The organism is Micromonospora sp. RTBAU3-60, from assembly GCF_054963695.1.
Map to the genome: position 1 here is coordinate 1 of NZ_JBUEGB010000063.1, position 40,558 is coordinate 40,558.

Below are 40,558 nucleotides of genomic sequence, written 5' to 3' on the forward strand. Positions count from 1 at the left end.
CGGCGACCGCCTGGTCCACGGCCCAGCGGGCGGCGGCCCACGCGAGCGCGCCGTTGAGGTTGGAGCGGCGGTCGGAGACGTGGCGGATCTCGTCGCGCAGGACCGCCAGTTTGCCGACGAGTTGATGCCGCTCGTCACGGCCGGCGAGGCGCTGGTAGTGGTCGGCTTTGGCGTGCAACCGCTCGGACAGGCGGCGCAGCCGGTGCTGCTTGGCCAGGACCCCGGCCGCCCGGAACTGACCACCCGCCCCCAACGCCGTGATCCGCCCATCCTCGTGCAGTCGCAGCGCCCCCGCGCTGAGGAGGGTATTCAGGCCCCAGTCCACGCCGACCGCGACCGTGTGACCGGCGCGCCGGGCCTTCGGCACCAGGTGGCTGTATGCCAGATCGGCGCGCACCTGCCCGCCGGAGACGTGCAGGGTGGGCAGGTGCACCACCGCGCCCGCAGGGACCGTAGGCGGCAGGACGATCGGACAGGCCACCCACGTCCAATCCCGATACGATCGCGGACCCGGGCGTGAGGGAAGCTGCAACCGCAGCAACACCCTCTGAGGGTCGGTGTCGGAGCGTTCGATGGTGGCCTGCTGCCTGTCACACGCGGCCAACAGCAGCATCCGCGCGACCTTTGGGACGCCTTCGAGCTCGAACACGTCCACCGGCAGCCGCCCATTGACGGCAAGGAACCTGGCAACCTGCCGCGTGCGGGACTTGATAATGCTGGACGGCAGATGCTCCCCGCCCGGAACCGCCTGGCGTACCTGCTCCCACTCCTGCACGGTGCGCTGACGCGGATCGTCCGGCCACGTCGCCAGCACCCCGGCCGTCAGGCCAGCACGCCACGACGCCGAACGCAGAACACGCCCCGCCTGCTCCTGCGCCATCCGCACGACCCGGTCATTGACCCTCACACCCACCGGCGCGGTAACCGTCCAGCCCAAGCGCCGCAACGCCATCCACGCATTCGACGGAAGCTTCCGACCACCCGCGTCCTGCCCGGAGGCCAACACCTCCACATCCGCGCAGTTCCACCGCTCAACCAACAGACCGGACACCATCCCCGCCACCAGATCGGCACACCAGCCGACCCGTTGCGCCAGCACCGCCTGCGACAGAACTTCGCCGCTCTCCTCGTCCACCCCCGATCGGAGCAAGACGCGGGCGCAAGCGGTACGGGAGGCCTCACCCTCGGCCAGCGGCAGCTTCCCGCTCACCGGCTCATCGCCCCGACAACGATCCAGGAGAACCCGCGATCACGACTGGCCCACGTCACCGGAATCTCCCCCGAACCAGCCCAAAGGCCAGGCGCCATGGTCCACACGGTTAATCTATGATCACCGACGATTCCTAATCAAGTTGGTCAGCCTGGCCGGTCGCCGGGTCGACGTCGCCGTCGTCTCGGACCGCTACAACGACCATCTCCGGTTCTTCGTCATCGACCCGGCCGGCGCAACGGTGCGCACCCCGCTAACCGAGGTCACCGCAACCGACCAGAGCTTCCTCTTCAACCCCGACCGTCAGGCCGTCGACGAGGAGCACACCGCGTACGGCCTGGCCATCTGGCAACCGCGGCCCGGTGAGACGTACGCCGTCGTCACCCAGGAGGGGACGACGACCATCGCGACCGCCCGCGTCATCGAGATCGGCGGAAAGCTCGGCTACACGGACATCCAGCGGCTCACCATGCCGAGCACCTTCCCGCTGCCGGACGGGACGACCTGGTTTCCCTGCGAGGAGCCAGGCGTGCTGCCGCAACTCGAGGGCGTCGCGGTGGACCAGGCATCGGGCGTGCTCTACGCCGCGCAGGAGGACGTCGGCCTGTGGCGGCTGCAACTGCCGCTCGGGTCGAGCAGCCAACCGAAGCTCATCGACCTGGTCAAAAAGACTTCGGGATCCACGACGTCTACGACAGCGAGACCGAGGAATGCCAGCCGGTCGACCCGAACGCCAAGGGCTACGGCGGAAACCTCCTCACGGCCGACGCCGAAGGCGTCGACATCTACTACGGGCCCGGCTCGACCGGGTACGTGCTCGTGTCGAGCCAGGGCGACGACACCTTCGCTGTCTACGAGCGCCAGGGCGCGAACCAAGCGTTGGGAAACTTCCGGGTCAAGGGCGTCGGCGGCGCCGACGACATCAACGGTTCCGACGGACTCGCCGTGACGAACCGCCCTGTCGGCGGCTACCGGCAGGGTCTGCTCGTTTCGCATGACGAGCCCGAAACCGGGCCCGATGTGGACGACGAGCGCGATGCCACGAACTTCTCCTACGTCTCCTGGGGCGACATCGCCCACGCGCTGTCCCTGACCGTGAACACGCGAGCCGGGAACGACCCGCGCTTCAGCTGACCCACCCGCGTGACCGGCCTGCTCGGGGAACTCTTGAGCAGGCCGTTTCACCTACGCATTCCCTCACCGGTCCCGTGAGCGCTCCGGCCTGGGCGATGCCGCCGGCCCCAGATGCCCAGACCGCACCGGGGTTGGCCACCTTCGCGGCCGCACCGGTTCACCTTCCGGTACGCCCGACGAACGCCCGGTCAGCGCCATCGTGATCAGTCCCGACGCCAAGCCCGGTACTACAACCTGGTCACCTCCGTGATCGGTCACGAGACCACGGCGAGCGGGGCAGGCACCATCCAGGTGGCACTCCCCCGGACCTGAACCTCGCGGCCGGGTCAACGGGTCGCCGCCCCGGGCGTCGCACGCCGGGTTGCGCGCCTCGGCCGCTGGCCGGCAGCCCGCCTTTGGCTGCCGTGGACCTACTCGTCCTGCCGCCTTCCATCCGCCCCAGACCAGGTACGCGATCAGCTTGGAGGTCTGACCCCTCGCTTACGAGCCCTGCACGCTCCGCCGGCCGCGTCGCTGGCTCGAACGATCGTTCGAGAATGGCGCAGGCTGCTCTGGCCGGGTTGTGTTCCACGATGATTTCCTCCATGTGCGGCGCGGCAGGGGCCGAAAGCCGGGGTTGACCCTCTCCCAGGGAGAGGGTCGAGGCTGTTGGAGGCGCAGGTGACGGGGTTGATGCCGATCGGAGTGTTTGCGCGGGCGAGCCGCTTGTCCGTTCGAGCGCTGCGCAACTACGACCGGTTGGGTCTGCTCGTCCCGGCGTGGGTCGATCCGGGTACCGGCTACCGCCGGTACAGCGTCGACCAGTTCCCCCGAGCGGGGCTGATCCGACGGCTACGAGAGTTGGAGGTGCCGTTGCCTGAGATCGCCGAGATCCTGGCGGCCGATACCCCGGAGCAGGCACGCACCGTTATCGAGCGGCACCGGGAACGCGTGGCCGCGCGGGCGGCCCGGCTGGACGAGATCGCTGGGCGGTTGGGGGCCGTGCTGGCCGAGCCGGGGCGCGTGCCGGGCTGGCTGCACGTGTACGAACGGTGGCGCCCCGCCCAGCCCACCGCCCGTGTGCTGGTGCGTACCCCGCTGAGCGGGCTGGCCGAGGCGCTGGCGCCCGGGTTCGCGCGGCTGTTCGCCGGTCTCGCCGCGCAGGGGATCGCCCCGGCGGGGCCGGCCGGGGCCCGCTACCTCAGCGACGACCTCGACGCGGCGGTGTTGGAGGTGGAGTTGTTCGCGCCGGTGGGACGCTCGCCCCGGCCGACCGCGACGATCGCGGCCGGGGAACTGCCGGGCTGTCTGCTCGCCGCGACCGTCCATGAGGGCGGCTACGACGACATTGAGACCGCGTACCGGTCGCTGGGGCGCTGGATCGCTGAGCAGGACCGGGTACTGGCGGGCCCGGCCGAGGAGCGCTACCTCGTCCCGCCCGCGCCCGGCGTACCCACGGCCGCGCTCCGCACGGAGATCGCCTGGCCGGTCCGGCCCCCGACCAGCCAGCCCGTTCAGCAGATCAGGAAATGAAATGATCATCGAGAAGGTGGCGTTCCCCGCCGGTCAGCACTGCGAGACCACCACGCTCGGCGCCCTGCTGCGCCACGACGGCCTCGACCTGTCCGAGCCCATGCTGTTCGGCCTCGGCGAAGGTCTGGGCTTTGTCTACTGGGACGCCAAGGGCATGGACTTTCCATTCCTCGGCGGCCGCACCAAACCGACCACGGTCACCCGGACGATGGCCGACCGGCTGGGCCTGGCGCTGCACATCCAGGAGACCGCCTCACCCCGTAAGGCCTGGCAGAACGTCGCTGCCGCCCTCACCGCCGGGCGCCCGGTCGGCCTGCAACTGGACTGCTACCACCTGGAGTACTTCACCGCGAAGGTCCACTTCGGGGGCCACTTCGTCGCGATGTACGGCTACGACGACACGCACGCCTACCTGGTCGACACCGCGCAGCAGGGCGGCGCCGTGGCGACCACGCTGGCGAGCTTGGCACGGGCCCGCAACGAACGCGGACCGATGACCGCCCGCAACCTCTCCTACACCATCGCCAGCCCCACTGGCCGGCCCGATCTGGGCGACGCCATCCGGGCGGCCATCCGCAACAACGCACACGCCTTCCTCAACCCACCCATCGCCAACCTCGGCCACCGCGGCATCGCCAAGGCGGCCCGACAGGTGGCGCGGTGGCTCGACCGCTCAAGCGACCCGTCCCGCGACCTCCCGCCGGCCGCGGCGCTGATGGAACGCGGCGGGACTGGCGGCGCCCTGTTTCGCGCCATGTACCGCGACTTCCTCGCCGAATGCGCCACGATCGTCGACGACGACAACCTCCGCCTCGGTCACCAGCTGTACGCCGAGATCGCCCCGTTATGGACCGAGGTCGCCCAGCACATCACGACCGCCGGAGAAACCGGCGACCCAGACCACCTGACCCGCGCCTCGGCAATCCTCACCGAACTCGCAGACAGGGAACGCCACGCCATGCAGATCTTGACCGGGATTCGCACCGACTGATACGGCAGTCGCACTTCGTGACGTTGCCGGTCCGCCGTATGTACGAGGCGTGCTCCGACCGCGGCTGACCTCGGAACTGAGCCGAGGCAGCACGTCGAGGGGCTCAGCCCTGCCTGGCCTTGCTCGGCATCAACGCGGCGTAACGATCGACGGCCAGACGGCTCCCCGCTCAGTTGCCCGAGCGCTGCGGTCTGCCCTTGGTGCCGGGTTTGCGGATGCCGTCGAGCGCGAGTTGGAGGTGGCGTCGCCAGTCGGAGTTGCCGCCGGGCTTGAAGTACATGGTGGAGATGATGCCGCTGGCCACGACGGTGAAGTCGGCGAGGGTGAGGTCGGCGCGCACCCGACCGGTGGCGACGGCGCGGTCGATGATGCGGGTGACGGCCGCGGCGAACTCGGCCTTCTGCTGTCTGATGCGTTCCCATTCAAGGTCGCCGGAGCCCATCAGTGCCAGTTGGAAGCTGGCGTCGCCGTCGGCGGCCTCGAGGTAGTCGCGCAGGATCGTCTCGAAGGCATCGCCGGCGTCGGTGATCTGTTCGGCGGCGCGCGCGAGCTCTGCCATGCCGTGGAAACGCTCGCCGACCATCGCGGTGAGCAGCGCCTGCTTGTTGGGGAAGTGGCGGTAGAGGGTGCCCATGCCCAGGCCGGCGCGGGCGGCGATCTCCTCCATCTGGGCTTCGCGCCCCCGCCGGGCGAACAGTTCACCAGCGGCGGCCATGATCCGCTCGCGGTTTCGGCGCGCGTCGGCGCGTAGGGGTCGTTCGGTCTCAGTCATCGCTCACACGTCTCGGGCACCGCTTGACAAGCGGAATCCTAGTTCCGTAACGTGCGCCATGCCAACAGGAACCGGAGTTCCGCTTCCGGTATGCCCCAGTGCGAGGTTCGGGTTTCATGATCGTCATCACCACTCCCACCGGCCAGATCGGCCGCCAACTCCTCGACAACGTCCTCGGCAGCGAAGAGGCGATCCGGGTGATCGCGCGCGACCCGTCCCGGCTTTCCCCACGGGTGCGCGAGCGCGTCGAGATCGTGCGGGGATCAACGGATGACCTCGACGTCGTCAACGAGGCCTTCGCAGGTGCCGACACTGTGTTCTGGCTCGTGCCGCCGAACCCCTGCGCCGAGAGCATCCCCGGTCACATCCTGGACTTCGTCCGGCCGATGTGCGATGCGATCAACAACCAGGGCGTCAAGCGCGTGATCGGCGTGTCGAGCCTGGGCCGCGGGACAGCCAAGAACGCCGGGCAGATATCCGCGATCTTCGCCATGGACCATCTGATCGAAAGCATGGGTGTCAGCTACCGCTCACTGTGCCCGCCGGGGTTCATGGAGAACATGCTCTGGCAGATCGCACCGATCAAGAGCCAGGGCCTGTTCTTTTCGCCGATGTCCGGGGAGCGCAAGGTACCTATCTGCGCCACACGCGACATCGCCGCCGTCGCGGCCAATCTGCTGCTGGATGACTTCTGGAGCGGACAGGACAGCGTGCCGATCCACGGCCCCGAGGACCTGTCCCACAATGACATGGCGGAGATCATGTCGGCGGTACTGCGGCGGCCGGTTCGCTTCCAACAGGTCCCCGGCGAGGCCTACAAGGCCACCCTGACACAGCAGGGGATGACCGAGGCGTGGGCGCAGGGCATTGTCGACATGGCGACCGCGGTTGATCAGGGCATCTACAACGCCGAGCCGCGCACCCCGCAGTCCACCAGCCCTACCAGCTTCCGCCGCTGGTGCGAGGAGGTACTCAAGCCAACTGTCCTCGGTTGAGCATCACCACATGGGACTGGTCCCGTGTCAGTGTCCCCGTTCGCCGCGCCAGGAGCGGGCCGGGACATGCGAAGGTCAGCCCCATCGGCGACTCCCTCGCAAGCCCCACCATTATCAGGTGTCGTTTGCTCGGACCGTGCGGAGCAGGAAGCCGGGCAGAATGAGCTCCCGGTCGTCTGTCGACGCGGCCACGTCGATGTCCTCGACCTCCGTGTCGACCCACGCCGGCTCGGCGAAGCCCGCCCGCAGCAGCTCTTCGGTCACGCCCCAGCCCTGACCCGCCTGCAGAGCCACGGCCAGCACGAAGACGGTCGCGCCCGGCGCGGCGAGGCCGGGAAGCAGTGCGAGGTATTCGTCGACCTCGCCACCGCCGCGGCGGTTGAGGCTGTGCAGTAGCCCCGAGTCGAAGACGGAGTCGAACGGCGCTGACGGCAACGACAGGTGCGTGGCGTCCTGGACCTCGAAGTGCACCGTCAGGCCCTCGGCGGCGGCCTTGGCGCGGGCCATGTCGATCGCCACGCGCGAGATGTCGATCGCCGTCACCTCGTAGCCGCGGCGGGCGAGGGCGATCGCGAGGTCGCCCGTGCCGCAGCCGATGTCGAGCACTTTCGGGCCCTTCGCGCCGTCGTCGAGCACCCGCGCGAGTGCCGGCTGTGGACCGCCGATGTCCCAGGGCGGCCCGCCCGAGTCGGCGGTGTCGCGGTAGAGCCCGTCGTAGTCGACGTCATAGGGCTCGTCGCCGCCGACCTCGGCGTTGCCTCCGCTCACCGCAGACCCCCTCTGGAAGGCCGCCGGCAGGAACCTCGGCTCGACCAGCACGTTCACCGGCGGGTAGGAGGCGATCCTACGTCGCGACAGTGAAGTAGGCCGTACCCGAGCGCGGCCAGGTCGGCGGCGACGACGTCGAAACCCCGGCGGAGGAGGCGGTGCCGCCTTCGGCCGGTGCTGACGTGCAGGCGAGGCATGGCGGCGAGCATGCCCGGACCGGCTCTCCACCCTGAAGGTTTCCAACAACTTCGCGATCGGATCTTGTAGCTTGTTTTCGGAAACAGATACCCTCCGATGGAAGATCCACCGTCCACCTGGGAGGTACTGGACCATGCGCAAGCTGATGTCAGCGCTCGGAGCAGGGGCAATGCTGACGGCCGGTCTGTTCGTCGGCGCCGCTCCGGCGCAGGCGGCGACCTGCACCCTGGTGCAGTCCGAGATCTACAACGGGGCCAACATCATCTCCTGGGCGCAGGGCCTGGAGGGCTGCTCCGGCGACGTCTACTGGGAGATCCAGTCGGGCGACAGCGGCACCTGGCAGGTCGCGCAGAGCGGCACCACTCACTACGACAACAATGTTCAGAGCTACTACGGCGACGTCGACCTGCCGTGCTACCTGCGGGTCTACGCGAAGTTCGGCACGCAGGAGAAGCTCACGCAGCCGGCACGCAACAACAACTGCGGCGTGGGCTGAGGCGGGACGCCGGGCGGGGCACCTGTCCCCGCCCGGCTCGACCTGCTCACTCTGCACCTGACGAAACGGCCGGACCTGGCAGGTCCGGCCGTTTCGGTTGGTAGCGGGCAGGATCTAATGGTGCTCTGGTCGAGGTCAGAGCGTCATGAAGCGCTCGCTCTCCGGCCGCTGGGAGCCTGGAAGCCGGTGAGGCCGGGTGAGTCGTTCGTGGTCAAGACGATCTGGTTGAGCACCAGCCCGGCTTCACGAGGCGCCAGTGTGATCGTGTGCTCACCCGGCTTGAGCGCCAACGCGGCCCCGTTGAGGTTCGTGCTGCCGTACCAGGTCTCGAAGCCGGTCTCCGGCGAACTCTTGCCCGACTGGTATCTCCACTGGCCATCGACGAGCACATGGTAGGAGTCGGCGTCGGGGTTCGGGTTGCTCGAGTTGACGAACAGGTAGTACGTGCCACCGGTCTGGACGTCGACGGTGAAGTCGAGCCTAGGTGGTGCGCCTGCCGCGGAGCTCCCGTTGACCTTCTGCGTCGGGCCGGCCCTGAACAACGCCTCGGCCTGGGCCGCCGAGGTCGCCAGCCACTGGGCCTTCGCGCTGGCGTCGGCTGGCGGGACGACCTGCAGGCCATTACGAGCCAGCGCCCAACCGTGCGTGCCGTTGTTGCTGTCGGTCGCGTGGGCGGAGGCACTGTTCTCGAGCGCGTCGGCCGCATCAAGGACGACCAGACCGTCCTGCTCCAGGTACGGGCCGACCGGCGCACCGTCCGCCCGCCGCACCGTGACGGTCAGCACCCAGGCCTTTCCGCCACCGGCGGTGATGGAGACCTCGGCTCTTCCGACCCTGTGCCCGGTGATGCTCAGCTCACCGTCCTTGACCGCGACCGAGACGGCGGTCTCGTTGTCCGACTCCGCGGCCACCACGTCAGCCACACCCTCGACCGTGCTCGTCCGGCCCACCGACGTCTCGATCGCGGGCAGCCGGCGAAGCTCCGGCATCACGCCGGGAAGCGGCGCAACAGTCGCCCTCTGGGGTGCGGCGATGTTGTTCGGGCTCTCGGGCGGGCCGACCAGGCCGTCACCGACCGCGCCGTCGCGAGTCTCGATGATGATCCGGTCGAAGAGGATCGCCGCGTCCGAGCGGTAGACCGTCAGGTCGTGCCAGCCCGGTGTGGCCACGTCGACGGTGAAGTTCAGGGGTTCGATCTGATGCATGATGTTGAATCCCCAGGTGCTGGTGCTCGTGCCGGCGACGGAGTTGCCGCGCAGCAGGCTGGGGACCTGGTCGTCGAGCCCGACCGCCGTGCGTGCGGTTCGCGGCGTGCCGTCGTCCTCTGTGCCTTCGTTCAGCGTCGGAATTCGGTAGAAGGTCCCGGTGAACCTCCCGGTGGAGGTGAAGTAGACCCGGTATCTCAGGCGGGCGGTCGTCTCGAAGCCGGAGTCGACCCGGGGCGCGATCTCCGGGAAGCTGCCCATCGATGCGCCGCGCTGGCCCACGCCCTCAAGGGGGGCCCACCGGCTGCCGTCGGCGCCGGGCACGTTCTCGGAGAAGTGCTCGGCCTCCAGGGCCACGTATCCGTTGGCCTCCAGGTGCGCCGGCTCGGCGACACGGCGCAGATCCACGGCAGCCCGCTGCGCGTCGACCGTGAACGTCGCGACCGGGTCGCCGACCTTGGCGCCGTCTGCGGCGTTGAAGACCCGGATCGTCCCCGTCGTGGCTGGGTGGTCCTTGGCGACCGTCACCGTGATTCGTTGCTCTGTCGCGGTCGTGCCCGAGCGCTGAGAAAGGGTGATCCACGGAGCGTCCGCCTCGGCGGCCCACTCCTGCGGGCTGGCTACGTCGTCGCGGGAGAATACGTCGAAGAACCGCTTGTCGTCGGGCGCGGCCGAGCTGAAGGTCAGCGTGCCGCGGCCGGGCTCCTTGCTCCCCTCGGCGGCGGCGCCCACCGCATCGGTCGGTGTGGCCACCCGGGCATACCGGTCGTTGGTGAGCATGACGGTGCCCTCGTTCGGGAAGCCTTCGGGATGGCTGTGGCCGATGGCGTGGTCCCACTTGCCGTCGCTGATCGTGTTCCAGTAGTCCTCGTCGGTGAGGATGCGCTCACGGGCCTGCTTCGAGAGCAGCTCGTAGCTTCCCGCGCTGGCGTAGCGGCCTTGGGCGGCAGCGAGCCGGTTCTTCCAGTAGTAGCCGATCTGCTCCGCCATGTTGCGGTAGGACCGGACTCGGTGGAGCACCTGCTGATAGAACGCGGAGCGATAGCGCGGGTCGAGCTTCGCGGAGACACCGTCGAGGATTCCCACCAGCTCGTTGGACTCGTTGATGTAGCGCTGGAGCTCATCCCCGTCCGAGGTGGCGCTGAACGGGAAGACCTGACCGTTGTGGATCCTTCCTGAGCTCGCGTTGGACGAGTTGATCTCCCCCCAGAACTCGGCGCGCTTGGTGTTCTCAAGCGCATCGAATCGTTCCAGCGCGTTGGCGACGACGGCGGCGTTGTTGCCCCTCAGCCGGAAGTCTCGCTGCACGTGCTCGGTGAGGAACTTGCTCCCGATGTTCGTATCGTCATAGCCCTCGACGTCCCACGCGAGCTTGGCGAACAGGTCCAGCTTGATTTCGCCGGGCTTGATGTCTCCAACGTTGAGGATCCAGTAGCGCCCCGCACCGGAGTTCCACGCCCGGCGCAGCTGCTGCACCATCAAGGACATCGGCGTCGAGTTCAGCCACAGATAGCTCTTCGGCTCGCCCCAGTAGGAGATGTGGTAGTAGACGCCGTTCCCGCCGGACCGGGCGGCTTCGGTCCGCGTGGGCACCTGGCGCAGATAGCCCTGGTTGTCCTCGGCCCACATCAGGGTCACGTCGTCGGGGATGTGGTCCTTCAGCCCGGCGTTGTAGAGATCGTTCATCTCCTTGTAGGGGATGAACACCTGCGGCACAGCGTCGGCCTTGCCGTAGACCTCGGCGATCAGCTTGCGCTGCTCGCGAATGACGTCGGCCTCCATCTCGACCTTGTCCTTGAACCCGTACGGGTTGCCGGGTGTGAACGCCGCATCGCTGTCGTGCACACCGCGGATGCCCAGGGCAAGGATGTTCTCGAAGTCGGCGTTGGCGACCACACGCTGGCGCCAGTACTCCAGGATCGCGGGCTTGTTGATCGAATAGTTGAAGGCCGCCACGGCGTCCGAGCCCTTGATCCCGAGCGCGTCCTTGTTGCGGTTGTACCACTGTCGCCACTCGCCCTCGTTGTTGCGCAGCATCAGCTCCGCGTGGGAGGAGGATGCGACCACGCCGAACGTTGCCGCCTCGCGGGCGTTGATCGGTGTCCCCTCGTCGTACGTCCCGGTGTCGGTGACCGCGTTGAACGCCGTCGAAGCCAGGTGCATCGCCGGCCACAGCGTGTTCAGCCTCAGCCGCAGCATCAGCTCATAGACGTGCCGGTAGAAGTTGACATCAGGCGTGCCCTTGCCGGTGGGGAACTTCCTCTTCGCCCAGGCGACGGTGCGTTCTTCGTCGTTGATGAAGAATCCGCGGTATTTGACGTCCGGCCCGTCGTCGACCCGGGTCTTGCCTTTGACCTCGATGTCGTCCCGCTGCTTGACCGGCACGTCGCTGTACCAGTACCACGGCGAGACGCCGATCTCCTCGGAGATCGAGTAGATCCCGTAGATCGTCCCCCGGGCGTCACTGCCCGCGATCACCAGTGCTTTCTCGACCCCAGGGATCGGGTCCGTGATGGTCTTGGCCGCATACGCCTCCCACTTGCCCTCGATCCCGGCGGCCTCGTCGAACTTGCCGGCTCCCACGATCTCGTCGATCAGCCGGCTCTGACCGATCTGGCCGACGATGATCGCGGTCTGCTGACCCGCGGCCTCGGTCAGCAGGGCCGGCAGCTTGCTCTGGTCGGCCTTCGCCAACCGCGCTTCCTTGGCCGACTCGCCGTCGACGAACAAGCTCTGCACCGCACCGGGATCGATCGCCCCGGTCACCATGGCGACGTCCTGCCGCAGGTCCTGCACCGCGCGGCGCACCTGCGTGTAGTCCCGATCGCCGTGATCGCCGCCGTACGACGGGTCGATCAGGATCGGAGAGGTCGTCTGACCGTCAAAGATGGTGAAGTCACCCGAGGATGCGTGCGCCGGTGTCACCCCCACCGACGTCAGGGATGCGGCCAACACAATGCCGGTCACGACAGCCGCGGACCATCGCCTGGCCCGACCCGCGAATCTGCGCTCGTCGAGCTGCACACCTCGACCTCTTAGTCCGGGCTGCGACATCCCTCGCTCCTCTCGTCCGACACGTCATCGAGTGGCCGGCACGGTCGCAACGTAGGGAGCAGGCGACAACTTCTGCAAGGTGTTGCCAGAATTGCCATTGTCGTGGCTAGATGCGTTCGTGGAGCCCACCATCTTTGACGTCGCGCAAGCTGCCGGCGTGGCCGCGTCGACGGTCTCCCGGGCGTTCAACAAGCCCGGCCGGGTCAACGAAGCGACGCGACAGCGGATAGTCGCTGCCGCCGCACAGCTCGGCTACCAGCACAGACCGCAGAACCGCGCCCTTCCGGGTCCACGCCACCGCACCATCGCCATGGTGCTGTCCGACATCACCAATCCCCACTTCTTCGAGCTGATCCGCGGCGCGGAGCAGCGCGCGAAGGCGTCCGACGTCACTCTGGTGATCGTCAACGCCGAGGAATCCCGGCGCATCGAGGAAAACCAGATCCGGGACCTGGCCGGTGGCGTGGACGGGTTCGTGCTGGCCTCCAGCCGACTCGGCGACGAGGTCCTGCGCGACCTCGCCAAACTGCACCGGATCGTTCTGTTCAACCGAGAGCTGCCCGGGCTGACCAGCGTGGCGTTCGACACCGTCGCCGGCTGTCAGCAGATCCTGGAACACCTGGCCTCGCTCGGGCACCAGAGCTTCACCTACTGCGCCGGGCCACCCAACTCCTGGATGGGTGCGGCGCGCTGGGCGGCACTGAGCGCCGGGGCCGAAGCGCACGGCCTGACGGCGCACCGGATCGGTCCGTACACCCCCAACGTCGCCAACGGCGGGGCCGCCGCCGACGGAGCACTGCGCACCGGTGTGACGGCCGTCGTAGCTCACAACGACCTGCTGGCGATCGGCATCATCCGACGCCTCGCCCAGCGCGGTGTTCGAGTCCCGGCCGACATCAGTGTGATCGGGTTCGACGACATCTTCGCCGCCGATTTCGTCCATCCCTCGTTGACCACCCTGGCTGGGCCCGGCTCGCACGCCGGCCGGCTCGCGGTGGAGCTCTTGATCGAGCAGTTCGCCGCACGATCACAACGCGACGGCGAGGCGATCCGGCTGCCTACCCAGCTGGTGCTGCGCGAGTCGTCCGGCCCAGCGCGACGCCGCGCCTGAGCGGCGCGGCCGCAGCGAGCGTGCTGACCCAGCCGGCGCAACAACAACTGCGTCGGCTGACGGACGGCGGCCGCCGGGCGGGGCGACGGCAGCCGCCCCGCCCGGCGCGTCACCGCCGAGGGCGGAAGTAGTTATTGATCATGTACGCGGTGACCTGGCCGCCGATTTTCGCGCCCTCGACGTCGGCCGTCCGGGTGTGGATGCCACCCCAGATGCGGGCCTCGATGACCTCGGCGAGGGCCTGCGAGAAGCCGCTGAAGTACCGGGTGGTGCCCGAGGCTTCGCTGTAGGCGCTGAACGGGATGTCGTCCCGGCCGAAGAAGTGCTTCAGGGCCGACATGCTCGCCGCGGTGAAGCACGTGTGCCCGGACGTGTAGTCCGGGTGCGGCGGCGTGACGAGGAGCGGCATCCAGGTGGCGTCGGCCTCGGTGGCCGGGTTGCCGTCGGTGTCGGCCAGTTGGATCGCGGTGACCGGCCGCCAGAACGTCCAGGCGCCCTTCTCGTTGTAGCAGGCGGTCGTGGCGTCGGCCTCGGCGAGGTCGACCATCGCGAACATCCGCGCCGTCTGCAGGGTGTTCAGCCGCTGCGTCGTGGCGAGCTGCCGTTTGATCTCCCATTCGCCCAGGTGCCGGTCGTGCCACCAGATCGCGGCCTGCGTCTGGTCCGCGGTCCGGGTTGGACTGTCGGCCGCGCCTATCGCCTTGACCTCGTTGAAGTCCCGGGCGTACTGCTCGCTGGTGAGCGCCGGCGGGCCGGACGTGCGGAACATCGACGCGCTGGGGATGAGGAACGGTTTGAGATTCGCCACCCATGCCCCGTCGTTGGCGTTGGTCGGCGGGGTGGGCCGCCATTGGCCCGGCCCGGTGCCGACCGGCCAGGCCGTGTCGCCGAACGCGCCGTCGTTCTGCCGGGCGCTGATCATCGCGGCGGCGGTCTGGTTGCCCACTGAGATGCCGCGCCGCTTCGCGCTGCCGTTGGGGATGGCCGCCAACCATTCGTCGTACTGCGTCTGCAGCCGGGTTTGCTGGGCCGGGAACAGGGAGCTGAGCACCTGGAACGCCGCGCTGCCGACCGCCGCGTTCACCGACTCTCGGCCGTTGGTGGCCGGTGCGGTCAGGTAGGGCTGGTAGGGCCGGCCGGCGATGGCGTTGACCGCGTCGTAGATGGCGCCGTGCACCATGGCGAAGCTGCGCGCCTGGACCTGGGGTTGTTGGCCGGCCACGTCCCAGATCGCGGATTGCGCGTTGCGGTCCCAGACGATGACGGCATTTTCGGAGGTGTTCGCGTCCGCTGCCTGCGCCGGTGAGAACGCGACCGGCGACCCGGCGGCGAGGATTCCGGCGACGAACGCGCCCACGACTCTTCGGCGGGTGCGAACCTGATCTGTCATGAGTGCTCCCTCGCTGGCGTCCGGTCGGCTCATCGGCCCATCGATGTGAGTTACTGCCAGGTCGGAAGTTACCGCGCCGCCTGCAGCCTCCACAGTGGCCGAAAGGTTGGAGGAGTTGTTGTCCCGCAACTGTTCCGGGCACGGTCAACTCCGCGGCACCCGCTGTGGCCTTGCGCGACCCGCCGCGTCCCCGGTCAGCGACGGCAGTGCCCGAGATCGCCGCTGAGTGCCGGCCAGGTCGCGGCACATGACGCAACGGGAAGACTTCGCCCGCAGGAAACGGCCGAACCACGGCCGCCCCGGAACCGGCGCGCCTTACGACGAGAGCACCGCTGACGACGTCGCGAGCCGCTCAAGGACAACCCGACCGCCTGACCGCGGCGCTCATGGATGTCTGTCAACGCCTGCCCGGGGCCGACCATCGCGGGCCCGGGCACGGCGTCGAACACTGTCCTGCTCAGTCCCGGGGCCGGTCAGCTCGGGGCGCAGCGCCAGGATGACGCCCAGCGTCGCGTAGCCGAGCAGCAGGTGCCCGCCGCCGATCCAGTTCGACAGCGGCTCGCCGAAGATCACAAACGTGGGGACGGGTGACGACGGCCCAGCTCTCCGCGACCGTCGGCCACACCCGGGCAGCGCCCTTCCAACGGCCCGTGAAGAGGATCTTGAGGCCGATGACGAACATGCCGAGCATCGACAGCGGCCAGAACGCGTCGAGAATCATGATCAAGGGTGCCGAGCAGGAGGAGGTCGTCCGGGCGATCCAGACCGTGGCATCGGGCGGCGCGGTCTTCGGCGCGGCGCTCGCCCTGCGGATCGCGGAGTTCTTCGCCGCCGGCCCGCCGAGCGCCGGCACGGCCTTCCCCGAGTTGACCGCTCGGGAGCGGGAGATCCTGGAGTTGCTGGCGGCGGGGCGGTCCAACGCCCAGATCGCCCAGGCGTTGTTCCTGTCGCAGACGACGGTCCGCAACAACGTGTCCAACGGGTTCGCCAAGCTGCGGGTCGCCGACCGTGCCGAGGCGATCGTGCGGGCAAGGGAGGCCGGCCTCGGCCGCTGATCTTTCAGCTGCGCTTCCGGCTGCGCGTCGATGGATCCAATTGGCGCCCGGCCCGCTCGCCTGCTCGAGGGAATCACCGGCTGGCCGTGGGAGTTCGCCGCGGGCAGTTTCGGCGGCTGCGCCCTACGCGCAGGACACGAGCAAGTTCTGCGGTTCAGGGTCTCCTGGTCATGCCGGCGCTGCCGCACATCCCTGACAGCAGCGCCGGCATCCGGCTCGAAGGCTCGTCGGCTTACCAGATGATCGCGGCCACCACCGCACTGACGACCAGCCCGGTGACCACGGGCAGGAACAGCTTGCGGGCGAGGTCGCTCACGGACACCCCGCAGAAGGTGGCGACGGCGATCAGCGAGGACCAGATGACCAGGGTGCCGCCGCCGGTCCACGACGCGCCGTTCTGCGCGATGGCAGCGAGCGTGGCGGTGTCGACTCCGGCGTGGGGGCTGAGCGCCTCTGACAGGGAGCCGGTGAGCGGCAGGCCCGCCCACCCTGATCCGTCGAGTCCGACCGTCATGCCGGCGAGCAGGACGGCGAACATGATGACGAACGGGTTGTGCGGGATGTGCTGCTCGACGCTGCGGATCGCGTCGAACAGGAAACCGGGCGCGGTCGTCCCGTCCGCCAGCCCCATGATGCGGCCGGAGAAGTCCGAGATGCCGATGAAGACGAACCCGGCGATGGGGATGACGACGCCCATCGCCTTGAACGCGAAGGAGAGGCCGTCGACGATGTGCTCGGCGCAGCTTTCCAGGGAGCGGACGCCGTCGCTGGTCAACGCCACGGCGAGGAGCAGCAGCGCCGCCAGGCCGCCGACAAGCGGAGCCCCGGCGCCGTCGTCGACCGACACCAGGTGGGTGAATCGCCCGAGCAGCATGTAGATCAGCAGCGCGCCGAAGGAAGCGGGGACCAGCACGGCGAACACCTTGGCGCGGCGGTCGCGTCGGCCGGAAGGATCGCCGTCGAGCACGGCGTCGGTGAGTGCCGGCTGCCCGTCCGCCAGCGCCTCCCGCGGCGGCTGCTTGGTCGCCAGGGCTTGGCCGAGCTGCTCAGGTGTGCCACCCGACCCGCCGCCCGTCGCAACGGCAGGGGTGCCGCCTGCGGCGACCCCGGCGGGGGCGAGTTCGACCTGCGCCCGGCTCGCCGCCAGCTCGGCACCGGCCTCGCCGGCGGCCGCCAGGCCGGGTCGGCGACGGCGTACGGTCATCAGGTAGCTCATGCCCAGCGCGACGATCCCGACGACCCACGACAGGATCAGGGCCCGATCGGCGATCAGATCGGCCGGCACCTTGGCGCCGCTGGCCGAGAGAGCGGGCGCCACACCGATGACGTAGTCAGAGGCCAGTGCCATGCCCTGCCCGGCGATGGCGATCGCGATCGCGCCGGCCATCGGGGACAGGCCCGCTCGGATGGCGGCCGGGAGCAGGATCGCCGCGATCAACGCGAGGGTCGGCGTGGGCCAGAAGAACAGCGCGAAGACGTACGTGACGATGAACAGCACGAGGTAGGCGATCGGCCCGTTCACCATCAGCCGGCGAAACGGCGCGACCATCCGGTGTTCGGCCCCGATGGCTCGCAACGCGGCCAGCATCGCGGTGACGAGCGCGATGATGAGGAAGATGTTGAACAGCTCCGAGGCGGCCACCAGACTGGCGCGGAACACCGACGCCACTCCCCCTGGCACGCTGCCGGTGAAGGTCACGGCGGTGAGGAAGGTCGCGGCGATGGCCGGCACCACGACGTTCTTCCGGGCGACCATGACGATGATCAGTGAAGCCAGACCGGCGAGGTACACCCAGTGCGCTGGCGTCATTTCCATGGTTGTCTCCTAGCTCGCTTGCTCGGAGTGGTTGAGGGGTGTTGCCGTCGCGGCGACGCGAGTGCGTACGGCTTCGGCCCGTGGCAGCAGATGCTCCTGCGCCATCGTGCGCCCGTACGCGCGCAGCGGGCCCGTGCCCACCCGGTTGATCGGGATCGAGACGACCCGGTCCCGGAACAGGACAACGTCGACGTCGGGCAGCAGCGCGGACAGTCCGAACGCCAGCGGGAGTCCGTTCTCGAAGATCTCCGCGGCGTGGGTGCTGCCCACCAGTACGTTGAGTCCGCGCTCGGCCGCACTGGCCACCACGGCCGAGTCCGGGGCGGTCGTGCTAATGCTGAAGATGACCGTGGAGATGGTGGGGTGTTCGGCGAGCAACTGGGCGAGTTGCTTCTCGCCGAACCCGGTGTGCGGGAAGGCGTGCAGGACGACCTCGCCGAGCGGGTCGTCGAGCGCGCCGGCGAGCACCCGCATCCCGGGGGCGGTGGCGCTGTCCGTCAGCTCGGCGCACTGGCGGACGGCGCGTTCGCCGTCCAGGATGCGCCGGTCCAGGGACCGCTCCAGGCCCGTGTCGAGCCGGGCGAGCACGTCACCGACCGTGGCTACGCCCGGCAGCGGCCGGCCGACCATGACCACCAGTCCGTGCACCCCGTCGTAGGCGGGGTTGACGTAGAAGGGCCGGTGGCCGTGGAGGTGGGCCATGCCGGGGTGCAGTCCGTGGAAGGCTTCGTGGCACTCCAGCACTGCGACCCCGTAGAGGGAGAGGTAGTCGGCGAGCGCGACCCCGCCGGAACTCGCCGCATCCGCGATCGGGTGGTGCGCGACGATCGCGTCCACGCCACTGGCATGAGCGAGTTCGATGTGGTGTTCGGTGATGGTCATCGCGACCGCCAGCCGCCGCACGGTTTTGTCGGTGGCCCCCCAGACCAGGCCGGGCCGTTCGGTCACCGCCTTGCCGGGTATTCCCGAGTCCTTGCTGATCACCCACGGGTTGCGGCCTCCGTCGGAGCTGGTGATCCGGCCGCCGGTCAACCCGTCGAGGGCCGCGACCACGTCGGCCACGGTCGGACAGGTCTGCGACACCGCCTTGTTCGTCACGCGTTTCGTCCGCCTTTCCGTTGACGCCAGTGCGACACGCACTGGATCTGGTGCGGCGGAAGCAAAAAGGCTGCCACCGCTCGGATTCGGCGGTGTGCGCGAAGCACGCGCAGACCGCCAACCGCCATCGGCGACAGCTGTCGGGCTCTTCGGGACGGAAGCTCCCTCGACCGTTCGTCGGCTCTGTGTCACGACGTCCTCGTCGGCCCGTACCCGTGGGAACAGCGCTTCAGAGGTTTGTGATATATAACGGCGCTCGCCGCGGCGTGTCAAGGTCTCGACCGCGCCGTCAGACGATCACTACAGTCGCGCCATGGATCACTCAGGCAGCACACCGCCCCGGACGCCTGGAGAGCTCAAGCAGGAGATTCTGCGCGTCTACAACGCCGTGAACCAGGGCATCGCGGGCGTCGGTGTGAGCCGGCAGCGGGTCGACCTGTTGGACGACCGGATTCTCATCCTCGCCCAGCACCAGCGCGTCAAGGCGCTGGCGGCGCTGGACTCCGCGCACCGCGACATCACCCGCGAGGTGGACGTGGCGCTGCTGGACGAGGGCAAGCGGCGACTCGCCCAGGAGTTCAAGGACAAGATCGGACTTCCGGTACGGGTGGTCCTCAAGGATTACGACCCGGATACCGAGATCGCCGCGACCGTGGTGGTCCTCGAGACCCCGTTGGCTCTCGAGGAGTCCCGGCGTCACCACTAGGTGGGGGCGCCGGGTCGATCCGCACGTCGGCGCCGGCGTGCCGGGGCGGCGGCACGTCGGCGGCGACGGCGTGTTCGACCGGGGCTACCCGCCGAGTCCCAGTTCCGCGGCGTGCTTGGCGAACGCCTCCAGTGCGGCGGCGCCGACCGCCTTGTCCTGCTCGCCGTTGCCGCCGCTGACGCCGACGGCACCGACGATCTGGCCGTCGTACTCGATGGGGAACCCGCCGACGAAGATGGCGAACTTCCCGGGGTGCATGTGGCTGATCCCGAACGCCTCGTTGCCCGGCAGCGCCGGGCCGTTGGGCGGCTCGTTGAACTTGTGGGTCGCGCGCTCGTGGCCGGCCGCGGTGAACGCCTTCGCCATCGCGATCTCGACGCCGGTGAGGCGGGCACCGGGCATCCGATGCAGCGCGAGCACGTGGCCGCCGTCGTCGCAGACGCAGATCGTCTGCTTGACTCCGATCTCCTCCGCCTTCGCTCGAGCTGCGGCGAGCACGGGAAGCGCGTCGTCGAGGGTGATTCGGTAGATCCTGTGCACGTTGCCTCCTCTGCCCCACTACCGGGCGGTCCGTGCGACCAGCCTGCCCGGGCGCGGAGACCGCCAACAATGGCTAGACTGCCGCGATGCGACGGGGGTAGGTTGTGCAACCTGTCCAAGGAGTGGTCATGGCGGACCCATCGGCGGTGGCATTCGACGGCCGGCCCGACGACCCGGACCCGCAGCACCTGACGGTGGGCCGGTTGTTGCAGGAACGGTTGCTTCGTCAGGCGCGTACGGCGGGGTCCGTTGACCTGCTCGATGCGGCGGTCACCTGGTGCCTGCCGTGGGACGAGGTCCAGGCCAGTGACGACCCGCTGCCCGGGGTTGTCGTCCATGCCCGGGCCGACCAGGTCCGGTCGGCGCTGCTACCCGATCTCGGCCGGCGCAACGCCGCCGCCGTCGTCGTCGCCGGCGAGGCCGATGTTGTCGCCGGCCCGAGCTGCGGCCTGCCGGTGATCCACGTCGGCGCGCACGTCGCGTTCCGCCAGCTCAGTGAACTGGTGGCGGAGCTGGTCCTGGCCCGGGACACGCACGTCCTCCGGTACGGCCTGCGGGTGCACCGGGCGCTGGTGGAGTTGCTGTACCGCGGGGCCGGCCTGGCTGCGCTCGGGCAGCAGATGGCCCGGTTGTCGGGCTGCACGGCGGCGATCCTCGACCCGCAGTACCGGGTGCTGGCGTTCGAACGCAGCCGCGACCGGCTGTTCGAGGCGGCGGCGGTCGCGGACGCGCTGCGCGGGGAGGCGTCCGGCGGGGCCGCCGACCCGCGACCTGCCGCCCATGGTGCGGTGGGACCGGATGTCGTGGCTGCCGGGCAGCCGCACGCCGGGCCGCAGGTCCGGCGGCTGCTGATCGACGGGATCAGTGCGACCTGCGTGCTCAATCCGATCCTGCTCGGCGGTCGCCACGACGGCTGGGTGCTCATCGTGGAGTCGGCCGATCCGCCCAGCCCGCACGAGATCGCGCAGCACCGGGTGGTTGTCGAGCAGGCTGCCACCATCGTCGGTACGGAGATGCTGCGCATGCGCAGCGTCGAGCAGGCGCAGGAGCGGGCGCGGGGCGATTTCGTCCACGCGCTGCTGCACGGCCGCTTCTCCAACCAGCACGAGCTGGAAGCCCGGGCGGCGCACTACGACTTCCCGGTCGGGGCGACCTACGGCGTGGTCGTGGCGAACGGGCTCGGCTCGGTCGGCAGCCCCGACTCCCCCACCGCCCTGTTCCAGCTGGCCCGGCACGCCGCCCGGCTCGACGCCCGGCCGAACGTGCACACGTTGGCGACGGTGGTCGGCGACGTCCTGGCGGTGGTCCGGCAGGTCGACCCCGCGGGCCGTCGGGACTCGCCCGACGCGCAGGACCGGGCGCTGGCGGACTTCGCGCGCGCCCTGCAGGCGGACCTGGAACGCCGAACCCAGCGCCGGGTGGCGGTGGCGTACGGGCGCTGCGTCGGCGGCGCCGGCCGCATCTTCGACAGCTACCGGGAGGCGCGCATCGCGCTCGGGATCCGCAACCGTCTCGGCATGGACCAGGTGTGCGGCTTCCAGGACCTGCGGGTGTTCGCCGCCCTGGCGGAGCTCGCGGAGAGCCCGCAGGGGCAGGCGTTCGCCCGGGACCTGCTGGCCCCGCTGCGCGGCTCCCGCGCCGGTGGGAACGGTCTGGAGGAGGCCGTCATCGCCTACGTCGCTTCCGGCGGGAACCTCAACGCCGCCGCGCGGGAACTGCACATCCACCGCAACACGATGCTGTACAAGCTGGATCGGGCGTCGCGGCTGCTGCAGCTGGACCTGCGGGATGCCGAGCATCAGTTCGCGGTGTGGCTGGCGCACAAGCTCAACCTGCTCGCCGAGACGATGACGGCCGTCGACCGGGATCTCAGCCCGACGTAGTGGTCGGCGACGGTGCGTCGATGTCGAGCGGGGACGGGTCGGGTCCGACGAAGCTGACCACGAGCCCGATGGCGGCGACCGCCGTGCATCCGGCGAAGAGCAGCGGCAGCGCGCCGTGCGGATAGACGACGGCCACCCAGGCCGCGCCCAGCGCCGACCCACCGAAGCGCATCATGTTGAACAGTCCGAGGGCGGCGCCCGACCGGCCGGCCGGTGATCGGGTCGCGCCGGCGGCGGACGGTGTCTGGACGAGGGCCACGCCCACACCCACGGTGAGAAGCAACGCGACGAGCAACGGCGTGCTACGGCCGCCGCTGCCCGTGTAGAGCCCCACCAGCAGTTCCGCCACGCCGAGCAGGACCAGACCGGTACGCAGGATCAAGCGCGGCCTGCCGCGTTCGCTGAGCAGGCCGACGACGGGAGCCAGCACGGCCATGGCGGCGGGCAAGGCCAGCACCAGCAGGCCGGTGACGGCGGTGGCCCGCCCGAGGGTGCCCGTGACGTACAGCGGAACCGCGACGAGCGTGGCGGCGAGACAGAACATCTGGGCGGCCGCGGCCACGGCGCTGCGCAGGAACCGCGACTCGATGATGAGGCGCGGCCGGATGATGGGCGCCACAGCCTTGGTGGAGGAGATGGCGAAGACGGCCAGCAGCGCCACGCCCGCCACGGCGAGCGTGCCGGTGGCCCAGGACGGCATCAGGTGCTGCGGGACGGTGGTGGCGGCCGTCATCAGGAACGCGGCGCCGAGGGTCAACGACAGCGCACCGGGCCAGTGCAGCGCGGCGCCGTGCCCTCGGTCGTCGGGCACCAGCAGCACGGTGGTGACCAGCAGGATCGCGGCCACCGGAGCGAGGCACCAGAAGATCGCCCGCCATCCGGCGAGGTCGGCCAGCAGGCCGCCCAGCGGGGGGCCCATCGCCTGCCCGATGCCGTTGGCGGCCGCCCAGGCGCTCATCGTGCGGGTCCGCTGGCTCGGCCCGTAGATGCTGGCGAGCATGCCCATGACCGCCGGTGGGTAGGCCGCGCAGGCCATGCCCTGCAGGGCGCGCATCGCGACGAGGACGGGCAGCGACGGGGCGAGCGCCGCCCCCACCATGGCCACCGCCATCAGGGCCAGTGACGCGATGACCGTACGGCGTCGGCCGAACCGGTCACCCACCCAGCCGCTCAACGCCATGCTGGCGGCGAGGACCAGGACGAAGCTGCTCACCACGAGCACCCCGGACGACAGGGAGACGCCGAGGTCGGCGGTGATGTCGCGCAACGGCACGTTGAGCACGTTGTTGATGATGGTGCCGAGCAGCGTCGCGCCGAGCAGGGTCAGCAGGACACCGAGCCCTGCCCGCGTTCGCCCGGGCAGCGTCTCCCGGCCGGCCGGCGTGGCGAACGCGGTGCCAGCCCCCGGCCGGGTGTCCCGCACGTCCCGTCCTTCCCGTCGTATCCGCAGGTCACGTACGGTTTGAGACTGCGTCGTCACCGAGGGGCGGCGCTACGGCAGCCTGCACAATCTTTGGCCGCCGGCCTGTGCACATCGCTGGTAGACGCTGGATACGCCGCACGCGGACTCTGACCTGCAATCGACTCCCTGCAAGAGGCAGTGAGGTGGCAGATGCAGCTAATGGCGGCCCATTGGGTCTATCTCGTCGGCGTAGTCGTCATCATCGCGACGATGATCGCCCGGAAGAACATCGTGGTACCGGCCGTGGTCGCGACGTTCGCGACCGCGCTGGTCTTCTCGCACAGTGTGATCCGCGGGCTCTCCGCGGTGTTCAACGCCAGCCTCGTGGCGGCGACGGCTCTGTTCAACATCTTCCTGATCATCGCGCTCGTCACGGCGATGCTGCACTCGTTGCAGGCGATCGGCGCCGACCGAAAGATGGTCGCCCCGTTCCGAGGCGTGATGCGCAACGGCCACCTCGCGTTCTGGACGCTGGTGGTCGTCACGTACTTCATCTCGCTGTTCTTCTGGCCGACCCCGGCGGTGCCGCTGATCGGCGCGGTGCTCATCCCGGTGGCGATCCGCGCAGGTCTACGGCCGATGGCCGTCGGCCTGGTCGTGGCGATTGCCGGTCAGGGCATGGCACTCTCCTCCGACTACGTCATCCGGGTGGCGCCGGGGCTGTCGGCGAAGGCGGCGGGGGTGGACGCGAACCTCGTCGCCGACCGCGCGATGGTGCTCTCCCTCGTCGTCGGCGCCATCGCCCTCGCAGTCGCCTACCTGATGGAGTTCCGCGCGATGCGCCGACCTGATCCGGCCCTGCTCGCCGAGTGGGAGTTGACGGCGGACGGCAGCGGGCAGCGCGCGAGGGACCTGGCGGTCACCGAACGCGAGCGTGAGCTGGTCGGGGCGGGTGACCGGCCGGCCGGTGGCGGGGAGGTCCCGTCCCTGCGGGGCGGGCCACCGACGAGCGGGCACGGCGTCGCGCTGCGGGAGGAGTACGACGAGGAACCGCACGACGGCACGGACGACACGAGCGGCTACCGCGGCAACCCGCTGGTGCCGACCTTCTTCGCCATCTTCGTGCCGGTGGCGTACCTGGCGCTGATCGTGTACATGGTGGTCGCCACGTTCTCTGACAGCGTGCCCGATCTGCGGGGCGGTGACGCCGCCGCCCTGGTCGGTGGCATCGCGGCGCTCGTCGTCTTCCTGGCCGCCCTCGCCGGTGACGGCAAGGGCTTCCTGGAGAGCTCCGCGACGCACGTCGTCAACGGCCTGGTGTTCGCGTTCAAGGCCATGGGGGTCGTGCTGCCGATCGCGGGCTTCTTCTTCATCGGCAACGGCGACTTCTCCGGGCAGATCCTCGGCACCGCCGACCCGGCGAAGGGCCCCGCGCTGCTGTACGACCTGGTCACGGCCGCCGAGAACCACATCCCGCACAGCGGCTTCGTCGCTGCCTTCGGCATCCTGATCATCGGCATGATCGCGGGCCTGGAGGGGTCGGGCTTCTCCGGCCTGCCGCTGACCGGCGCGCTGGCCGGCAGCCTCGGTCCGGCTGCCGGGATCAGCGCCGGCACCCTCGCCGCCGTCGGTCAGATGGGCAACATCTGGTCCGGTGGCGGGACCCTCGTCGCCTGGTCCTCGCTCATCGCCGTCGCCGGTTTCGCCCGGGTGCCGGTGATCGCCCTCGCCCGCAGGTGTTTCATCCCGGTGGTCAGCGGGCTCGTCGCGGGGACCGTGTTCGCGGTGGTCTTCTTCGGTTAGGGCACGCCCGAGTCGATCTCGTAACGGCGGTCGTTGACGAAGTGCCGGTGATCTCGCCGCCGGCGCCGGAGCTGGGTGGTTCCGGGGTGGTGGCGGGGTCACCGGCACGCACGTTGCGGTGCGGCTGTCCCCCGCGCCCCGAAGCCGATGATTTCTGATCTTCGATCATGTGTACGTTGCGCGCTCCCCGAGAGGACGTCGAGCAAATACGCCTGGCTCGCGGAATGAGGCCAATGGTCAGCGTCCCTGATCAGCTTAGTGATCCTGAGTCGGATTGGTTTCCGGGATCGTTTCCCACCGTGGTGGGGTCGCGTGGGCGTGGAAGTGGAATCCCGCGCCCAGGGCGGCTCCGCGTGGCTGGTGGCCGGTGGTGGGTGTGCTGATCGTGTTCACGCCCTGGTGTCGGTGGGCTGCGCGGGGCAGCCTCCGGTCCGTTGGTGCGTGTCCCTCCGGACGCTTACCCGCCGAGCCGTGAGGCCGGGTGGGGGAGGGTGCCCTGCGTCGCCTGGGCGCGGGGCGTAATGGTTTGCGCCGGGTGGGGCCGGTCTTCGACCGGTCCCCCCGGTGGCTTGTCGTGATAACCGCCGACGTTTCAAGCTTGTCGACCACGGCGCGGATGACCATGTGCCCGCTGGCCTTGTCGATGACGGTCTTGGCCTGATGGGCCAGGCCGCGGGCGGCGATCCGCCGCCATGCGCCCTGGTCGCGGTCGCCCTGCCACCGGCAGGACTGGTGGGGACAGACCGCCCACTTCCAGCCTGGGGCGGTGGGGCGGTCGGGGGCCTTACAGTGCCGCAGCGGAGTCAGGCACTGCGGGCAGTGCTTCGAGGTGTTGCGGGCAGGCGTGGTGACCACGGCGATACCCGCCTCGGCGGCGAGGTGCCGCATCCGGTCGACGATCTGCCCGCGGACCTGCTGGGACAGCCGGGTGTTGAGGGTGGCGCCCATGCCCTTGGCTTCCAACGACCGCAGGTCTTCCACATAGATCACGCTCGCCCGGGAGGCGATGGCCTGGTCCACGGCCCATCTGGCGGCGGCCCACGAGAGGGCGGCGTTCAGGTTGGAGCGGCGGTCGGACACGTGGTCAATCTCGTCGCGCAAGACCGCCAGTTCGCCGACGAGGTGATGCTGCTCGTCACGGCCGGTGAGGCGTTGGTAGTGGTCGGCTTTGGCGTGCAACCGCTCGGACAGCCGCCGGAGGCGGTGCTGTTTCGCGAGGACCCCGGCGGCCCGGAACTGACCACCCGCCCCCAACGCGGTGATCCGCCCGCCCTCGTGCAGCCGCAGGGCGCCCGCGCTCAGAAGAGTGTTGAGACCCCAGTCCACGCCGAGCGCCACCGTGTGACCGGTGCGCCGGGCCTTCGGCACAGCGTGCGTGTACGCGACATCGGCGCGCACCTGCCGGCCGGTCACGCGCAGGGTGGGCAGGTGCAGCACCGCCGAGGCGGGAACCGTGGGCGGCAGGCTGATCGGACAAGCCACCCACGTCCAATCCCGATACGATCGCGGATCTGGGCGGGTGGGAAGCTGCAACCGCAGCAGTGCCCTCCTGGGGTCGGTGTCGGAGCGTTCGATGGTGGCCTGCTGCCGGTCACACGCGGCCAGCAGCAGCATCCGCGCCACCCTTGGGACGCCTTCGAGTTCGAACACGTCCACCGGCAGACGGCCATTGACGGCAAGGAACCTGGCGGCCTGCCGGGTACGGGACTTGATGACGCTGGACGGTAGATGCTGCCCGCCCGGAACCGCCTTGCGTACCTGCTCCCACTCCTGCGCGGTGCGCCGGCCCGGATCGGCCGGCCACGTCGCCAGCACCCCAGCGGTCAGACCAGCACGCCACGACGCCGAACGAAGTGCCCGCCCCGCCTGCTCCTGCGCCATCCGCACGATCCGGTCATTGACCCTCACACCCACCGGCGCGGTAACCGTCCAGCCCAAGCGTCGCAGCGCCATCCACGCGTTCGACGGAAGTTTCCGGCCACCCGCGTCGTGTCCGGAGGCCAACACCTCCACATCCGCGCAGTTCCACCGCTCCGCCAACAGGCCGGACACCATCCTCGCCACCAGATCGGCACACCAGCCGACCCGTTGCGCAAGCACGGCCTGCGACAGGACCTCACCGCTCTCCTCGTCCACCCCCGATCGGAGCACGGCCTGGGCGCAAGCGGTACGGGAGACCTCACCCTCAGCCAGCGGCAGCTTTCCGGTCACCGACTCATCGCCCCGCCATCGATCCAGGAGAACCCGCGATCACGACCGGCCCACATCACCGGAATCTCCCCCGAACCAGCCCAAAAGCGAAACGCCACGATCCACACGGCTAACCTAGGATCACCAACGATTCCTAATCAAGTTGGTCAGCCTGGGAATTGGACAAGATCGGATCGTCCTGCCGGGTAGCCGCTGGTCGATTCGGTCCTGGACGGCCTGACTTGGCCCCTGGTGGCACCCGCTCGTGGCCTGCGGATGGCCCGCCAGCTTCGACTGCCGTGACGGACGTGGCTCAGCGACGGCTACGAGATCGGCGGGCCGCCCAGACCCCGCCAACGACCGCCGCAGCTATCGGCAAGAGGCAACAGAGCGTCAGGACCAACAGCTGCCACGGCTTGACAACTACCATGGCCGAGAGGATAGGCAGCGCTCCCCAACACCGCTGTCCCTGCGGGCCTCAGTTTCGAGGGACGAAGATCACCGCCCCGGGGATGCCCGAAACGCCCGCCGATGGCTGGGAAGTAGTTACCAGCTCGTGCCCGCTCGTGCTCCCTCGGGACATCGACTACTGGCACGTGGCTGGCATGCCGCTCGTTCGCTTAATGGCCTTGCGCTGACCTGTACTGTCACTGGCGTGACTCGTGGCGACACGCTGAATTGCCCTGATCAGACGAGGACGCCTCGGTGAGCAACACACCGCACCTCGGTCCCGTTCCCCAACGCATCGCCATCGATGCGGACCTGGTGCGTCGGCTCGTCGCCGACCAGTTCCCGCAGTGGGCCCACCTCCCGGTTCAGCCGGTAGCCAACGGCGGCTGGGACAACTGGACGTTCCACCTCGGCTCCGGGATGTCGGTGCGTTTGCCCAGCGCCGCCGAGTACGCCTTGGCGGTCGACAAGGAGCACCGCTGGCTGCCGGAACTCGCCCCCCGACTCTCGCTGCCCATCCCCGTCCCACTGGCCAAAGGGGAATCCGGCGCGGGCTACCCGTACTCGTGGTCGATCTACTCCTGGCTCGACGGCGAGCCGGCGAGCGCGGACCGCATCGCCGACCCCATCCGATTCGCCATCGACCTGGCCGAGTTCCTGTCAGGATTACAGAGCATCGATCCCACCGGCGGCCCCCTCCCCGGGCTGCACAACTGGTTCCGGGGCGGCACGCTGCGCACCTACGGCCGCGAAGTCCAGTGCGCGCTCACGGCGTTGGACGGCCACGTCGACGTCGACCTGGCCGGCGAGATCTGGAAGAACGCGCTGGACGCATCCTGGGACGGTACGCAGACCTGGTTCCACGGTGACGTCGCCCAGGGAAATCTCCTGCTCAACGACGGGGAACTCGCCGCTGTCATCGACTTTGGGACGTGCGGCGTCGGCGATCCGGCCTGTGACCTGGCGATCGCCTGGACATTGTTGACCGCCGAGGGCCGGCAGGCGTTCCGAGAGCGACTGTCCGTCGACGGGGCGACGTGGGCGCGTGGGCGCGGCTGGGCCCTCTGGAAGACGCTCACCGCCTGCGCCCGGACCTTGGGCAAGGCCGACGAACAGGCCGCGATCGCACTGCGCGTCCTCGGTGAGATCTTCGCCGAGTACCTGGCGGACACCCGGCGGCAGGAGTACCAGCATTGATCACGTCGTGACGAGTCTCTGCCCCCTCCCCTGGGTAGGTGCCAAGGAGGTTTGGGGCCAGTGAGGTCCGACAGCCGCCGCTCGGTGGCCATGGGGTGGTTCATACCGGTCCGTCCGGCATGCGGCGAACATCGTTTCGCGCTATCGATATCCGTTGGCGTGGGGCGGGGGTGATGCGGCTGCCACAGTTGGCGGGATCAAATCGATCGACATCTTGACGGATGGGGCGGGATGTGACGTAGTTGATCGAGCGGTTCGGGTCGATGCCGGATGGCCCGCAGCCGTCCGCGACGTCTAGGAGGCTTATCCGTGTCTATGTCTCGCCGCCAGTTCCTGTCCCGCTCGGCCGGGGCCGGTCTCGCTGTGGCCGTGGTCGGTTCGGTCGACGCCCTGTTCACGGAGGCACCCGCGCTGGGGGTGTCCGGCCCGGAGGTCGGCTACGGCCCGCTCGTGCCTGACCCGGCCGGCATGCTCGACCTGCCGGTGGGCTTCCGCTACACGGTGCTGTCGCGCGAAGGTACCGTCCGGCCGGACGGTGGCATCGTGCCGAGCCGGTTCGACGGTATGGGCGCCTTCGCCGACGAGGCGCGCGGCACTCGCCTGGTCCGCAACCATGAGTGCTCCCCGACCGCGAAGATCACGGTCGCGGCTCCGCCGGAGCGCACGTACGACCCGGCCGCCGGGGGCGGGACCAGCACGCTCGCCGTCGACGCGTCGAGCCGCGCCGTCTCTGAGCACGTCAGCCTGGGCGGCACGGCCATCAACTGTTCCGGCGGTCGGACGCCGTGGCACACCTGGCTGACCTGTGAGGAGACCGAAGACAAGGCGGGGGCCCGCGGGTACACGAAGGACCACGGGTTCATCTTCGAGGTCGACCCGTACGACGATGCTCGCAACACCGATCCGACACCGCTGAGGGCGATGGGCCGGTTCCAGCACGAGGCGGTCGCGGTCGACCCGCGCACCGGCATCGTCTACGAGACCGAGGACGCGTTCGTGGCGCCGCTGGGCAGCTTCTACCGCTTCCTGCCGAACCGGCCGCTCGGCGGCCACGGAAGCCTGCGGGCAGGCGGCGTGCTGCAGGCCCTGCACGTCCCGGACCTGCCGGACCTGTCGGTGGTGACCGAGGCGGGCACGGCCTTCTCCGGCGTCGAGTGGCTTGACGTGCCGGACCCGCTGGCGACGACGGAGTCGGTCCGCGCCCAGGACTATCCCAAGCCGATCACCGGTGGATACAAGATCGAGGGCGCCTGGTGGGGGGAGAAGGACGGCTGCGCCTACTTCGTCTCGTCGTTCGCCCGGCGTGAGCTGGGCTCGGCCCGCGACCACGACGGACAGGTCTGGCGGTACGACCCGCGAGCCCACACGTTGCGCCTGGAGACCATCTTCACCCGTCCGACGCCGGCGCCGGAGAACCCGGAGTTCGACGCCCCGGACAATATCTGCATGTCGCCGTACGGGGGGCTGATGATGTGCGAGGACGGGATCGGGGACCAGCACATCCTTGGTACGACCGCCGACGGCGAGGTGTTCGTCTTCGCGCGTAACCGGGTCAACATCGGCACCGCAGGGCACCCGGAGTACGGCGAACTGGCCGGAGCGACGTTCTCCGCCGACGGCCGGACCATGTTCTTCAACGTCTACAACCCGGGCATCACGTACGCCGTCACCGGGCCCTGGAACCGCCGCCAGGGCTGACGCCGCAGCCACCGCGCGATGACGGGAAGACCCAGGTCACTCCGTCAGGAGCTCTGTGTACGCCGACGGTGGACCGTTCGGTACTGCGTCGGCGAGATGCCGAACCATGCGCTGAACGCCTGGCGCAGGGTTTCGCCGGAGCGGAATCCGGTCGCCTTGGCGATCGACGAGACGGCCTGGTCGGTGGTGACCAGGGCGGTGGCAGCTGCCTCCAGCCGCACTTGACGGACGAGTCGGGCTGGGGTCTGCCCGGCGTGGGCGACGAGCAGCCGGGTGAGGTGCCGTTCGCTCACACCGGCCACCGCGGCGAGCCGGGCGGTGGAGAGCTCCGTGTCGGGATTGGCCGTGACGTGGTCGAGGACGCGCCGCACCACGGCGTGCTCGGGGCGCCGGGCACGCACGAACATGCTCATCTGCGCCTGGTTGCCCGGTCGCTGCAGGTAGGTGACCATGCCCATGGCCACCCACCGAGCCAACTCGGCGCCGTGGTCGGCCTCGACGAACGCCAGGGTGAGGTCGAGCGCCGCGGTGACGCCGCCGGACGTCCACACGTGATCGTCCCGCACGAAGATCGGCGCAGGGTCGAAGCGGACCGCTGGATACGCGGCGGCCAACTCGGCCGTATGGTGCCAGTGCGTGGTTGCCCGGCGACCGTCGAGCAGCCCGGCCGCGGCTAGCACGCTCGCACCTGTGCACACCGACGCCACGCGGCTCGCGCTCCGGGCCAGCCTCTGGACCTGGGCAAGCAGGCCGCCGTCCGCGGCGGCCGCGGCGTGCCCAAGACCGCCGGAGACGACGAGGGTGTGGGTGCCGCTCACGTCCTGCAACGCCACTTGGCTGGACAGCTCCAGCCCGGAGTCACAGCGCACCGCGCCGCCGGACAGCGTGGCGAACCGCACGGCGTACGCGGGCGTCGCGCCAAGCCGGTTGGCCATGGCGAGACAGCTGGTGACGCTCGCAACGTCCACCAGCTCGATGCCGTCGTAGCCGACGACGACCACACGCCGCTCGTGCATGGTGTCATCGTAGGAGCGCGTGACGCGGTCCGGCAGGACAGGTTTTCCAGAATCTCGGACATGATGGCCGCCGCACCTGTTCCCGCAGGGTGCGCGGCGAATACGGTTCCACCTCGTGGAGCTACATCGAGCGCGCACCCTGCCAGAGCAGGCCGGGCAATGCGCTCGACCGTATCAACGCTCTCGCTGACGGATCGCGCGGCTTCGCGTGGCGTCTTTCAACACCCGCGCGTTCTACTGAAAGGGGCCACACCGAATGGGCAGGCTGGTAGTGACCGAATACATCTCCGTCGACGGCGTCGTGGAGGCACCCAGCGGCAGTGAGCAGTTCGCACGCACGGGCTGGACCGATCACTTCTCCCGCGGCCAAGAGGGCGAACAGTTCAAGGTGGACGAGACAATGGCCGCAGACGCCCAACTGCTCGGACGCGTCACATACGAGCTGTTCGCGGCATCCTGGCCGCAATACGAGGGCGAGTTCGCCGACAGATTCAACGGGATGCCGAAGTTCGTCGTCTCCTCCACGCTGAATGACCCGAAGTGGAAGAACACGACGGTTCTCAAGGGCGAGCTGGTCGAAGAGGTCACCCGGCTCAAGGGACAGTATGACGGGGACATCCTCGTGCACGGCAGCCCGCAGCTCGCTCAAGCGCTCATCGAGCACGACTTGGTCGATGCCCTGCACCTTCTCGTGTATCCGATCATCGTCGGCGCGGGCAAGCGTCTGTTCGACGGTACGAGCGAGACGAAGCGCCTGCGGCTCGCCTCGGAACGAACCTTCGGCGACGGAGTTCACCTTCTCGTCTACGAACGCGTCGGCTGAGGGTCGACCCGTAGGGAGCGTGCCTAGATGCAAATCGCGATCCTGCTGTACCCCGGCACCACCGCACTCGACGCGGTCGGTCCGTACGAGGTGCTCAGCCGCATGCCGGACGCCGATGTTCGCTTCGTGGGCACGGAAACCGGCCCGCTGCTCACCGACGGAGGTGCCCTGCTGCTCGGCGTAACACACACCCTCGCCGAGACGCCCGCACCGGAGATCGTGCTGGTGCCGGGCGGAACGACGACGCCAACCACAATGGTGGACAAGGAGGTCCTCGCCTGGCTGCGGTCCGTGCACGAGACCACGACGTGGACAGCCTCCGTGTGCAGCGGCGCGGTGATCCTGGCGGCCGCGGGAATCCTCAAGGGTCAGCCCGCGACCACGCACTGGGCCGCGATGGGACCCCTGCGGTTGATGGGCGCGACGCCCCGGCCGGACGAGCGGATCGTGCAAACCGGCAAAATCGTCACGGCGGCGGGGGTGTCCGCCGGCATTGACCTGGGGCTCTGGCTCGTCGGCGAAATCGCCGGACGAGAGCAGGCCGAGGCGATCCAACTGACGATCGAATACGACCCGCAGCCGCCGTTCGACGCCGGCCACACGAGCAAGGCGTCCGAACCGGTCCGCAAGCGTGCCAAGCAACTGCTCGACGAGCGGACGGACTTCAAACAGACGCTGGTCAAGCCGAGGATCGCCTGGAACCGACTGATCGACTTCGTGCGTACCGGCAAGTAATCCGTGCATGAGAGCGGAAGGAGATGTCATGACCGATTCGATCACCACCGAGATCCTCGAGCTCGGGCGGCGCTGGGCCGAAGCAGAGCAGCGCGCCGACGTCGAGGCGCTCGACGCGCTCGCCGTCGCCGACTTCGCGCTGGTCGGGCCACTGGGCTTCGTCCTGGACAAGCAGCAGTGGCTGGACCGGTACCGCACCGGCGACCTGATCACCGCGTCGCTGGCCTGGGACGAGGTCGCGGTGCGCTCGTACGGCGACGCGGCCGTCGCCATCGGACGTCACACTCAGCAGGCCAGCTACCGTGGGCAGCCGTCCGACGGGCAGTTCCGTGCCACGCACATCGCCGTCCGCGCGGGCGATCGGTGGCAGCTCGCCGGCGTTCAGCTCAGCCCGATCGGTGCTTTCCGACCCCCGGTAGGAACCTGACGCTATGGCCGTGCAGCTCAACCACACCATCGTGCATGCGCACGACGCCGCCGCGTCGGCGACGTTTCTGGCCGAGATCCTGGGCCGGCCAGAGCCGACCCCGTTCAGCCACTTCATGGTCGTCCAGCTCGACAACGACGTCTCGCTGGACTTCCTGGCCGTCCCCGACGTGCGACCGCAGCACTACGCGTTCCTCGTCGGCGAGTCCGACTTCGACGCGATCCTCGGCCGTATCCGCGAGCGCGGCTTGCCGTACTGGGCTGATCCTTTCCACCGGCGGGCCGGCCAGATCAACACCAACGACGGCGGTCGCGGCGTGTACTGGGAAGATCCGAACGGCCACAACCTGGAAATCATCACCCGTCCCTACGGCGACGAAGGCTGACGTTTCCCTCCCCGAGCCCAGGCGCCACCGCGACACCGGCGGCCCGGCGCGACCGTCATGCAGCAGGCGCTACCGCTCGGACTGGTCGATAGAGCCGCGTGCACGTGGGGCCCGGTCCTGCTGGGTGGCGACACTCCCCTGTCTGCCAGGCTGGACTCCGCGATCACCCTCGAACACACCCGAGTGCTAGTCACCTCTGCCGCGACGCACCCCGGATTTCGGGTGGTGCGGTAACGCAAGAGATCCCACCAGGCAGCGTATCCGTCGAGGAGAGCGCAATGAGCAAAGTAATCTGCGACCTGTCGATCTCGATCGATGGTTACTCGGCCGGGCACAACCAGACCGAGGAGCGCCCGTTCGGTGACGACGGCGGAGATGGCTGGGGCAACAAGCTGCACGCCTGGATCTTCGAAACCCCCGAGGAGAACCGCGCCGAGGTCGACCAGATGACGGCGTCCAGCGCATTCGTCATGGGGCGCAACATGTTTGGCCCCGTGCGTGGCGAGTGGGATCGGGAGTGGAAGGGCTGGTGGGGCGACAACCCGCCGTTCCACGCGCCGGTCTTCGTGCTCACCCACTACCCGCGCGACCCGCAGCCCATGGACGGCGGCACCACGTTCCACTTCGTCACCGACGGAATCGAATCCGCGTTGAGCCAGGCCCGCGAGGCGGCCGGGGACGGCGATGTGTCGATCCTGGGCGGCGCGACCACGATCAACCAGTACCTCGCCGCCGGCCTGATCGACGAGCTGCGGTTGCACATTGTGCCGTTGACGCTCGGCGGCGGCACGCGGCTCTTCGATGGCGTTCCGCCGCTGAATCTTGAGCAGGTGAAGTCGCGGGCAGCCAGCGCGGTCACGCACGTGACCTATCGCTTGCCAGCCACCGGTGGTTGACGTTCGTGCCGGATTTCGGACCGGCGCATCGAACGGCGGCCCGCCCAGGCTACGGCAGCGCCCTCACAATCAACGGTTTGGAGACCACGATGCAATCCGTCTTCCGGTTCTGCGTCCATCTCCTCGAGATGGTCGTGGCCATGCTGGTCGGCATGTTCGCGCTGGGACCACTGTGGGCGCTGGCGCTGCCGACCGGGGTCGAGCAACCGGACGTGCACACGCTCACGATGGCCACCGACATGGCCATCGGCATGGCGGTGTGGATGCGCGTACGCGGCCACGGTTGGGCCGGCATCGGCGAGATGACCACCGCGATGTACGCGCCGTTCATCGTGCTGCTCGTGCCGTACTGGTTCGGCGCCGTCTCCGCCAGTGTCGTCATGACCGGCGGCCACGTGCTGATGGGGATCGCGATGGTCGCGGTCATGCTGCGGCGGCGGTCGGAGTACACGCACCGCGGGCACCGGCTGCCGCGCGTCGTGGTACGGATCGCCGCGGTGGTGCTGGCGCTGGCGGTACTCCCGGTGTCGGTCGGCGCGGCGGTCGCCACGGTGAACACACGAAGCGTGTACGCGCCGGCGCCCTCCCCGGGCGCTCCGGCGCCGGCATCACGTCCCTTCGACCCGACGCTGCCGATCGCGGTCGTGGTGCTCGGCGCCGAGGGGGCGAACGTTGCGGACGCGCTCGGACCGTTCGAGGTGCTGGCCGTCACGGGGCGCTTCAACGTTCTCACCGCCGCCCCGACCCCGGCGCCGGTCACCCTGACCGGCGGTCTGGACCTGGTGCCCGATGTCACGTTCGAGTCCCTGGCGACCCGGCTCGGCGGCCGTGCCGCGGACGTGATCGTGGTGCCTGCCATGCCGCGCACCGACGAGCCGGCGGTGCTCGACTTCCTCCGGCGGCAGGCCGACGGCGGCGCGCTGATGCTCAGCGTGTGCTGGGGCGGCGGCGTCGCCGCGGCGGCCGGGGTACTCGACGGGCACACCGCGACGTCGCACTGGTACTACCTGGACGGCCTGGAGAAGAGCTTCTCTGAGGTGCGGTGGCAGCGCGGCGTCCGCTACGTCGACGACGGTCAGGTGATCAGCACGGCTGGCGTGCTCTCCGGCATCGACGGCACGCTGCGGGTGATCGAGCGCCTGGCCGGCACGCCGGTGGCCTCCGCCGCGGCAGAGGCCGTGGGCTGGCGCCACTACTCCCCCGGAACGCCGCTGCCGATTCCCGTGCAGCGCTTCGGTGCCGGCGACGCGATCGCCGCGCTGAACCTGTCGTACCGCTGGGACGCGCCGACGGCCGGGGTCCTGCTGACGGAGGGCGTCGGTGAGCTCGAGCTCGCCTCGGTGTTCGTCACCTACACCGAGGCCGTCTACGCCGCCCGGACGCTCGCGGTGTCGCCGGGGACCCCGACCGTCCACTCCCGGCACGGGCTGACGTTCGTGCCCCGCGCGATGCTTGCGGACGCACCACAGCTGGACCGGCTGCTGGTGCCCGGCGCAGCGGCCGCCGCCCGGCATGACGCGCCCACGACGCACGACCTCCGGCCGACGTATCTGCACGCGGCACCCGGTTTCGCCTTCGACGGGCCGCTGCGCGACATCGCGGTCAACGTCGATGTCGCCTCGGCGGCGTGGCGGGCCAAACTGCTGGAGTACCCCGCCGGAGACATCACGCTCACTGGCCGTGGCTGGCCCTGGGAACGCACCCTCCGCCCGGTCGTCCTGGCGCTGGCCGGCCTAGCCCTGCTCGCCGGTGGGGTGGTCGTCCAGCGGCGCTGGGCACGCCGGCCGGTGCAAAAGGACGCCCATCGCGCTCCGGCCACCGCGTGACGAACGGTGGGTGTTGGCTGGGCGAAGCAGGGTGACGGGGCGGTCAGGTTAGTGGGGGCGACTGAATGAGGGGACCTTCCATCGCGCAATTTGCACCACTCACCGCATTGTGTGGGCCGCTCACAGTTCGAACGGCATAGATGGGGGCCGCGTGATGACGCCGGGGAGAAGGATGCGCGATACCGCCTGACGTATCCGATGCAGCAGGTCAAGGAGGAACAGCATGCCCCCCACTGCGGATTTTCCGGCCAATGACCTCACGGAGCCGGACCAGCCAGATGCTGGCGCCCCCACCGGCTCGCGATTCACCCCGTCCCGCCGAACCGTCCTCAAGGCTGGCGCGGGTGCCGTACTGGCAGCGGCTTTCACTCAAGCGGCTGCGCCGGGTGCCCGTGCCGGCAGCCCCCATCCGGGCGGCGACACCCGCGTCGACACCGGAACCGACTTCGCTGTCGCACCGTCCCCGGACGGGCGCATGCTCGCGTTCGACATGCTTGGCGTGCTGTGGGTCGTCTCCGCCTCCGGCGGCACCGCGCGCCGCCTGACGTCGGACCTGTACGACATCGCCCAGCCGGACTGGTCCCCCGACGGGTCCACGATCGTGTTCCAGTCGTACCGGGATGGAGTGTTCAACCTGTGGGCGATCCACCCCGACGGGTCAGGCATCACCCAACTGACGAAGGGCCCGTTCGACCACCGCGAACCGAGGTACAGCCCCGACGGGCGTCGCATCGCCTACTCGTCCGACGAGGGCGGCTCGTACGGCATCCATGTGCTCGACCTCGCCACCGGCTCCACCCGGGCCCTGGCCGAGACTGCGGCCGAGGAGTACGAGCCGGCTTGGTCACCGGACGGGTCTCGCATCGCATTCGTCGTAGCGGACACCCGCATCGACGTCGTCGAGGTCGCCACCGGCGCCCGCACCACCGCGGTCACCGTACCGGCCGGGCAGGTGCTCCACCAGCCGTCGTTCCTGCCGAACGGAACCGACATCGCCTACCACCTGCTCAACGCGGGCCGCAACGAGCTGGCCTCGACGGCAGGCACCTTGGTCACCGGTGAGGAGGTGTTCCCTTTCCAGGCCAGGTTCACGGCCGACGGCCGGTACCACTACACCTCGGCCGGCCAGATCCGCACGCGTCGCCTCGGCTCGGCCACCGCCGGGACCGTCGGATTCACCGCAGCGCTGACAGCCACGGTCGCGAACTACCGCAAGGCCACCCGGGTGTTCGACGCACCCGGCACCTTTCCTGTCATTGGCATCGGTTCCCCGGCGGTGTCCCCGGACGGGACCATGGTCGCGTTCCGCGCCGTGAACGACATCTACCTGATGCGGGTCGGGGAGAAGCCGGTACCCCTGTTCGGGGACCGCTGGTGGAAGGCCGACCCGGACTTCTCGCCGGACGGTCAGCAGTTGGCCTACGTCAGCGACCGGACCGGCACCCTGAACATCTGGGTCCGGGACCTGAGCTCCGGGGTCGACCGGCAGCTGACCTTCCTGACCGAGTCCGCGGCCCTTTCGGTGCGGTGGTCGCCAAGCGGTGAGGAGATCGCCTATCTCGACCAGGATGGCGCTCTGTGGGTACTGGACCTGTCCACCGGAGACGTGCAGCAGGTCTTCGGCGCGACGTTCGAGCCGGGCCGGCCCACGTGGTCCCCAGACGGAAGGATGATCGCCCTGGCGGCCGTCGTCCCCTACTCGCGCCGCTACCGGGAGGGCCTGTCCAAGATCCTCGTGGTCGACCGTGCGACGGGCGCCGGCAGGTACGTCGACCCCGCCCCGCACCGGTCGCTGCAGACCCGCGGTGACGACGGGCCGGTCTGGTCCCCGGACGGGACGATGCTCGCATTCGCGATGGAGTCGCTGATCTGGGTGCTCCCGGTCGACCGGAGCGGACGCCCGACCGGGCCGGCACGCCAGGTCACGAGGGAATTGTCCGACGCACCCATCTGGGCGGGTGGCTCGTCCACGCTTATGTACCTGTCGGGCGGTCAGCTGAAGACGGTCCGGGTCGACGGCGGGGCCAGCCGGACGATCCCGGTCCAGCTGCGCTGGCGCAACGACCCCGGCCCGGACCAGGTCGTGATCCACGCAGGCCGGATGTGGGACGGGTCGTCCGCGACAGTGGCCCGCGATGTCGACATCATCGTGCGGGGCCAGCGGATCGTCGCGGTGGAACCGCACCGCGAGGGCCGCAGCGGCAGCCTCGTCGACGCCAGCGACCGGTTCGTCATGCCCGGACTGATCGACATCCACCACCACCGCGAGATGCAGGGCTACGCGTACGGGTCGCGGCAGGGGCCGCTGTGGCTCGCGCTCGGCATCACCACGACCCGCTCACCCGGCTCCCCGGCCTACCACATGGTCGAGGAACGCGAATCGGTGCAGTCCGGCGCCCGGCTAGCGCCGCGCTATCTGGCCACCGGCGAGGCCGTGGACGGCCCTCGCATCTACTACAACTTCATGCGCCCGACATTCACCCACGCCCAACTGGCGCTCGAGCTGGAACGGGCGGCCAAGCTCGACTACGACCTGATGAAGTGCTACGTGCGGCTACCGGTCGTGTGGCACAAGGAGGTCATCCAGTGGGCGCACCGGCAGGGCAAGCCGGTCACGTCGCACTACCACTACCCGGCGATCGCCATGGGCGGCGACGGAACGGAGCACGTCGGCGCGACGAACCGGTTCGGCTACTCCCGGACCGTCACGAACGTCGGGTCGGCGTACTCCGACGTTATCGCCATGTTCAACGCGTCGAAGATGGCCCGCACTCCAACTCTGTTCGTGTCGTCGACCCTGTACCGGGAGGACACCTCTCTCGTCACCGACGAACGAGTCCGGCGACTCTACCCGAACTGGCGGATGGAGAAGCTGCAGGCGTCGGTCACGTCTGCGCAGACGACGGACCAGACCGCCACCCGGCAGAACCTTGCCAACCAAGTCGCGCAGCTGGTCGAGATGGTCCGTGGCGGCGGCGTCGTCACCGCCGGGACCGACGCCCCGATCGATCACCTGGCCATCAGCCTGCACATGAACATGCGGGCCATGGTGAAGTACGGGCTCACGCCGCTGGAGACCCTGACCAGCGCAACGTCGACGTCGGGTGATTTCCTCGGGCAGCCGATCGGCCGAATCGGCAAGGGCATGCTGGCGGACCTGGCCATCGTCGACGGCGACCCGCTGACTCGGATCGAAAATGCCGCGAACGTCACCGCGGTCGTCGTGGGTGGACGGCATCACACCGTCGCAGACCTGATCGCCCCCTACCCGACCTCCACGACGACCAATCAGCCGCCGTCGACGGCATCAGCGCACAAGGGCAAGGTTAAGCAGCGCGTACCCGCACACGCCAGCACGGCCGCGTACTGGTGGAACGCTCCGGAGGAACTCGAACGGGCCCGAGTCTCCTGCAACCACGACCACTAGACCGAGCCGCTTTATGGAACCGCGTCCCGGATCGGCCCGGGGCGCGGTTCCGTCACGCATCCCGGAAGACCCTGCTGCGGCCGCTTGTCGGCAGGCGAGAACCGCTCATCGCCCAGTGGGAGCCGTTCATCTCAATTGCAATACCGGACGTCGGTGCGTTACCGCGAAAGCATTTAGCGTGGCTTATGCGTTGGCAATCAGATCAACGGCCGGCGATCCCGGCGCCTGACTGCCGAAAGCATGGTCCCTGCTCGACCGGTCGCCTCGGGACCCTTCCTGCCCGGCCAAGCGCCGTGATGCAGAACTCACTGAGGGAGTCATTCCTGTTGACATCCTCCCGGCCCTGAAG

Annotated in this window: 30 protein-coding genes; 19 read left to right on the forward strand and 11 right to left on the reverse strand. The window is 69.4% G+C overall.

Features of this window, described 5'->3' with window-relative positions:
* Positions 1–1,210 (reverse strand): hypothetical protein (locus tag ACY34I_RS32860; RefSeq protein ID WP_462759067.1); only part of this gene is annotated, 1,210 nt, incomplete at its 3' end.
* Between the two features lie 606 nt (positions 1,211–1,816).
* Here ACY34I_RS32860 and ACY34I_RS32865 point away from each other — a divergent pair.
* The 3 genes from ACY34I_RS32865 (at position 1,817) to ACY34I_RS32875 (ending at position 4,847) form a co-directional block, all read left to right on the forward strand.
* Positions 1,817–2,344, forward strand: a complete 528-nt coding sequence (locus ACY34I_RS32865; RefSeq protein WP_462759068.1) for a phytase — start codon at positions 1,817–1,819, stop codon at positions 2,342–2,344.
* Between the two features lie 672 nt (positions 2,345–3,016).
* Positions 3,017–3,856, forward strand: coding sequence for a MerR family transcriptional regulator (locus ACY34I_RS32870; RefSeq protein ID WP_462759069.1), 840 nt, complete (start codon positions 3,017–3,019; stop codon positions 3,854–3,856).
* A 1-nt stretch (position 3,857) separates the two neighbouring features.
* Entirely contained in the window at positions 3,858–4,847 is a 990-nt protein-coding gene (locus ACY34I_RS32875) for a BtrH N-terminal domain-containing protein (RefSeq protein ID WP_462759070.1), read from the forward strand.
* A 169-nt stretch (positions 4,848–5,016) separates the two neighbouring features.
* On the opposite strand, the gene ACY34I_RS32880 is transcribed toward ACY34I_RS32875, so the two are convergent.
* Positions 5,017–5,562 carry a TetR/AcrR family transcriptional regulator gene (locus tag ACY34I_RS32880; protein ID WP_462759071.1) on the reverse strand — a complete coding sequence of 182 codons (546 nt, stop codon included), beginning with the start codon at positions 5,560–5,562 and terminating at the stop codon, positions 5,017–5,019.
* 173 nt (positions 5,563–5,735) lie between these two features.
* Here ACY34I_RS32880 and ACY34I_RS32885 point away from each other — a divergent pair, with 173 nt between their 5' ends.
* Positions 5,736–6,614 carry an NmrA family NAD(P)-binding protein gene (locus ACY34I_RS32885; RefSeq protein WP_462759072.1) on the forward strand — a complete coding sequence of 293 codons (879 nt, stop codon included), beginning with the start codon at positions 5,736–5,738 and terminating at the stop codon, positions 6,612–6,614.
* 114 nt (positions 6,615–6,728) lie between these two features.
* Here ACY34I_RS32885 and ACY34I_RS32890 read toward each other — a convergent pair whose 3' ends face one another.
* A complete protein-coding gene (locus ACY34I_RS32890; protein ID WP_462759073.1) occupies positions 6,729–7,382 on the reverse strand; it encodes a class I SAM-dependent methyltransferase in 654 nt (217 codons plus the stop codon).
* A gap of 367 nt (positions 7,383–7,749) precedes the next feature.
* Between ACY34I_RS32890 and ACY34I_RS32895 the strand changes: the two genes are divergently transcribed.
* Positions 7,750–8,076 carry a hypothetical protein gene (locus ACY34I_RS32895; RefSeq protein ID WP_462759074.1) on the forward strand — a complete coding sequence of 109 codons (327 nt, stop codon included), beginning with the start codon at positions 7,750–7,752 and terminating at the stop codon, positions 8,074–8,076.
* Between the two features lie 143 nt (positions 8,077–8,219).
* Here the strand turns inward: ACY34I_RS32895 and ACY34I_RS32900 are convergent, their stop codons facing one another.
* Positions 8,220–12,212, reverse strand: coding sequence for a glycosyl hydrolase 115 family protein (locus tag ACY34I_RS32900; RefSeq protein ID WP_462759075.1), 3,993 nt, complete (start codon positions 12,210–12,212; stop codon positions 8,220–8,222).
* A gap of 241 nt (positions 12,213–12,453) precedes the next feature.
* On the opposite strand from ACY34I_RS32900, the gene ACY34I_RS32905 reads away from it, so the two are divergent.
* Positions 12,454–13,446 (forward strand): LacI family DNA-binding transcriptional regulator, encoded by a 993-nt coding sequence (locus ACY34I_RS32905; protein ID WP_462759076.1) that lies wholly within the window; start codon positions 12,454–12,456, stop codon positions 13,444–13,446.
* A 109-nt stretch (positions 13,447–13,555) separates the two neighbouring features.
* Here ACY34I_RS32905 and ACY34I_RS32910 read toward each other — a convergent pair whose 3' ends face one another.
* Positions 13,556–14,836, reverse strand: coding sequence for a vanadium-dependent haloperoxidase (locus tag ACY34I_RS32910; protein ID WP_462759077.1), 1,281 nt, complete (start codon positions 14,834–14,836; stop codon positions 13,556–13,558).
* 671 nt (positions 14,837–15,507) lie between these two features.
* Here ACY34I_RS32910 and ACY34I_RS32915 point away from each other — a divergent pair.
* Positions 15,508–15,891 carry a response regulator transcription factor gene (locus ACY34I_RS32915; protein ID WP_462759078.1) on the forward strand — a complete coding sequence of 128 codons (384 nt, stop codon included), beginning with the start codon at positions 15,508–15,510 and terminating at the stop codon, positions 15,889–15,891.
* A 232-nt stretch (positions 15,892–16,123) separates the two neighbouring features.
* On the opposite strand, the gene ACY34I_RS32920 is transcribed toward ACY34I_RS32915, so the two are convergent.
* Both ACY34I_RS32920 and ACY34I_RS32925 read right to left on the reverse strand, forming a co-directional pair.
* Positions 16,124–17,707, reverse strand: coding sequence for a hypothetical protein (locus ACY34I_RS32920; RefSeq protein ID WP_462759079.1), 1,584 nt, complete (start codon positions 17,705–17,707; stop codon positions 16,124–16,126).
* A gap of 9 nt (positions 17,708–17,716) precedes the next feature.
* Entirely contained in the window at positions 17,717–18,805 is a 1,089-nt protein-coding gene (locus ACY34I_RS32925; RefSeq protein WP_462759080.1) for a Nif3-like dinuclear metal center hexameric protein, read from the reverse strand.
* A 313-nt stretch (positions 18,806–19,118) separates the two neighbouring features.
* On the opposite strand from ACY34I_RS32925, the gene ACY34I_RS32930 reads away from it, so the two are divergent.
* Positions 19,119–19,511 (forward strand): Na-translocating system protein MpsC family protein, encoded by a 393-nt coding sequence (locus ACY34I_RS32930; protein ID WP_148804241.1) that lies wholly within the window; start codon positions 19,119–19,121, stop codon positions 19,509–19,511.
* An 84-nt stretch (positions 19,512–19,595) separates the two neighbouring features.
* On the opposite strand, the gene ACY34I_RS32935 is transcribed toward ACY34I_RS32930, so the two are convergent.
* The gene (locus ACY34I_RS32935) at positions 19,596–20,051 is read right to left on the reverse strand and encodes a GlcG/HbpS family heme-binding protein (protein ID WP_148804240.1); all 456 of its coding nucleotides are present in this window, start codon (positions 20,049–20,051) and stop codon (positions 19,596–19,598) included.
* A 128-nt stretch (positions 20,052–20,179) separates the two neighbouring features.
* On the opposite strand from ACY34I_RS32935, the gene ACY34I_RS32940 reads away from it, so the two are divergent.
* On the forward strand, positions 20,180–21,934 hold the full coding sequence (locus tag ACY34I_RS32940; RefSeq protein ID WP_462759081.1) for a PucR family transcriptional regulator: 1,755 nt from the start codon (positions 20,180–20,182) through the stop codon (positions 21,932–21,934).
* On the opposite strand, the gene ACY34I_RS32945 is transcribed toward ACY34I_RS32940, so the two are convergent.
* Entirely contained in the window at positions 21,921–23,357 is a 1,437-nt protein-coding gene (locus tag ACY34I_RS32945) for an MFS transporter (RefSeq protein ID WP_462759082.1), read from the reverse strand. The two genes, ACY34I_RS32940 and ACY34I_RS32945, sit on opposite strands and share 14 nt — an antisense overlap.
* A 189-nt stretch (positions 23,358–23,546) precedes the next feature.
* Between ACY34I_RS32945 and ACY34I_RS32950 the strand changes: the two genes are divergently transcribed.
* Complete coding sequence (locus tag ACY34I_RS32950; RefSeq protein ID WP_462759083.1) at positions 23,547–25,139, forward strand: hypothetical protein; 1,593 nt, start codon at positions 23,547–23,549, stop codon at positions 25,137–25,139.
* Between the two features lie 255 nt (positions 25,140–25,394).
* Here ACY34I_RS32950 and ACY34I_RS32955 read toward each other — a convergent pair whose 3' ends face one another.
* Positions 25,395–27,350 carry a zinc ribbon domain-containing protein gene (locus tag ACY34I_RS32955; RefSeq protein ID WP_462759084.1) on the reverse strand — a complete coding sequence of 652 codons (1,956 nt, stop codon included), beginning with the start codon at positions 27,348–27,350 and terminating at the stop codon, positions 25,395–25,397.
* 684 nt (positions 27,351–28,034) lie between these two features.
* Between ACY34I_RS32955 and ACY34I_RS32960 the strand changes: the two genes are divergently transcribed.
* Positions 28,035–28,976, forward strand: a complete 942-nt coding sequence (locus ACY34I_RS32960; RefSeq protein ID WP_462759085.1) for an aminoglycoside phosphotransferase family protein — start codon at positions 28,035–28,037, stop codon at positions 28,974–28,976.
* A gap of 315 nt (positions 28,977–29,291) precedes the next feature.
* Entirely contained in the window at positions 29,292–30,674 is a 1,383-nt protein-coding gene (locus ACY34I_RS32965; protein WP_462759094.1) for an alkaline phosphatase PhoX, read from the forward strand.
* 44 nt (positions 30,675–30,718) lie between these two features.
* Here ACY34I_RS32965 and ACY34I_RS32970 read toward each other — a convergent pair whose 3' ends face one another.
* Positions 30,719–31,690 carry a GlxA family transcriptional regulator gene (locus ACY34I_RS32970; protein ID WP_462759086.1) on the reverse strand — a complete coding sequence of 324 codons (972 nt, stop codon included), beginning with the start codon at positions 31,688–31,690 and terminating at the stop codon, positions 30,719–30,721.
* Positions 31,691–31,961: 271 nt separating this feature from the next.
* Between ACY34I_RS32970 and ACY34I_RS32975 the strand changes: the two genes are divergently transcribed.
* The 7 genes from ACY34I_RS32975 (at position 31,962) to ACY34I_RS33005 (ending at position 40,209) form a co-directional block, all read left to right on the forward strand.
* Positions 31,962–32,513: a dihydrofolate reductase family protein gene (locus ACY34I_RS32975; RefSeq protein WP_462759087.1), complete on the forward strand. Its 552-nt coding sequence runs from the start codon at positions 31,962–31,964 to the stop codon at positions 32,511–32,513.
* A 27-nt stretch (positions 32,514–32,540) separates the two neighbouring features.
* Positions 32,541–33,248 carry a DJ-1/PfpI family protein gene (locus ACY34I_RS32980; protein ID WP_462759088.1) on the forward strand — a complete coding sequence of 236 codons (708 nt, stop codon included), beginning with the start codon at positions 32,541–32,543 and terminating at the stop codon, positions 33,246–33,248.
* Positions 33,249–33,276: 28 nt separating this feature from the next.
* Positions 33,277–33,675, forward strand: a complete 399-nt coding sequence (locus tag ACY34I_RS32985) for a nuclear transport factor 2 family protein (RefSeq protein ID WP_462759089.1) — start codon at positions 33,277–33,279, stop codon at positions 33,673–33,675.
* Between the two features lie 4 nt (positions 33,676–33,679).
* Positions 33,680–34,060 (forward strand): VOC family protein, encoded by a 381-nt coding sequence (locus ACY34I_RS32990; protein WP_462759090.1) that lies wholly within the window; start codon positions 33,680–33,682, stop codon positions 34,058–34,060.
* 278 nt (positions 34,061–34,338) lie between these two features.
* Positions 34,339–34,956, forward strand: a complete 618-nt coding sequence (locus tag ACY34I_RS32995) for a dihydrofolate reductase family protein (protein ID WP_462759091.1) — start codon at positions 34,339–34,341, stop codon at positions 34,954–34,956.
* An 89-nt stretch (positions 34,957–35,045) separates the two neighbouring features.
* The gene (locus ACY34I_RS33000; protein WP_462759092.1) at positions 35,046–36,782 is read left to right on the forward strand and encodes a DJ-1/PfpI family protein; all 1,737 of its coding nucleotides are present in this window, start codon (positions 35,046–35,048) and stop codon (positions 36,780–36,782) included.
* A 475-nt stretch (positions 36,783–37,257) separates the two neighbouring features.
* Entirely contained in the window at positions 37,258–40,209 is a 2,952-nt protein-coding gene (locus ACY34I_RS33005) for an amidohydrolase family protein (protein ID WP_462759093.1), read from the forward strand.
* Positions 40,210–40,558: the final 349 nt, after the last annotated feature.

What these genes read in the sequence shown, in the direction of transcription:
- ACY34I_RS32870 (WP_462759069.1), top strand. Translation starts at nt 3,017, where the DNA reads ATGCCGATCGGAGTGTTTGCGCGGGCGAGCCGCTTGTCCGTTCGAGCG.
- ACY34I_RS32875 (WP_462759070.1), top strand. Translation starts at nt 3,858, where the DNA reads ATGATCATCGAGAAGGTGGCGTTCCCCGCCGGTCAGCACTGCGAGACC.
- ACY34I_RS32880 (WP_462759071.1), bottom strand. Translation starts at nt 5,562, where the DNA reads ATGGCCGCCGCTGGTGAACTGTTCGCCCGGCGGGGGCGCGAAGCCCAG.
- ACY34I_RS32885 (WP_462759072.1), top strand. Translation starts at nt 5,736, where the DNA reads ATGATCGTCATCACCACTCCCACCGGCCAGATCGGCCGCCAACTCCTC.
- ACY34I_RS32895 (WP_462759074.1), top strand. Translation starts at nt 7,750, where the DNA reads ATGCTGACGGCCGGTCTGTTCGTCGGCGCCGCTCCGGCGCAGGCGGCG.
- ACY34I_RS32910 (WP_462759077.1), bottom strand. Translation starts at nt 14,836, where the DNA reads ATGACAGATCAGGTTCGCACCCGCCGAAGAGTCGTGGGCGCGTTCGTC.
- ACY34I_RS32915 (WP_462759078.1), top strand. Translation starts at nt 15,508, where the DNA reads ATGACGAACATGCCGAGCATCGACAGCGGCCAGAACGCGTCGAGAATC.
- ACY34I_RS32920 (WP_462759079.1), bottom strand. Translation starts at nt 17,707, where the DNA reads ATGGAAATGACGCCAGCGCACTGGGTGTACCTCGCCGGTCTGGCTTCA.
- ACY34I_RS32930 (WP_148804241.1), top strand. Translation starts at nt 19,119, where the DNA reads ATGGATCACTCAGGCAGCACACCGCCCCGGACGCCTGGAGAGCTCAAG.
- ACY34I_RS32940 (WP_462759081.1), top strand. Translation starts at nt 20,180, where the DNA reads ATGGCGGACCCATCGGCGGTGGCATTCGACGGCCGGCCCGACGACCCG.
- ACY34I_RS32950 (WP_462759083.1), top strand. Translation starts at nt 23,547, where the DNA reads ATGCAGCTAATGGCGGCCCATTGGGTCTATCTCGTCGGCGTAGTCGTC.
- ACY34I_RS32965 (WP_462759094.1), top strand. Translation starts at nt 29,292, where the DNA reads ATGTCTCGCCGCCAGTTCCTGTCCCGCTCGGCCGGGGCCGGTCTCGCT.
- ACY34I_RS32970 (WP_462759086.1), bottom strand. Translation starts at nt 31,690, where the DNA reads ATGCACGAGCGGCGTGTGGTCGTCGTCGGCTACGACGGCATCGAGCTG.
- ACY34I_RS32980 (WP_462759088.1), top strand. Translation starts at nt 32,541, where the DNA reads ATGCAAATCGCGATCCTGCTGTACCCCGGCACCACCGCACTCGACGCG.
- ACY34I_RS32985 (WP_462759089.1), top strand. Translation starts at nt 33,277, where the DNA reads ATGACCGATTCGATCACCACCGAGATCCTCGAGCTCGGGCGGCGCTGG.
- ACY34I_RS32990 (WP_462759090.1), top strand. Translation starts at nt 33,680, where the DNA reads ATGGCCGTGCAGCTCAACCACACCATCGTGCATGCGCACGACGCCGCC.
- ACY34I_RS32995 (WP_462759091.1), top strand. Translation starts at nt 34,339, where the DNA reads ATGAGCAAAGTAATCTGCGACCTGTCGATCTCGATCGATGGTTACTCG.
- ACY34I_RS33000 (WP_462759092.1), top strand. Translation starts at nt 35,046, where the DNA reads ATGCAATCCGTCTTCCGGTTCTGCGTCCATCTCCTCGAGATGGTCGTG.
- ACY34I_RS33005 (WP_462759093.1), top strand. Translation starts at nt 37,258, where the DNA reads ATGCTCGCGTTCGACATGCTTGGCGTGCTGTGGGTCGTCTCCGCCTCC.